The organism is Paenibacillus sp. PK3_47 (assembly GCF_023520895.1).
Taxonomy (GTDB): Bacteria; Bacillota; Bacilli; order Paenibacillales; family Paenibacillaceae; genus Paenibacillus_AQ.
Genome location: NZ_CP026029.1, coordinates 2420569 through 2478239 on the forward strand (window position 1 = coordinate 2420569; position 57671 = coordinate 2478239).

The window sequence follows — 57671 nt, forward strand, 5'->3', positions numbered from 1 at the left end:
CGCCACCGTTCCCTCATGGGCAATCACCGGCGCTTCCCAAGCGGACATGCCGAAACTGTGATCCCAGTGCCAGTGGGTCAGCACCAGCAGATCCGGCATCCTTATCCCGCGTCTGTCCAGCTCTTCCCGGAACAGTGCTGCATGTGCCCGTGAATTGCCGGAATCCATCAGCAGCGTGCGCTTCTCTCCGGTAATTGCCGCCAGGACAGGACGGTCTGTGTCATCCTCCGGATGCATAATGAGTATGTGTTTACCGAGCGCTTGAAACGTATGCTCCATCATTCATCCCCCTAAATTTCAGCTAATAAGAATTAAGGTCAGGCAGCAAAGTATATCCCTGCACTCTTTTGGTGATAACAGCACCCATAGCCTGTATTCAAGAGCAGGCCTGCACCGCCTTCTATCCCTTATGTTGCAGCAGTTCCGGGCATTAATCAACTGTTCTTGTTTGTGTTAGCAGGTTTTCAGTTTAATAGGAAGTAACTGATCTCTGCGATCACGGTTATCAATTGCAGCCAAGGGGGGATTACATGATTAAAATCGGACTAACCGGCTTTGGCGACCACGAGGAATTGTATGGCAAAATCAAACCGGCCGAACGTCTGCCCGCCTACAGCGCGCATTTTTCCATTGTGGAAATTGACAGCTCCTTCTACGCGGTACAACCGGTCAGAAACTATGCCAAATGGGTGGGTCAAACACCGGATAACTTCCAGTTTATCGTTAAAGCCTATCAGGGTATGACCGGGCATCTGCGGGGCAAAAAAAATTATTACGATACGCCTGACGAGATGTACCGCGCTTTTCACACCTCCATAGAACCTGTACGCGAAGCCGGCAAGCTGGCGATGGCGCTCTTCCAGTTCCCGCCCTGGTTCGACTGCACCAAGGATAATGTAGAATTTCTGCGTGATGCCAAGGCACGGATGCTGGATGTCCCTTCCGCGCTGGAGTTCCGCAATGAATCATGGTACAGCCCGGAAATGCGGGACAAAACCCTTCAGTTTCTGGAGGAGGAGGGCTGGATTCACACGGTGGCTGATGAACCTCAGGCCGGCAGCGGGTCTATCCCTATTGTGCCTGTTGCTACCACACCGGACATCACTTACGTGCGCCTTCACGGCCGCAGCATAAGCGGCTGGAACCAGAGCAGCCACCCCGACTGGCGCAAGCTGCGGTATTTGTACCGCTACAGCACTGAAGAGCTGACCGAATGGCGGGACCGGCTCCTGGAGCTGGAGAAATCCTCCCGCGAAATATATGTAGTATTCAACAACAACTCCGGCGGTGATGCCACAGATAATGCGAAAGAGCTGCAGGCGCTGCTCGGAATCGACGGCGGACTGGCTCCGCGCCAACTGGACTTGTTCTAGCACAAAAGCTGAAGCGGTCTACATAATATCTTTTAACCTCCTTGCTGAATTCCGGTTTACAAAGAATGGGCCCAAGCATTTTATATTGATTAGGGAGGCTGAAAAGGATGAAGAGAAACCATACGATGATGCAGTTTTTTGAGTGGCATGTGGAAGCTGACGGCAAGCATTGGAAGCGGCTGGCTGAAATGGCCCCTGAGCTGAAGGCCGCCTATATCGATTCGGTCTGGGTACCGCCTGTAACCAAGGCTATCACTGCTGAAGATACCGGGTACGGTGTCTATGATCTGTATGATTTGGGCGAATTCGACCAGAAGGGCAGCATCCGGACCAAATACGGCACCAAGCAGGAGCTGGTGGAGGCCATTGCCGAGTGTCTGAAAAATGGCGTCGCCGTCTACGTTGATCTGGTCATGAACCATAAAGCAGGCGCCGACGAGACCGAGGTGTTTGAGGTTATTGAGGTAGATCCCAATGACCGCAATAAGGAAATTTCCGAGCCTTTTGAAATTGAGGGCTGGACCAAATTCACCTTCCCCGGCCGGGGAGACCAGTATTCCACCTTCAAATGGGATTACACTCACTTCAACGGCACCGATTATGATGCCAGAGAAGAACGGACCGGGGTGTTCCGGATTGCCGGTGAGGATAAGCAATGGAACCAGAATGTAGATAACGAGTTCGGCAACTATGATTATCTGATGTTCGCCAATATTGATTATCATGATGAGGAAGTCAGGAATGAGATGCTGGAATGGGGCAAATGGCTTGTCGACACCCTGCAGTGCAGCGGCTACCGCCTGGATGCAATCAAGCATATCAACCATGAATTCATCAAGGAGTTCGCTGCGGAAATGACCCGCAAACGCGGTGAAGACTTCTATATCGTAGGCGAGTTCTGGAATTCCAACCTTGAAGCGTGCCGGGAATTTTTGAACACGGTCGATTACCAGATTGATTTGTTTGATGTCTCGCTTCACTACAAGCTGTACGGGGCGGCGCTGGCCGGCAGGGATTTCGATATGACCACCATTTTTGATGACACGCTGGTACAGACCCACCCCCTCAATGCCGTAACCTTCGTAGACAATCACGATTCACAGCCGCATGAAGCGCTCGAATCCTGGGTAGGCGACTGGTTCAAGCAAATTGCCTATGCTTTGATTCTGCTGCGCCGCGACGGATACCCCGTCGTTTTCTACGGTGATTATTACGGGATCGGCGGCCCTTCTCCGGTGGAAGGCAAAAAAGCAGCCATCGACCCGCTGCTGTATACCCGCTATCACAAGGCCTACGGACAGCAGGATGACTACTTCGACCATCCCAACACGATCGGCTGGGTCCGTCACGGTGTAGAGGAAATCCCAGGCTCCGGCTGCGCAGTAGTGATCTCCAACGGTGACGAGGGCGAGAAGCGGATGTTCGTCGGTGAAGCGCGTGCCGGAGAGAGCTGGGAGGATTTCACCCGTAACCGCGAAGAGAGCATTACGATTGACGGGGAAGGCTGGGCTGTGTTCCCTGTCAACGGAGGAAGTGTATCCGTATGGGCATTGCCTGATGCCGACACGGAAGCTGAAGATGCCGGGGCTGCGGAAGCAGAGGACACAGATACTGCAGGTAATGAAGCAGAGTAGGTCTTAACTATAAAAGGTGAACCTTCGGCCGGTTTGGCTGCGGGTTCACCTTTTCATTACAGCTGGATATAGGTTGGACTTGAAAACCGTGGTTTTCATTTCAGGGATTATAGTGTTGTGGTTGCACATTGTACAACAGAATCAATGCCAAACGTTCAAAAGTTCCATTCTGCTGCATTGCACTGAACACACGGTCCTGCAAAAGCTTAAAAGTATAATTGCTTATTCTGAGATCTTAACGGCAGCAGGAGCTGTATCCCCGACTTCAGCCATTTCATCCAGCGCATGCTCAACGAGAACCATAAAGTTACCCGAAGAGGTAGTCGCGCCGCTGACAGCATCCACCGAACCGATCAGCTGCTTCTCGATCAGCTGTTTCTCGAGCTCTTCGGTATACTTCGCCGGGTAAGTCCCGGATACGGGCTCCATCGATGCCTTATAATCCGCATCCTCTGTCTTCAGCTTACCGGCTTCATTAACGTAGTCAAACTGCACGGCCGCAATGGCATGATCCTTAATCTCAAGGTCCAGCTGCGGCTTCCACCCATGCTCGTCAAAAGCATCCGCACTCACCTTGTAAACTCCGTCATCATATAAAGGTATAACTGCTGCCGCCGTATCACCGGCTTTGGCTTTGTCCAGTGCCGCCGCTGCCAGCTCATTAAAGTTTCTGGAGGAGTGGGTGGCACCCGATACAGCATCCACCTTCGCTGCATCCTGGCTGGCAACAAGTCCTTCACCCAGCTTGTCAAATGCTTCTCTTGGCGTGAACTTGTTCACCTCGGAGAAACCCTTGATATAATTCTCGTTCTCGCTGCGCTTCTCACCGGCGTCATTGGTATAATCGTAATAAGCCTTCTCCACCTTGCCGTCTTTCACTGTTACCTCCACATACGCCTTCCAGTTTCTCACGTCGTTGCGGTCATATTCCGCCTTATAGGTTCCGTCTGTAAACGCTCCGGCAGCAGCCGGCTCAGCAGCACTGGCCGTTTCTGTAGCAGCAGGCTCATTTACATTCCCGCTGTTAGATGCCGTATTATTGTTGTTGTTGCCGCATGCCGTCAGCATAACCGCAAGTGCTGCTGCAGCCAGAACCGGCAGCTTTCTATTGTGTTTCATCTCTAAAACCCCCGTTATGTTATTTTTTTCACATACTTATATTAACATCTGTAGGGTGTTATGACCATACACATCAGGATTCTTTTTCCTGAGGGTTGTCCATTTCCTGCTGTACGGCGAACATCCGGACGTAAAAAAGAGGACTCCTTCACGGCAAAGGAAGTCCCCTTCGTTGTCATAGCTCTACAGTCCGGGGTTATACCCGGATGTCAAACCTGCCTGCGCTGTCTGTGGTCGCGGCAGCAATCTCCTGCGCACTTGCCGCAGCAATAATATTGCTGCCGGCCGGTTTCTTCTGCGCAATGCCGCCGCCCGCTGAAGCGGAACCCGCCTGCGATTTTTGCAAAATTTGAGCCGCGATCCCTTTAATCTGCTGCTCAATCTGTTTGGTTTTGGTTTCTTTGGTCTTCTCGTCCTCTTTGCCCGACCCGATTTTTTCGAGTTCCGCTTCAAGCTTTGCCTTCTGCTTCTCCAATGCGCTGGTATCAGCGGTGCTTGAAGAAGTGTAAGAAGACGAAGCTGCAGATGATACGGATGATATATTCATGCCCGTCCCTCCTTTCACTTCTCCAATATTACTCTCTTCACCCCAGGGAAACGTTAAAACGCGCTGAAAGTTTGCTGAAAGTACTGGAGCCGCGATGCACAGCAATAAAGCCGCCCGCAGGCGGCTCAAGGTATGGCTTATGACTGATGAATTTACTTGCCGGAATTCTGCAGCCAGTACCGGGCTGCTTCCGCTTCGGCAGCGCTAAGGCGGTGCCCCTGGTTGCCCCAGTGTGTGGTTACCTCTGCGCCGGCTCCTTGCAGCAGGCTTTCCAGCTCCACCGTTTCCTCTGAACGGATCAGCGGATCATTGGTTCCCGCCCCGATGAAAACATCCACACCAGATAGTGACGGAAGGTCCAGCCCGCGCAGCGGCACCATCGGATGCAGCAGCACGGCTTTGCTGAAAATACCGCCGTAATGGAACAGCAGGCTGCCTGCTATATTCGCACCGTTGGAGTAGCCGATGGCCACCAGGTTACCGGCGTCAAATCCGTACTCCGCCGCAGCCGTCTCCAGGAATTGTCTAAGCTCATGGGTGCGGAAGACCAGATCTTCCTCATCAAAAATGCCTTCAGCCAGCCGCCGGAAGTAGCGCGGCATCCCGTTCTCCAGCACATTGCCGCGGATGCCCAATACGGAGGCTCCCGGCAGCAGCATCTCGGCAAGCGGCAGCAGATCATGTTCATTGCCGCCGGTGCCATGGAATAATACCAGTGTCGGCAGGCTCAGGTCACTGCCCTTTTGGTAAATATGGATCATCTCTGCTTCACCTCAATTTCACGAATTTCGAACGGGCTCAAATTAGCCTCGATAGCCGCGCGGTGCGGTTCATACCATGCCGGAAGCATCAGCTTTTGACCAAGGGCATCCGGTGTTTCATCATTGGCAAAGCCGGGAGGATCTGTTGCGATCTCGAACAGGATTCCGCCTTCCTCGCGGAAGTAGATGGCGTTGAAGTATTGGCGGTCCTGGACCGGAGTCGGCTGGTAACCATGGCTTTGGACGCGGGCACCCCATTCCAGCTGCTCGGCATCATCTTTGGCACGCCAGGCAATATGATGTACGGTGCCCGTTCCTCCTGCCCCATGCGGAACCGGAGCGGATTTCAGGTCAATAATATTGCCGAGGTCAGCTGCCGATCTGTAACGGATATAGCCGTCGCCTTCAGCGATCACTTCCATGCCCAGCGTCCGGCCCAGCGTATCCGCTGTCCGCTCAGGATTCACACTGTAGAGCACTGCACCCCCGAAGCCTTTAATGGCATGCTTCTCAGGTACGCCGCCAAAGGACCAGGTGCTGTACGGGCCCTCTTCCCGCTCAACCAGCTCAATGCGCAGTCCGTCGTAATCGGCAAAGGACAGATAATGCTCGCCAATCCGGGTTACATGGGTAAAAGAAATAGCGTAGGAGGCAAGGCGTTCCTCCCAGAAACCAAGCGATCCCGCCGGTACTGCATAAGTGGTTACGCCCACCTGGCCGCCGCCGATTCTGCCTTTGCGTCCGGTTGACCAGGGGAAGAAGGTGATAATGGTGCCCGGAGCGCCCTCTTCATTGCCGAAATAGAGGTGGTAGACTTCCGGTGCGTCGAAATTAATCGTTTTTTTGACCAGCCGCAGCCCGAGAATTCCCGCATAGAAATCCGCATTGCGCTGTGCATCTCCGACAAAGGCTGTAATATGGTGAATACCTGCAGTTTGAAGTGTCATTATAATATCCTCCTATAAAATCATATTTGTAGGGCTTTGTGCAACGTGACCTGCATGATCTGCTTAATTAAAAAGCAAGGCGTCCAGAGAAATCGAACCTGCGCCTGTAAGGGCTATACCCACTGCAACTACCAGCACAGTCAAAGGAAACTCAATTCCGTTAGCGGTGGACCAGAAACCATTGGGTGCATGAACCTTTACGATTGCCCCCAGCATCGCTGCGGCAATAAGTACTGCAGCCACCGGTGTCAACAGACCGAGCGTGAACATCAGCCCGCCGGCAAGCTCGAGCACCCCGGCCAGAACCGCCATCGCTACACCGGGTTTAATGCCGACCGATTCCATCCAGCCTCCCGTTCCCTTCGGTCCGTAACCGCCGAACCAGCCGAACAGTTTCTGTGCACCATGACCTATGAAAGCCAATCCGATTACCAGCCGTATTAATAACAAACCTACACTAACCATTTTCAACACTTCCCATTCTCTTTAATTTATTTATCTTAACCTTAAGATATTTATCAAAAAAATTTTGTCCAACCTTCTTTATTTAAAGCTATCTAATGCATTGCCTGGCAAGACGCTATCATTCTACACGCCTTTGCCAAGCTTCTTCAGCAGCCCTATCGCCTGTTCCTTCTCTTCACTGTTCAAGCCGCCCATCAATCCGTGAATCGAGGAAACATGCCGGGGGAAAATCTCATCGAACAGCTCGCGTCCTGCCTCCGTAATCTCCGCATAGGTTACGCGCCGGTCATCATCGCAGGGAACCCGCTTCAGCAGCCCCTTCTTCTCCAGCTTATCGATATTGTAGGTAATGCTTCCGCTGGTGACCAGAATCTTCTCGCCGATCTGCTGCAGCGGAATCCGGGTTCTATGGTAAAGCACCTCCAGCACCATGAATTCTGCCGAAGCCAACCCATGGCTCTTCATATCTCTTACGGCATGATCCATCAGGCTCTTGTAAGCCTTGGACAGCACCACAAATAACTTCAGTGATGAATCCTGATCGTCTGTACTGCCTGTTTGACTCCCCGTCTTCGTAGGATCACTCATTCTGCACACCTCCATTCGTGGCTCACGTTTATCTTTAAGTTAATTATCTTTAAGTTAAGATAAATATAATCCATTTATACGATGCTGTCAACACTTCTATTGCAACTTGTTGTTTCCCGGTTTGACCTGGTCCCCAAAACGGCGTATCCTTTTCTTTACGAATACAGGCTGGTTACATTTCTTACTATAAAAAGGTGGCTGAAGCGATGAATTCTTTATCTTCACATCCCCCCGACTCCGCAAAACGCGTGCTGATTGTAACCGCTGTTGCAGCGGAGCGGGATGCGGTCCTGCGCGGCCTGGGCGGCAGCAGCCGGTTCCATGTCATTGCGGCGGGTGCCGGCACCGCCGCGGCTGCGGCGGGAACCGCCGCCGCTCTGGCAGCCGGCGCCTACGGCTGCGTCATCAGCGCCGGGATCGGCGGCGGATTCGCGGGGGCTGCGCCCTTAGGCTCGCTGGCGGTGGCCAGCGAGATGATTGCCGCCGACCTCGGAGCCGAGACGCCGGAGGGCTTCCGCAGCGCTGCCGAGCTCGGCTTCGGCAGCGTGAGCGTGCCGGCGGAGCCCGGCACGGTGCAGGCCCTTGCGGCCGCGCTGGCAGCGGCCGGGCTTGCCGTAAGCACGGGACCCGTGCTTACGGTGTCCACGGCGACCGGCACCGCCGGGACGGCCGCCGCTCTGGCCGCGCGGCACCCCGGTGCCGTGGCGGAAGCGATGGAAGGCCACGGGGTCGCCGTGGCCGCCCATGCCCTTGGGATCGCGGCGCTGGAGCTGCGCGCGATCTCGAACCCGGTCGGCCCGCGCGACCGGGCCGCCTGGAAAATCCCTGAAGCGTTGGATGCGCTCGCGGCAGCTGCCGCTATATTACCGGAGGTGCTGTAATGACTGACAAGCTGAATATTGCTTTTTCACCCTGCCCTAATGATACCTTTATATTTCATGCCTGGGCCCACGGGCTTGTTCCCGGGGCACCGGAGCTTAACGTTACCTATGCAGATATTGATATTACGAACGGTCTGGCTGCGGACGGGACAGGCCCCGAGGTACTCAAAATCTCCTATGCCGCTCTCCCTTGGGTGTTGGACCGGTACAAGCTGCTGCCCTGCGGCGGTGCGCTAGGACGGGGCTGCGGCCCGCTCGTGTTGACCCGCAAAGGGGCCGGAGCCGTCAAGCATCCGAAGGAGCTGTCCGGCCGGAAAATTGCCGTGCCGAGTGAACGTTCCACCGCTTATCTGCTCTTCCGTCTCTGGGCGGCACAGCAGGTGCCGGGCGGCCCGGCTGAAATCGTCGTTATGCCTTTTGATGAGATCATGCCTGCGGTCCAAAAAGGGGAGATCGACGCCGGACTCGTAATCCACGAGGCCCGGTTTACTTACCCTAACTATGACCTCCATATGCTGACTGATCTCGGCAGCTGGTGGGAGAGTGATACAGGCCTGCCTATCCCGTTAGGTGCTATCATCGCCCGCCGCGGCCTGGACGATTCAGCCATCTCCGGCTGGATCCGCAGCTCGCTGCAGCATGCCTGGGATCACCCGGAGGATTGCCGGGAATATGTGCTTAGCCATGCGCAGGAGCTCTCCCCGGAAGTAGCCAAATCGCACATTGATCTCTATGTGAACGAATTTTCAATGAATCTTGGAGAAGACGGCTATGCCGCCATCTCCGCTCTGCTGGACCGCGCTGCCGTCGAAGGGCTGGTACCGGCCGTTGACCCGGCACTGCTGCGGTAGTCTGTTGTTTCTGAGCTGCAGCGGTAGTCTGTTGTTTCTGAGCTGCTGGGGTAGTCCAGCTGACTTTGCGCTGCTGCAGTGAGCCTATTAACGATTTCACCTGTAATAAGCGGAGGTCCTCCTCGTCATCTAACTTAAATGGATTTTGTTCACTTAATTCCAGCAACTTTCGTAATTTATGAGGATTAAGTGGATTTTCTCCATTTATTTCGGTCCATTTCATGCTCTGGTAGAGAAATCGCTGCATTTAAGTGGACATTTTCCTGCCAGTATGAAGATCTTGGCGTTTGAGAGAGAATTAGATGGAGAAATTCCAACTGGACAGTTACCTTGCTTCAAACCCATAGAATAGCCCGGCAAGCTTTCACGCCCGGCAGTAACGAAACGATGCCTGCCAACGAACCTCCACTCAGATGAGTTCCCCGCTCCTGCAGAGCGGAGACTGTAGGGAGCTTTACTTTAAAACAAGGTAAAATCAGCGATGGGAGAGGATTTCATGATACCTGCAGACAACAGCAAACAGAACATTGACCGTTTCTTAGGCTTCCAGGATGATTATGACCGTTACCGCCCTGCGGCGCCGCCGCTGGTCACCGGGCTGCTCAGCAATTATCTGGGGGGCCGCCCGTCCCTGGTAGCCGATATAGGCTGCGGAACAGGCCTGTCCACTTTTCTGTGGCAGCATGCCGCTGATGCGGTAGTGGGTGTGGAGCCTAATCCGGATATGCTGGGCAAAGCGGTAGAGAAGCTCAGTATGTCGGGTCCGGCGCCGTCATTGTCTTTTGTCCAAGGCTATTCCAACCAGCTTCCTTTTGCCGCCGGCAGCGTGGATATCATTACCTGCTCCCAGTCCTTCCACTGGATGGAGCCGGTCAGCACCCTGCGGGAGATCGGCCGCTGCCTGCGCCCTGGAGGCGTATTTGCCGCCTACGACTGCGACTGGCCGCTTGTGCTCGAGCCGGGGATCGAGGCGCGCTATAATCACCTGCTTTCCGCCGCTGATGCTCTGCTTGCCGAGCATCAGCCGGAAGACGAACGCGTCCATAAATGGGACAAGGAAGGCCATTTATCCCGGATCAAAGAGAGCGGCGAGTTTAGTTACGCCCGCGAAATTGTCTTTCACAATTCGGAAACCTGTGATGCGGAGCGCTTCGTTGGCCTCATGCTCAGCCAAGGCGGCATCCAGGCTGTGCTGAAGCTCGGGATCGGGGCACTGGATCAGGAGCTGTCCCAGTTCAGGGAAGCAGCAGAACAGTATTTTGCAGGAAGGACCCTGCCGGTGCTGATCAGCTACCGTATGCGGGTCGGGATCAAATAGACTTACGCTATTTATTTGTTTTCATATGCGTTTTTTTGTCATATACTGGTTATATAAAACGAGACGAAGAACGTCCCGGTTACCCTTTTGCGAGGGCGGCCGGGGCGTTTTCTATTTTTCAGAGGAGGATGAACGCATTGTCATTTGAAGAAGCACACCGCCAATTTATTAATGGACATCTGGCACAGAGACCCGCCGGGGAACGCCGCGGACGGCTGGAAAGAGGGCATCAGCATGCTGAAATTATGTTTTTACGCAATGTCTGGTGGCCGCTGAGAGGTGATTTTTCTAATCTTCATCCGGAGTATGAGGTAATGGACTGGCGGGGCAGGCCTTATTTTGCAGACTTTGCCTGGCTTCCGGGGTACATTAGACTGCTGATTGAGATCAAAGGCTATACTTCCCATGTCCGTGAAATGGACCGCACCAAATACTGCAATGAACTGAACCGCGAAACCTTCCTTCATGCTGCGGGATATCATGTGATTTCTTTTGCCTATGATGATGTTGAACAGCGGCCCGAACTTTGTGCAACCCTGCTCCGGATGGTGCTGGGCAGATATCAGCGATCTGAAGCTCCCGTCCCGCGGCTGCAGTTAATGGAGCAGGAGACCATTCGTCTGGCGATACAGTTTGCCGGCACTCTCCGCCCCAGGGATGTGAGCGGGCATTTCGGGATTGATTATAAAACAGCCGTGCGAACCCTGCGCAGTCTATCTGAAAAGGGCTGGCTGCTCCCCGTAAACCGGGGCAATCAGGAAAGAATAGTCCGCTACCAGCTGGCACATGGAGTGCTCGATTACTTTTAATTAGTCAGCATGCCAAAGCCTGAGCGGAACCTCGCAGCCCTTCCTTCACACACAATTAGTCAGCATGCCAAACATCAGGTGGAAAAAGTCCCATTAATTCCTCTCATTTCGCGCTACCAGGGTATTTAGGTGGAAAAAAGCAAGTTAATTGCGCCATTTCCCCCTGTTTTACTTCATATGGAGGATATTAAGAGGACTTTTTCCAACTAGCACCTGCGAAAATAGCCCATGTCAGCTATTTAACTGGAGAATTTCCTACTATATAAGATTGAACTAGTTTGTTTCTAACTCTGTGCTCCTACCTAGCGGCCTTCTTTCCGGCTTCCAGCCTGAGCGGAACCGCCCAGCCCTTCCTTCACACACAATTAGTCAGCATGTCAACATCAGGTGGAAAAAGTCCCATTAATTCCTCTCATTTCGCGTTACCAGAGCATCTAGGTGGAAAAAAGCAAGTTAATTGCGCCATTTCCCCCTGTTTTACTTCATTCGGAGGATATTAAGTGGACTTTTTCCAACTAGCACCTGCGAAAATAGCACATATCAGCTATTTAACTGGAGAATTTCCTACTATATAAGATTGAACTAGTGTTTTTTCTATTTAGAGTTATTCGTGACTCCAGAGAATGTTTGGACTTTCGGCCGCTGTTGGCTGCAGATTTCTTTTATTCATACCGCTATTGGCGGTGGAAATCCGCAGACCAAGGTGAACGCTATCGCTCCTACAGTTCCAAACTTCTCCTCCGCCTACTTCCTTATAGGATATTTTTAAGTTCAATCTATATAAGTTACTCTGTGCTCCTACCTAGCGGCCTTCTCTCCGGCTTCCGGCCTGAGCGGAACCCCCAGCCCTCCCTTCCCGCACAAAAAACGCCCGACACACAAACCGTGTCAGGCGCTATCCGCAGGCATTCCGTCTGCCTCATGAGGCCTCCGGAATCCTACTTCTTATTCATCTTAAACCGCAGGAACAGCTCGTTGTAATGGGCGAGCATGCGCTTGCCGAGGTTATCGTAGACCTCCAGCCGGTCGGTAATCTCGGCAGGCGGGTAGAACCGGGTATCCCCGGAAATATCCTCCGGCAGCAGCGCAAGTGCTGGAGTGTTCGGCGTGGAATACCCTACATACTCCGTATTCTGGGCTGCGACTTCAGGCCGGAGCATGAAGTCGATGAACTTATGGGCTCCCTCCACGTTCGCCGCCGTCTTCGGAATGACCATGTTATCGAACCAGATGTTCGAGCCTTCCTCCGGCACGATGTAGTCGAGCTTATCGTTCTCGTCCATAATCTCCGACGCATCGCCGGACCAGACGATCCCGACAGCCGCTTCTTCATTGGCCAGCAGCATTTTGATCTCGTCGCCGACAATGGCCTTGACGTTAGGCGACAGCCTGTTCAGCTTGGCCAGCGCTTCCTGCAGGTGGTCTTCATTGGTATCGTTGACGGAATAGTGCAGGCTGTTCAGCGCCATGCCCATCACCTCGCGGGCACCGTCCACCAGGAAGATGTTATTGTTCAGCCGGCTGTCCCAAAGGGAATCCCAGCTGCTGAAGTCCATTCCTTCCGTCATCTCCGGATTGAAGATAATCCCGACCGTTCCCCAGAAATAAGGGACGGAATACATGTTGCCGGGATCGAAGGAGAGATCCATGAACTGCTCATCAATATTGGCCAGATTCGGGATCTTGCTGTGATCCAGCGGCAGCAGCAGATTCTCCTCCCGCATCTTGGCGATCGCATAGTCGGAAGGAACCACGACATCAAAGGTGGTTCCGCCCTGCTCGACTTTGGTCAGCATCGCTTCGTTTGAATCAAAGGTCTGGTAGATAACCGTTATTCCGGTCTCTTCCTGGAACTGGTCCAGCAGGTCCGGATCAATATAATCGCCCCAGTTGTATATGGTCAGCGTATTGCCGCCTGTGTAGCCCTGGGCGGAATTCAGTCTGGAGCCCAGGAACATCAGGCCGAAGGCCACAATTAATATGGCCAGGAAAGCATTCACCAGCTGCTTCATCTAGGCACCCCCAGTTCAGCGGCAGGCTCTGCGATTGCAGCTCCCGGACGGGCTTTGCGCCGGTTCAGGAAGTAGTACCCTACCACAAGCAGAATCGTAAAGAGGAAGATCAGGGTCGACAGTGCGTTGATCGACAGCGATACCCCCTGCCGCGCCCGGGAGTAAATTTCAACCGAGAGCGTGGAATAACCGTTACCTGTCACGAAGAAGGTTACCGCAAAATCATCCAGGGAATACGTAAGGGCCATGAAGAAGCCGCTGAAGATCCCCGGTTTGATAATGGGCAGAATCACCTTGGTCAGCACATCGCGGCGGGTGGCCCCGAGATCGCGGGCGGCATCCGTAAGCGTCGGGCTCATATCCTGCAGATGCGGCAGAATCATCAGCACGGCAATCGGTATACTGAAGGCCACGTGCGAGAGCAGCACAGATGTAAAACCAAGCTTGATGCCGGCAATGGTGAACAGAATCAGGAACGAGGCCCCGATAATGACGTCAGGGCTGACAATCAGCACGTTGTTCAGAGAGAGCAGCGTGTTCTTGGCCCGGCGGCTGCGGATATGGTGTATCGCCAGCGCCCCGAAGATTGCAATCAGCGTAGCAATGGCCGAAGACAGCAGGGCGATTACCAGCGTATTGATCACAATAATGATCAGCCGCGTATCCTGAAATACTTCACGGTAATAATCCAGCGTAAAGCCCTCGAAATCACGCATGGTCCCGCCGCTGTTAAAGGAATAGTACATCAGGTAGAATATGGGCGCATACAGCACTACGAATACCAGCACCAGATAGATATTTGCAAATTTGTTCTTATTTCTCATGCTGCACCTCTTTTACGCGACCTGCCCGTGAGAAGCATGAACAACGCCATAATGACGATCAGGAAGACAGCAACCGTGGAACCCATCCCCCAGTCCTGTGTAACCAGAAAATGCTGCTCAATCGCTGTACCGAGTGTAATGACCCGGTTGCCGGCAATCAGGCGGGTAATCATGAACAGCGACAGTGCCGGAATGAATACGGCCATGCAGCCGGAGCGGACCCCGGAAATGGTGAGCGGAAAAATGACCCGGCGGAACGTCGTCCATCCGGAAGCGCCCAAATCACGCGCCGCATCCACAAGAGAGTGATTCAGCTCTTCAAGTGCGCTGTAAATCGGCAGAATCATAAACGGAATAAAGATATATACGGATACAAACACAAAGCTGAAGCCTGTGAAGAGAATTTGCTGCTCCCCGATGCCCAGCAGATCAAAGAAATTGTTAATCGGTCCGAACGTTCCAAATATGCCGATAAAGGCATAGGCCTTCAGCAGCAGATTGATCCAGGTCGGCAGAATAATCAGCAGCAGCCACAGCTGCTTGTGCTTCGTCCGGGTCAGCAGATAAGCTGCCGGATAGGCAACAAGCAGGGAGAATAAGGTGATCAGAAACGCATACCAGAAGGAGTTCAGCATCATCCGCATATACACCGGGGTGAAGAAATTCGCATAGTTGTCCAGTGTAAGATTCCCTTCCAGATCAAACAGGGAATAGTAGGTAATGAGCAGCACCGGCGCAATAACGAACAGGGCAATCCACAGGTAATACGGGATGAGGTAGTACGGCCGGCCCTTACTCTGCATGGCTCTCCACCTCGCCGTAAGCTTCCAGACGTCTGTCGAACTCTTCCTCCGTTTCACCAAAGCGCATTACGTGAATCGCTTCCGGATCAAAATAAAGCCCGATCTCGCTGCCTACCTCCGCTTTACGGGTGGAGTGCACCAGCCATTCATGGCCGGAATCGTCGTAGCAGCTGATCTCATAGTGTACTCCGCGGAACAGCTGGGAGTCGACCCGCACCTTCAGCTTGCCCTGCTCAAGCGAAGCAATCTCCAGATCCTCGGGGCGGATAACAATCTCAACCGACTCATTAGGTCTGAGTCCGGCATCGACACATTCAAACCGGTGGCCGTTAAATTCCACCAGGTAGTCCTCAATCATCACGCCCGGCACAATATTCGATTCTCCGATAAAGTCGGCAACGAATCTGTTGATCGGCTCATCGTATATATCGTTCGGCGTGCCGCTCTGCTCAATCTTCCCTTTGTTCATGACAAAGATCCAGTCTGACATCGCCAGTGCCTCTTCCTGGTCATGGGTAACGAAGATAAAAGTGATGCCCAGCCGCTGCTGCATCTCGCGCAGAATGTACTGCATCTCGGTACGCAGCTTCAGGTCAAGTGCGGACAGGGGCTCGTCCAGCAGCAGCACCTGCGGCTCGTTGACGATGGCGCGGGCAATGGCCACACGCTGCCGTTGTCCTCCGGACATTTCATTGATGGCACGCTGGTCATAGCCGGCAAGGTTGACGAAGCGCAGCGCTTCCTGCACCTTTTGCTTAATAACATCCTTCTTAAGCTTCTTAATGCGCAGTCCGAAAGCCACATTCTCGAATACGTTCAGGTGCGGAAACAGCGCATAATCCTGAAATACCGTATTGACCTGCCGCTCGTTGGCGGGAATGTGGTTGATAATTTTGCCGTTCAGATAAATGGATCCTGCAGTCGGCTCGGCGAATCCGGCGATCAGACGGAGAATGGTCGTCTTTCCGCAGCCCGAGGGTCCCAGCAGTGTATAGAATTTGCCGCGTTCGATTTCAAAGCTGACACCTTTTAACACGGCCTCTTCATCATCGTATTGTTTGGTAACCCCATCAAAAGATATAATAGTGCCTTCCGGAGTAGCTATAGCTAACAACCTCCCTTACATATGTAGTACAACCTATTTTACCCGCTTCCGGCGGGAGACAATCGTCATTGGCATGCCCAGCGCAGATAAGCGACATTTCCTCCTCTCTTTCGACACTTCTATTATATAGAATAAAGGATTAATCCTTTATTTGCGATAGCCTACTTTGTGAAAATAAGCACAGAAACTTAACAAGTTCGTAAAAACTGTCCCGCTCCCGGGCGCTTTAGCAGTGCTATAATGAAAACGGCTGAAAATCATTTAAATTTTCTGATTATCCTGAAAGAAGATGAATATAATGAACGAGGGTCTGCAGGACCGGCTTGAGAAATTTGGAATTTCCCTTTATATGATACGGATTACGCTCGCTGCTTCTCTATCCTGGCTTGCCGTGCACAGTCTTTATAATGACGGATATTTTTACTTTGCACCGCTTGCAGCGATTCTTATCATCCAGGGCACAGTTAAAGCATCGCTTGAAAAAGGAATCTACCGTCTGCTAGGCATTGTGCTCGGCGGAATTGTCAGCCTGATTGTGGGCCATTTCTTCGATGTAGGCGCACTGTCCATTCTGCTCATGCTGCTGATCGGCATTGGAATAGCAACTGCCTGCCGGATCAACATCCAGGCCGTTTCGCAGGTTGGAGTAACCTCAGTTCTGGCGCTCACCTTCTACCAGGAGCATTATATCGAATTCCGGGTGGCCGAGACTTTTATCGGCGTGGTGATTGCCCTGGTCATAAATATGATTATCGTTCCGCCCAAAGGCTTCGTCAAGGTAAAAGGCTTGGCACTCGAAGGAAGCCTGCTGCTGGCGGATGCTTTAACCAGCCTGACCTCAGGAAGCCGCGATACGGCGCAGGCTGCAGGCATGCTGGCCCGCTCCGGCAAGCTGCTGGCCCAAAGCGACCAGCGGCAGAAGGAGCTGCAGTTTACTTTGTCGCATTACTCCTGCCGCAACAAGCTGGGCGGAATGACACAGGCAACAGCACATCTGCAGAAGATTCATACCTATGTAAAAGAAATTGGAGAAGAGCTGGCCCTGCTGCCTGCGCATTATGCCGCAGCGGATTGGATGAGAGAGGTAGCCTCCGCAACCTCAGAGTGTATCGCCCTCTATGCCACCAGGACCCTGTCGGAGGCCGAATGCGGACGCTCGCTGCCGGAACTGCTGCGCCGGACCCGTGATCTGCAGCTGGCCTGGTTCTCCGAACTGCAGGAGCAGTGCAGCCTGACTGCGCTCCGTGATCTCGGGGCAGTTTTCTCCCGCCTCAACCGGGTGCTGGAGGAAATCGAGCAGGCGGATTACACAGCTGTTTCTGCCGCAGGGCAGAAGGTTAGCGCTAAGCCGGCCCGCGCCTCTTTCCGGCTCAGAAGAAAAACCGGCATGGGCGTTTCTTCAAAATTATAGTCTTTGTATCCCAGACAAGAAGCTTCCCCAAGAGTACTGTAGGGGAGGCTTCTTTTTTAACGTATCAGAAAGTATATATTTGGGGTTCCGGAAGATACCCGGATACGCATCGGAGCAAAGCCCCACTTTGCGGGGAGGTTTTCATAGTCAAATGTAATTATTATTGTTGAAAATCAGATTCTTAAGTACTAGAATTAAATTTGTTTATAGAGTTATTATGTCCTAGATGTCAGTGACGAAGTATTTTTGTCGATTCAGGTCGACAGACAACTGGCCCTTGCTGAATGTATATTCATTGATTTGTTTCTTAAAGGCAAACTCCCCGAAAGGGCAGGACGCAAAGCAATGGACCTAAGAATGCACCTGACGCATTTATGGTCGCCATGCTGCCAAATAGAGTCTAAAGAGGACGGGTAGTGCTCTATATCGCCTATCATGGTCCAGGATGCTCTTTTCTGTACAGATGCCGTTGATTATACGAAAAGCGAGGTTACAAGCATGACCCAGCATACTCTCAAGCAGTCCGGAGATGGGCATTATTCAACCATACCGGCCGGCAATGCGAGGCAGCCCCTTCCATCTTTTGATCATGCGCCGGATACTGGCGGAACCGGCGGGAACAAAAACGGAATTATTATTGTCCAGAGCGACCAGATTTTTATCACTCCCCCTCTTCCCGGCGGTAAGCCGGCGGTCATCTCTGCAGTCCACCCGGTCATCCTGAAGCTGAACCGCAAGGCGCTCAGTGAACCGGCAGAAGTCACTTCCACAGACCATATATCATGGGAAATCAGCGAAAAACCGCAATATCAGATTACTGTATCCGACGACAGGCTAAACGCCTATTTCACACTCTATCGTGTCGAGAAATACGCCTGGAAGCTGGTGGATTGCCCTGCGGGTGACCGTGTCACGCTCCGCGCAGAACCTGATCTCGGGCGGCTGCTGTCCAGGCTTACTGTTGACCAGATTATTGCCGGCTTTGAGCAGGGCAGTATCATCCGCAGCCTCAACATTCCTGCGCTTTATAGCGAACTGAGCAGCCCAACCTATCTTCCGGTTTGTATCGCCGCAGGCAAAGCGCCCGTACCCGGAAAAAATGCCTGTATGGAGATCCTGCACCCGGCCGTTTATGGTACCGGATTCAATCCGGGCGGCAGCTTTGGGGACAGGCTGATGGTCAAGGAAATACCCGTAGTCAGCGAAGGGGAGATATTCGCCCGCAAGCTGCCTCCTCAGGACGGAATTCCCGGCTTTGATGTATACGGCGGTATTATGCCTGCTCCTGTTCCCCGGGATATGCTGCTGACTCTCAAGGAAGGTATGGTAATGCTCCCTGACGGCGGAATTATGGCACTGCGCTCCGGCAGGCCCCGGATAACGGGAAAGGACCCTCTGCATACAACCATTGATTTCCCGGACAGTTATATGGTGTCAGTAAAGTCTGAACCTGCAGCGGCTGCAATTACGTTCCCGGGGGATATCATTGTGGGTTGCGATCTTGACGAAGGTGCAGTAATCGAGGCTTTGGGCAATGTCTATTTGTACGGCAATGCCAGCAATGCTACTATTTCTGCGACAGGCAGCATTGTAGCCTGCGGGAATATTTCAGGCTGTAAGCTGTATTCCGGATACTATGGGGCGAAGCATAACCGCCTGTGCATCATAACCAAGCGGCTGATGGAGGAAACCGCCAGATTGAGTACAGCCGCCGTACAGCTGGCCGCAAACGTAGAGTCCCGCCAGCAGAGCGTAAAGTACGGACTCGTTATCATGCTTCTTCTCGAAAGCAAATATGAGCATCTGCCCGGTGAGCTTCGTGAACTCTACAATCTGCTAAACAGCCTGGGTCCCGGTTATCCGCGGGATTACGGCCAGCTGCTGCGTATGCTTGAGGTCTTTCTCCATCCGGGCCAATTTACCGACTATATAACGGATGCCGTACTGGCTGCTTTTATGAAGCTGTTAGACGAAGCTTATGAATCTGTGGCTGTGATGCAGGAGATGCATACCCGGATCCACATCACTGCTGCAGAAGGCAGCGTGATTCAGACAGGCGGAGAGATCAGGGCTGAACAAATCTGCAGCAGTGAATTAATCTCCGGCGGATACATGACAAGAATTGATGAGACACTCAAAGATATGATCTGCACGAGCCACGGTCTGCAGAAGTAACCATCCTGCAATTACGGCTTGCTGCAGCTTACATAGCTGTACAGCAAGGATGCCTATAGAAAAGGAGCCTGCCGCATTGGCAAGGCTCCTTTTCTATATATCCCGTTCTAGCTATGGGCCTGCCTTGCGGCACGGCCGAGTCTTACATTAACCAGTATGATACTGCTGACGATCAGCAGCATGCCGATCACGAGGTTTAAGGTAATATGCTCACCGAGAAGCACTACACTTGAACCGATAGAAATCAGCGGAATCAGAAAGGTGAATGAACCCACCTTGCCGGCCTCCCCCTCATTGATCAGTTTGAAATATACCATCCAGCCCAGTGCAATAACGAACACGGCAATGAATAATGTGTTCATTATAAAAGCGCTGTTCCAGGTAATTGCCGACCAGCTCTCCGTGGCCGATCCCGCTGCCAGCAGAATGACACCGCCGATCATAATCTGCATCGCCGTCATCCACAGCATATCTACCCGCAGCGCATTGCGCTTAATATAAATGGTTCCCAGCGCCCAGCTGAACGCGCTGGCCAGCGCAAGCAGAACACCTGCGGCAGAGATACTTCCCGTAAATCCGCCGATGCTTAGCAAGGCTACGCCGAGGAATCCGAGCAGCAGACCAAACAGCTTGAAGCCGTACATGCTCTCCCCAAGCCAGATCCAGGCAAAAATACCAAGCAGCACAGGCTGCAGGAATACAATGGCCGAGAACAGTCCCGAAGGCACATACTGTAAACCAACCGTCTGAAAGCCATAATAAAAGACAATGCTGAGCATAGCCGAGACCAGATAGGTCGGCCACAGCTTTCTGAATTGAAGCTCCTTAAGCTTCGGCAGAGCGGTCAAGATAAGTATCACTCCGGCAATCACTGTGCGGATGCCCGCAAACAGCAGGGGCGGAGCATAGGCCAGTGCAATCTTGGACAGCGGCCAGTTGATCCCCCAGACAATCACCAGAAATATAAGTAAAGCTATAGTTTGCTTCCGCTGCTGCATCTCTTCACCTCTTGTTCTATTTTCAATCCAAATGATACAATACTCTTAGTCATAATTGAAATGAATTATAATCATGAGGGGCATATCAAATTCGTTATGAATAACAATCAGATTCGACTGTTCGTCAAAATTGCCGAGAGCGGCAGCTTCACCAAAGCAGGTGTGGAGCTCAATATGACCCAGCCTGCGGTCAGCCGGGCCATTTCAGCACTTGAAAGCGAGCTGGATGTGAAGCTGCTGGTCCGCGACCGGCGCAGCGGGCTGACGCTTACCGATATCGGCAAGCGGATTCTCGTAATATTCAGAGAAATTCTCCGCGGCTTCGACAAGGTGGAGCAGGAAATTTCAGCGGAAAAGGGGCTGGGTAAAGGCCTGATCCGGATCGGGGCTTTCCCGGTGGCTTCAGCACATTTTGTACCGAAAATCATCCGCTCTATTACAGCCAGATATCCGGACATTGAAATCAGTCTGCATGAAGGCTCGGTAGCGGAGGTAAAAGAGTGGCTGGAGACAAGATTTATCGATGTCGGCCTGATTATTCCGCCGCATGAGGAGTTCGCTTCCATTCCGTTCTTCAGAGAGAAGCTGTATGCTGTGCTTCCCTCCGGCCATGCACTCTGCGACCGGCCGGTGATCCGTGTTAAGGATCTGGAGGATGAGCCGATGCTGATCTGCAGAGCCGGCTATGAGCCCCCGGTAATCGATCTGTTCCGCAGAGGCGGCAGCAGACTGAATGTAAAGTATGAGGTGAACAGCTACATTACCGCGCTGAACATGATCAGGGAAGGACTGGCTGTAGGCGTCATGTCCCAGCTGTCATTATTGTCTCCGCCGCAGAATGTCATCATCCGCGAACTCTCCCCTGATGCTTACAGGGATATCGAAATTGCCGTCCATTCCCTGGAGGAGGCCTCAATCGCCGTCCGGCTTTTTATAGAAACAGCTGTAGAGCTGTTCTCCGGAGCGGAGACATCTGTGCTTGAACCGGATACACATTTCAATATGAGGAGTGATCATCATGAAATATAACCGTTTGGGCAGCAGCGGTCTGCAGGTATCGGCCCTGGGCCTTGGAACCAACTCTTTCGGTAAAAGAGCGGACGGGCAGACCTCGGTTAACATTCTGCATGCCGCACTGGATCAGGGCATTAATTTTATTGATACCGCCAATATTTACGCCGGCACGGAATCGGAGCGGATCATCGGCACCGGTCTGGAAGGCAGACGCCAGGACGCTGTTCTGGCAACCAAAGCCGGCCTCCCCAGACATGATGGCCCCAACGGAAGCGGCTCTTCCCGCCATCATTTGATGCTGGAGCTGGAGGGCAGCCTGCGCCGGCTGAAGACCGACTATGTTGACCTGTACCAGATTCATACCTTTGATCCCTATACCCCGCTGGACGAGACCCTGCGGGCCCTTGATGATATGGTATCCTCCGGCAAAGTCCGCTACATCGGGGCGTCCAATTACGCCGCCTGGGAGCTGATGAAGGCACTGGGCATCAGTGAGGCCCGTAGCCTGGTGAAATACACCTCCATTCAATGCAGCTACTCCCTGGCTGACCGCACACCGGAAACCGAGCTGGTTCCGCTCTGTCTGGATCAGGGCATCGGATTGATCCCTTACTTCCCGCTCGCCGGAGGCATTCTTACCGGGAAATATTCGGGGGAAGACGCTGCGCCTGCCGGTTCGCGGGCAGATACTGACCCGAACTTCCGCCGGTTCCTGACGCCTGAAGCACTGGAGCTCGGCCGTTCGGTCAGCACCATCGCCGAAGAGGCCGGGGTATCGCCTGCGGCATTGTCCCTGGCCTGGCTGATGGGCAGACCTGCAGTATCTACGGTAATTGTAGGCGCTACTAGCGCAGAGCAGCTGCAGCACAATCTGCACAGCGCAGAGATCCAGCCGGATGCAGCCGTTCTGGACAAGCTGAATGAGGCAAGCTCCGCCTTCCGCAGAGGAGAGCCGTTCGCTTTCTACCGGCTGCCGTAACCTGTAACGCCATATAAGCCGAAGGGAACCTCCGCACTGTGCACGGAGGTTCCCTTCGGCTATATTTATTCAGCATTCATTTTTTATACAACGGCCATGAACCGTTCCATATCTTCCTGCACGGTAGTGATGCCGCCGATTCCGAAGTTGTCGACCAGCACCTTCGCCACATTCGGCGAGAGGAAAGCAGGGAGCGTAGGTCCAAGATGGATATTCTTCACACCCAGGTACAAGAGGGCCAGCAGGACAATAACCGCCTTTTGTTCATACCAGGCAATGTTGTAGGAGATCGGCAGATCATTGACATCATCAAGGCCGAATACCTCCTTCAGCTTCAGCGCAATCACAACAAGCGAATAAGAATCGTTGCACTGCCCGGCATCCAGTACACGCGGAATTCCGCCGATATCCCCGAGGTCAAGCTTGTTGTATTTATACTTCGCACAGCCTGCGGTAAGAATTACGGTATCTCCAGGCAGCTCAGAGGCAAAATCGGTGTAATAATTGCGGCTCTTCATCCGGCCGTCGCAGCCTGCCATCACGAAGAACTGTTTGATCGCCCCCGTCTGAACAGCCTCGACCACCTGGTCCGCAACACCCATAACGGCTGCATGAGCGAACCCGCCGACAATCTCCCCGGTCTCGATCTCAATCGGAGCCGCGCAGCCCTTGGCCTGTTCAATGATGGAGGAGAAGTCCTTCACCCCGTCTGCCCCGGCGGAAATGTGGCGAACGCCCGGGAATCCGGTATTTCCTGTCGTATACAAACGGTCGATGTAACCTGCCTTCGGCGGCACGATACAGTTCGTGGTCATCAGGATCGGACCGTTGAAGCTGTCGAACTCCTCCGCCTGCTTCCACCAGGCATTGCCGTAGTTGCCTACGAAATGGCTGTATTTTTTGAATGCAGGATAGTAGTGGGCCGGGAGCATCTCGCTGTGGGTGTAGACATCCACGCCGGTGCCTTCCGTCTGTTTCAGCAGCTCTTCCATATCCTTCAGGTCATGTCCGCTGATCAGGATGCCCGGGTTACTGCCTACTCCGATATTGACCTTGGTAATCTCCGGATTGCCGTAGGTTGAAGTATTCGCCCGGTCAAGCAGCGCCATTACATCCACACCGTGCTTGCCGCATTCCATAACCAGAGCCACCAGCTCGTCAGCAGTAAGGCTGTCATCGAGCGTGGATACCAGGCCTTTTTCCATAAAAGCATGCGCACCTTCGTCATAATGGTTCAGCACTGCGGCATGCTCCATGTAAGCAGCCATACCTTTCAGCCCGTAAGTCAAAAGCTCCCGCAGGGAGCGGATATCCTCATTCTCGGTGAAAAGTACACCTACGGTCTCCGACTTCGCCAGCAGCTCCTCTTCCGTACCGGCAGTCCAGAGTGCGGCATCATGCTGTGCCATAGGAACTTCTGCACCGGCCTCCTGAAGTCTGCTGCTCCACTGATCGCGGATGACAAGCCCCTCTCTGATTCTCTCAATAAAGCTCTCAGGTACAAAATTGGCATTGGTAATTGTTGCGAACATGCTCTCTATAATAAACTTTTCGGTGGCTGCATCCCTGATGCCTTGCTCCCGTCCCTGGCGTGCAAAGATGGAAATGCCCTTCAGCGTATAAATCATCAGATCCTGAAGATTCGCTACTTCACTGGTTTTGCCGCATACTCCCTGTATGGTACAGCCCGTTCCCTTAGCCGCTTCCTGACATTGAAAACAAAACATGCTGCTCATTGCACGTTCACTCCCTGTTATTAATATAATTTGGCACTGGCAGAACCATGTTCGTCCCGCCTTTACAGTTACAGCTTATTGTAGTAGACTTTCGCCATAGAATCGGTAACGGATGTTACCGGAAGCCGTAAATTTGGAGGAAATTTATGAGACCGGACCCTGCTGTACTGCAATCCTGCCTCCTGTTCCGGGAGAAATCCGTGGAAGACATTGAATCCCTGCTGAACACGATGATCTATACCGTTCATAATTATCATAAAAATGCACTGATCCTGGCTGAAGGGGATATCGCCGACCGGATCGGCATCGTGCTGTCAGGCCGCATAGAGGTACAGAAAACCCACCCTACCGGCAGCAGCGTGACGATTGCCCATCTCAGCGGGGGACAAACCATCGGAGAAGCCGTGCTGTTCCGCAGGGAAAATATCGTCCCCGCCACAGTGACCGCCACCGGCCCCTGCTCGGTGATGTTCATCAGCAAGCAGGAGCTGCTGCGCCTGTTCACGGCGGATACGGACATGCTTACCCGTTTCATTGAGAATCTTTCCAACCGCCTCGTGATGGTGAACCGCAAGATTGAAATTTTGTCAGCCGGCTCCCTGCGGCGGCGTGTGGTCAACTTTTTGCTGGAGCAGGCGGCTCTGCAGGATTCGGACCAGATCAAGCTTCCTTTCAGCAGAAAAGAATGGGCAGAGCATCTCAATACAGCCCGTCCTTCACTCTCCCGTGAAATGGGCCTGCTGCGTGACATGGGCTGGATCGAATTTAAAGGAAGCCATATTACGCTGCTGAACAGCCGGGAGATGCAAGAATACATGCGCAAAGGCGATAACATTTCCGGTTGAACAGTTATTACTAAAAGTGGAGGGTATACAATGCTCAAAATAACCGCACAAGGCGTGGAGAATATGCTGGGTGAACACCGGCGCTTTTTTCACAGTGGAGCTACGCGGGAGGCTGCCTTCCGGCTGGAACAGCTCCAGAAGCTGAAGGACGCCATCCGGCGCAGTGAAGCCCGTATTATTGCCGCCCTGAAACAGGATTTGGGCAAAAGTGAATTTGAGGCCTATGCCACAGAGATCGGCTTTACACTCGACAGTATCGGTTATATGATGAAGCATCTCAAACGCTGGATGAAGCCGGTACGTGTCAAATCCCCGCTGCACATGTTCCCCGGCAAAAGTATAATTATGAGCGAGCCTTACGGAACGGTGCTCATTATCGGCCCTTTCAATTATCCGTTTCAGCTGCTGATTGAGCCGCTGATCGGGGCAATTGCTGCCGGAAACTGCGCTGTACTGAAGCCTTCAGAGAGCACCCCGGCCGTCTCTGCTGTAGTCGAGGGCATGATCCGGGATACCTTTGATTCCTCCTACATCCGGGTGATCCAGGGAGAGAAGGAAACGACAAATCTGCTGATTCACGCTCCCTTTGATTACATTTTTTTCACCGGCAGTGTCCCTGTCGGCAAAATTGTTATGGAAGCGGCGGCCAAAAACCTGGTGCCTGTAACGCTGGAGCTTGGCGGAAAAAGCCCGGTTATCGTCGACAAAAGCGCCAACCTGGACATTGCCGCCAAGCGGATTATCTGGGGCAAGCTGATCAATGCCGGCCAGACCTGTATCGCACCTGATTATCTGCTTGTCCACAGGGAGGTTGCAGCAGAGCTGATTGCCCGGATGAAATCCTGCATTTCAGACTTTTACGGGCAGGACATCCGGAAGAATACAGAGTATGGGCGGATCGTCAACGAGCGGCAGCATCAGCGGATTGCTGCAATGGTGGAACAGGACCGGGAGAAGGTGATTACCGGTGGAGACATGGCTGTTGAAGATCTGTACATTGCCCCCACTCTGCTCTACCCCGCGGATTGGAAGGATGCCGCCATGCAGGAGGAGATTTTCGGACCTGTGCTGCCAATTACGGAGTACAGCACGCTGGAAGATGCCATCAGCAGTATTAACGATCGGCCGAAGCCGCTGGCCCTGTATCTGTTTACACAGGACAAGGGGATCGAGCAGGAGGTGCTGAGCCGCGTTTCTTTTGGCGGAGGCTGCATTAATGACACGATTACCCATGTCGCCAGCCCTCACCTGCCGTTCGGAGGTGTCGGCAATTCCGGCATCGGCGGATATCACGGCAAGCACAGCTTCGAGCTTTTTTCCCACCGCAAAAGCATCGTCAAAAGAGGCACCAAGCCGGATCTGGGCATTGTCTACCCGCCTTACGGGGACAAAATCAAGCTGGCCCGCAAGCTGCTTAAGTAGCGGACTGGGCGGCACGAACAGCAAAAAAGGAACCTCCGTTACAGGAAGTTCCTTTTGTTTTATCCCGGGGTATCTTCTCAGCCGGCTTTCCTGCCCTCTACCCAGCCCGCAACCTCATGCTCAGGTATAGGCCTGCTGATGAGATAGCCCTGCACTTTGTCGCAATGCGTCCGTCCGAGGAAGGCGAGCTGCTCCGGAGTCTCCACACCTTCCGCTGTAACGCTCAGGCCCATATCGTGACCTATAGTTACAATCGAATTGGCAAGTGATCTGTTGTTAGGTGCATCGATACTGTCGATAAAGGATTTGTCTATTTTCAGTGTCGTAATCGGCAGCTGCTTCAGATAACTCAGGGAAGAGTAGCCTGTGCCAAAGTCGTCCAGGGCAATACCGATGCCCCTCTTCTTTAGTGTCTCAAGCTTGGACGCGATGGCCTCGAAGGACTCCATAAAGATCGACTCTGTAATTTCCAGCTCCAGATATTCCGGCGGCAGTCCGGTTTCGCGGAGAATTCCGCATACCATATCCGTGAAATCCTCGAGCATCAGCTGGATCACGGATATATTTACTGATACATGGTAATTTCCATAGCCGCGGGCATTCAGATCTTTAATAAAACGGCAGGCCGAACGCAGCACCCATTCACCGATGGGGACAATGAGCCGGCAGTCTTCAGCGACTTTGATGAAGGACAGCGGCGATACGAATCCCAGCACCGGACTGTTCCAGCGGATCAGCGCCTCGAAGCCCCATACTTCTCCGGAGGCGGTATCCACCAGCGGCTGATAATGAAGCGAAAGCTCATTATTCGGGATTGCCGTTCTTAAGTGCTTTTCCAGAATCATCCGTTCATCAAAATGCTGCTGCATTACTTGTCCATACATCACATAGGTTCCTTTACCCGCTTCCTTCGCTTTATACATCGCAATATCGGCATTCTTCAGGAGTTCTTCCGCATTATTTCCGTGCTCCGGATATTGGGCAATTCCGATGCTTGTAGAGACATGAACCGCACTTGCATTCAGCTGGAACGGTTCCCGGAAGACTTGAACCAGCGACTGTGCAAAGGCATTAACCTCATCACTTCCGTCCACCTCCCTGAAAAGAATAACGAACTCATCTCCGCCGAAACGGAAGTGCCTTTTCCGCTCGTCCGCAAGTCCCAGCAGCCGTTCCCCGACCTTAACCAGCAGCTCGTCCCCGAACGAATGCCCCAGCGTATCATTAATATACTTGAAATTATCAATGTCCAGAAAGAACAAGGCCGCACGGACTCCCGCATGTTCCCGGGTGAGTCCTGTCAGCTCTTCGGTAAGGGACAGCCGGTTCGGCAGGCCGCTCAGCACATCGTTATATGCCAGCTGCCGGTACTTCTCTTCACTCGTCTTCAGCAGCCCCTGGTTCTCAACAAGCTTCGTATACTGCTCCATCAGCTCGTCCTGCAGCGCTGTAAGCTCCTCATAGGTCGACTCCAGCTCCTGATAGCTCATCTGCAGCTTGCTCTCATAGCCCTTGCGGTCGGTTACATCCACCATGGAACCGGCAAAACGCACGTAACCACCGCTCTCGCTGCGCAGCACCTTGCCACGTGCCTGGAACCATATATATTCGCCGGCTTTGCTCCGCATCCGGTATTCGCTGTAATAGTAGGAGGTCCGCCCCTCCAGATGCAGCTTCCGCTGCCGGTCTTCCTGCTCGGCATCCTCAGGGTGGATAAGCTCTCTCCAGCCTCCGCGGCTTTCGCCTACTTCATTCCGCTCATAACCAAGCAGCTCGTACCAGCTGTCCGAGAAGTAATACAGCATGGTAGACATGTCGACATCCCAGATGACCGCATCCGCGCCATAGGTGGCCAGACTGAACCGTTCGTTGCTTTTTTGCAGCTTATTCCGGATCCGCTTCACCAGCTGCACATAAAATAATAAAACCAGAATAAATGCGAGCAGTATCGCAAAGGCCACCGCCGTGCCAATCACCAGCCCCCTGTAGGTTTCATAGAAGGAGAACGGCTTGTTGATGACTTCGCTGCCCTCCGGCAGCCGGTCCAGTGCAACATCAAAACGTTCCAGCTCCCTGTAATCAAATACTCTCCTCATGCTGCTGTCCGCGACGACCGGAATGTCATCCGCCTTCTCACCCTGCAGCACCCGTAAGGCCAGATCTGCAGCGGTCTCACCTTCAATGGTGCCGCTGATCAGGCTTCCGCCAAAAGCTCCGTGGTTTAGGCTGAAATCATAGATATGATATACCGGAACTGCGCTGCTGCGGCCAAGCTCGCTGGAGAACCGGTCAAATTCAATAATCCTTCCGGTCGAATCACTGTAATAGGTAGTCATCAGTACAATGCTGTCCGGTGGCAAATTTGCAGTCCGGCTTATAATTTCTTCAGTGGAATACTGGTTCATGGGGAAGACCTGAAGTCCGTGATCCATTGATTTGATTCTGTCCATGGTTATTTTACCGGTGGAGAGTCCGCTCTCACTATTGTCAAATATGACATACACGTTGCGGATGGACGGGTTAATCTCCATTGCCATCCGTATCGTCTCCGTCGGATCAATCTCTTCAATAACTCCGGTAATATTCCGCTTATCGGGAATGGCGTCCACACCCAGCTTATTTATTCCGCTGAATATAATTGGCGCATCGTTCAGAAGCTCCCTGCGGTATTCCATGGCAAAGTTCATAGCCGCATCGTCGGTAGTGATAACGGCATCAATATGGACAGACTGGTATTTGAGCTTGATCATATGGTAGAACTGTTCGAGGTTTTCCTTGCTGGGGTAACGTTTCCAGTCCATAAATTCCGTGTAGACTATCGGCGGATTGGAGGTATGATTGAGATGTTTTTCAATGCCGTCCCCCTGGTCATCTGTCCAGGCGAAGCCCTTTTGATAGGAGTGCAGCACCAGCACATTCTGAAGAGGACTCCCGTCAGCGCCGGCTGAACCCGGCTGAAGCCATGCAGTGCAGAGCATGATAAATAGAAGCAGAAGCCAGCCTTTTAATCCCTTGTGATGAAATTTCACTTCTTCCATTACTACACTCCCATTCGCCATTCCCAAGTCAACAGCGGGCCTTAGACAAATTGAACTTTTAGCCCGTTCCCCCTGCTCTTTTTATGTGCAAAAAATGACGATTTTCTTCCATTATATGAGGAAACGGGGAGTGGGAAAACCCTAATTTTTAAATAACTTTAAATATCATAATAATCAGAGGAAGCTTGGCTTCATAGACAGTGCCACCGCATCCAAGTTAGAATCAATTTACATAGAACCGCTTAGACAGGAGGCAGTCCCATGCCCACAATTAAAGACGTTGCGCTGCGGGCTGGCGTCTCGGCCACAACCGTATCCAGGGTGCTCAACAACAGGGGATATTTAAGTGAAGAGCTGAAAAAAAGGGTACACAGCGCGATGGATGAGCTGAACTACCGGCCCAATGAGCTGGCCCGTTCACTCAGCCGTTCCAAATCCAACATTATCGGGCTGATTATTCCCCATGTTTCGCATCCCTTTTTCGCAGAATTAACCAGCCATATTGAAGAGCATGCTTACCTTCAGGGCTATAAGCTTCTGCTCTGCAATTCCCAGCACGACAAAACCAAGGAACTGGAATATATCGATATGCTGAGGGCCAGCCGGGTGGACGGTATCATAATGGGCAGCCATACCCTTGAAGTGGATGCTTACCGCCAGATGAGTCTGCCGCTGGTTACCTTTGACCGCCGGATTTCCGCAGAAATTCCCTATGTCTGCTCTGACAATTACGGGGGCGGCGTGCTCGCCACTTCCTTGTTAATCAACAAGGGCTGCACAAGAATTGCCCATATCGGAGGACACCCGGAGCTCCACATTCTGTCCCGTCTGCGTTACGAAGCCTTTAGGGATACCGCCGGCAAAATGAATACTTGGCACACTTCGCTGCATACAGACAATGACAGCTTTGACGAGGAGGCTTATGAGCGTCTCCTGGACCAGCTGTTCCGCGAGCATCCCGGCATAGATGGCATTTTTGCCGGCAGTGACATTATTGCTGCCTACGCACTTAAAACCTGCCGGGAGCGGGGCCTGAACGTCCCTGAAGATGTACGCATTGTCGGCTATGACGGAATTGCACTGCGCAAGCTGCTTGCCCCGCAGCTCAGCACCATCCGCCAGCCTGTTGAAGAGATGGGCAAGCTTGCCGTCGACCTGATCATCCGGCAGGTAGACGGCGGAGCGGTTGCTGCAGAGTATATACTGCCGGTGGAGCTGGAGGAAGGGGCTACGACTTGAGAGGGGGCTGGAGGCGTGGCGGATTGTGAGTGGGCCGGGGCGCTGGGGGGAGGGGCTCGGTTTGAGGGGAATGCGGGTCAGGGTTTGTAAAAGTGCCAGGCAACCTCTACCTCTAACTTTAATGCACAGGAGCTGATTCTTTGGTATTACCAGTAACCTTTCTCCCGCTTGCCTGCATCCAGGGCTGAAGTTTGAGGCAAAATGGCTTCTGCCTTCAACTTACGGGGGCTAATCGCCGGATTCACAGTATGTGAAAATGCCAAGCAACCTCTGTTGCACAGGAGCTGATTCCCGGTATTACCAGTAACCTTCCTCCCGCTTGCCTGCATCCGGGGCTGAAATCCGAGGCAAAATGGCTTCTTCATAAACTTACGCAGGCTAATAGCCGGATTCAGAGGTATAAGTGCTCTTGATTCCGGATGATGTGGACAATTAGCCGGATTCAGAGGTATTAGTGCTTTTGATTTCGGCCAATATGGACAATTAGCCGAATTCAGAGGTATAAGTGCCTTTCATTTCGGCCAATGTGGACAATTAGCCGGATTCGGAGGTATAAGTGCTTTTGATTTCGGCCGATGTGCACAATTAGTCGGATTCAGAGGTATTAGTGCTTTTGATTCCGGCCGATGTGGACAATTAGCCGGATTCAGAGGTATTAGTGCTTTTGATTCCGGCCGATGTGGACAATTAGCCGGATTCGGAGGTATAAGTGCCTTTGATTCCGGCCGATGTGGACAATTAGCCGGATTCGGAGGTATAAGTGCCTTTGATTCCGGCCGATGTGGACAATTAGCCGGATTCAGAGGTATTAGTGCTTTTGATTCCTGCTGATGTAAAGCCTGCTCTTAAGTACCCTCTTCCGACCACATACTTTTGGAGTTAATTCAGAGTTACCCATGCCACTCCCGCTACTCCCCCTCAATCGCCGGGATTTGCGGGACTTTTCCCGTTGATTCCGCCGCCGCGCCTGATTTCACCCAATTCAATGGGACTTTTCCCGTTGATTCCGCCGTCGCGCCTGGTTTCACCCAATTCAACGGGACTTTTCCCGTTGATTCCGCCGCCGTGCTTGGTTTCACCCAATTCAACGGGACTTTTCCCGTTGATTCCGCCGCCGCGCTTGGTTTCACCCAATTCAACGGGACTTTTCCCGTTGATTCCGCCGCCGCGCTTGGTTTCACCCAATTCAACGGGACTTTTCCCGTTGATTCCGCCCCTGCGCTTGATTTCACTCAATTCAACGGGAGTTTTCCCGTTAATTCCGCCCCTGTGCCTGGTTGCGCCCATTTCATCTCGACTCCACTGCTCACTTCCAGATCATGCGCCCGCTCGCAACCTTCGACATGATTCGATTAATAGTCGTACGTTTCGATACTACCCGTATGGCGTATTAGTCCTTTAGTGAAGAACTATCCCTTTTAGCCCTGCTCCAGACGTAGATGTTTAGCACAGCGTAAATGATCACTCGCATACGTGACTATAGTTCAGTCCAGCACAATATACGCTAAGAACCCCTATTCAACCTCTTTTATGACCTCTCTTTACATGTCCTTTTTAGTCCTCTTATGTCTTCCTCAAGACTTCTTACGACCTCTATTATGTCCTCTTCACGACCTCTGTTATGTCCTCTTCACGACCTCCGTAATGTCCTCTTCACGACCTCTGTTATGTCCTCTTCACGACCTCCGTAATGTCCTCTTCACGACCTCTGTTATGTGCTCTTCACGCCCTCCGTAATGTCCTCTTCACGCCCTCCGTAACGTCCTCTTCACGACCTTCTGTAATGCCCTCTTCACGACCTCTGTAATGCCCTCTTCACGACCTCTGTAATGCCCTCTTCACAGCCTATTAATGACCTCTTTCATCCCTTTATATGCCCCCTATTTTGTCCCCCTTGCACTACTTGCATCCCTTTCATTCCCCTTTATACTCCTTATTTCCACCCATACTCCCGGTACCACTTACTTAAAGTGGGTAAATAATATTAATTCATGTTATAATATTGGGGTAGATTAGTTATATCTGCGCATACTTGCGATTAAATGCTGCGGCATTATTACGGGAGGGACTATTGTGAAACAACTGCGTGACATTCCGATTTCCGTGCTGGATCTGGCTCCGATTGTTGAGGGCGGAACCGCTGCGGATTCACTTCATAACACACTCGATTTAGCCCGACATGCCGAAGAGTGGGGATACCACCGCTACTGGCTGGCGGAACATCATAATATGACGGGTATTGCCAGCTCAGCTACCTCTGTGGTTATCGGGCATGTCGCTGCCGGTACCAAGCATATCCGTGTCGGCTCAGGCGGCATCATGCTGAGCAACCATGCACCGCTGATGATTGCCGAGCAATTCGGTACACTGGAGTCTCTGTTCCCGGGACGTATCGACCTCGGACTCGGCAGAGCGCCCGGCTCTGACCAGGCGGCTGCAAGAGCGCTGCGCCGCGGCCTGGGCAGCGACGGCAGCGAATTCCCGGAGCAGCTCAGCGAGCTTAGAGCATACTTCGATCCGAACGGGGCAGGCTCCCGTCCGCTAGGCGTTCGCGCTACGCCCGGGGAAGGCCTGAATGTGCCAATCTGGCTGCTTGGATCCAGCGGCTTCAGCGCACAGCTGGCAGCCCAGCTCGGTCTGCCGTTTGCCTTTGCCAGCCACTTCGCGCCGGATTACCTGCTGCCTGCACTGCATCTGTACCGCACGAACTTCAGACCATCGGAGGTGCTCGATAAGCCGCATGTCATGGTTGGTCTCGGCATCACTGCCGCTGACACGGCAGGAGCCGCACGCTGGCTCGCTACTTCGCAGCAGCAGCAGTTCCTGAATATTATCCGCGGACGTACCGGCAAGCTTCAGCCTCCGGTGGATGACATGGAGAGCCTCTGGTCACCACAGGAAAGAGCACTCCTGATGGACAAACAGCAGTATTCCATCGCTGGTGATCCGGCAGGAATCACAGAGAGACTCTTGCAGATAGTAGAAGAAACAGATGCCGATGAGTTCATCATCGCCTCGCAGATTTACGACCATGCCGCCCGTTTGCATTCCTATGAGCTTGTAGCAGAGCTTTTTAAAGCTAATTAAGCCCCCCTGCCGTGTTCCACGGCAGTAACCGGCAAGGCGAATATCAGGTCCGGGAAGCATTAGCTCCCTGTCTGATATTCACCTTGTTTTTTTATGCCTTTTTAAAAACCAGGCCCAGTCTTTGTTCTTTATAAAAACCAAATGATTTGTACGTAAAATCAATAAATATAAAGCAAGCAGGAGTTATATAGAAAAAACTGCCTATTAATAGCTCCAAACCGCTAAATTTGTGTCTTGAATCTAATTTCTCCCGTTTTTCTTTATCTCTAATTTAAATTATACTTTAGATATTCGTTATAACGAACATACATAGAGCTTCACTTCTTAGCCCCGCTCTTCGAGGATTTACCCATCATTATATTTAGTAGTTCTACACAAAACCACTTATTTTGACGATTCATAAGGAAATGGCACGATTCAGGCAGGGATTTGTCGAGCGTGCCGGGGGCAGGATTGTTCTTACGGAAGAAAGGAGCGGTGGGATTGAAGAAGAGGTATCAGTCGGCTGCAATAGGTGTCTATATTCTAATCGTTCTGGCTGGCGTTATCTGGCATGCCGGAGGTGTAAGTGCGGAAGATACGATCAAACTTACAGTCAATTCGCATACCACAAGCAAAGCCATTATGGATAATATGCAGCCTGGAGATACGATGGCTTCGAATTATACGGTAATTAATGATGGAAATGAGCGGATCGATTACTTTGTCGACTTCAAATTCGGCTCAGGTAATGAAGAATTGTTCAAAATCCTGCAAATGACCCTGCAAAAAGAGGGAGTAATCCTCTATTCGGGCGTCATGAGCGAGGCTGAGGGGAGAATTGCTGTAGGATCGCTTGCCGCCGGCGGACGGGAAGTCATCCAGATGGATGTAACCTTTCCGCTGGAATCCGGAAATGAGTATCAGGGGAAGACTACAAGCGTTACCTTCGGCTTCTCCGCATCGGCTTCACCGGAACCTTCCGCTGAGCCGAGCGCCACACCTGCTGCTTCCGCTTCACCTGATCCTTCAGCAAGCCCTGGCACCACACCTGCCGCTTCCGCATCACCTGATCCTTCAGCAGGCCCGAGCGCCACACCTGCCGCTTCTGCTTCACCCGATCCTTCAAGCGGACCTGGCACTACGCCGGGCAGTATACCGACAGCTGCACCAACTGCGGGAAGCACGCCGGTCCCCGGAGTCATCATTACGCCAGGGCCATCTCCTGCTCCAACTGCAGCACCGGCTCTAACAGCTTCTCCTGATCCGGAAGAGATAAGCGTTAGTGAAGGTCCTGTTCCGCTGGGCGGTACAGACCATGAAGCATCACCTGCACCGGACGCGGGGGGCAGCGGCTCTACAAATACAGCCACTCCTTCGCCGGACAATGAGGTGACACTGGACGATGATGAGCTTCCGCTCTCGGGTCCTGACACTGGAGATAAACTGCCGGATACCGCAGAGCCCTGGTATAACCTGCTCCTGATCAGCATGGCTGTCGCCATCTTTAGTGTTATCGTGCTGCGCAGACTGAATTCAAAGAAGTAAGCCAGATCAATCCGCTGACGGAGGAGAGTATATGAATAAGCGTTCCGGTCTCGTTATTGCCATGAGGCTGATCCTCATACTCTCTTCCATCCTGCTGGTATACTCTGCCGTGCAGATCCTTAAAGCCCCTGCTGAAGCAGGCCATGCACTCAAGGCGTGGGAGAAAAAGAGGGAGGAAGCTCTCATCAGTCCTGCTCATGCAGAGCTAAATCTCACGAATGAAGAAACTCCGCTCACTGCGGAAATGATAAATCTTGCCGTAGAGAGACGCACTTCCAGCAGACCTCAACGGGATGGCGATGTCATCGGTGAAATTTATTTTCCCAGGCTGGGGACAAGAGCTGCTATTCTCGAAGGAACACAGCGTCCGCAGCTAAAGAAAGGCGCCGGCCATTATGAAGGGAGTGCGGTAATCGGCGCTGCCGGCAACAGTGTGCTCGCCGGTCACCGCGATACGGTATTCCGCGGCTTGGGCAGACTGAAGAAGCAGGACTTAATTGAAGTGGAGACGGCGGACGGAAGGTTCATCTACGAAGTAACCGGGAGTGTCATTGTTGACGGTGAAGAACGGGGAGCCATTCAAGACAGTGATGATGCGGTGCTGACGCTGATTACCTGTTATCCTTTTTCCTATGTTGGTTCTGCACCCGACCGCTATCTGCTCTCTGCAGCCCTGCTCCGTCACGAACCGTTGACCAAATAACAGAGCCGCTGGACCCTTGCGTACAGAGATGAGACTTCATCGCTGAACATGATATGATAGACATACGAACAGCAGAGGCGGCTGAACCTTTTATTCAAAGGAACGGACGTTTTTTGCGCGAAATGAAGAGGAGATGACCTACTGTGAAAGAAGAGCTGATCAAGCGCTTTGTTTCCTATGCAGAAATAGACACCCAATCCAATGAGGATAATGACACCTGTCCGTCCACCCCGGGGCAGATGGTGCTGGCCCGCAAGCTGGTGGAGGAGCTTCAGGCTCTCGGGCTTGAGGATGTGACGATGGACGAGCATGCGTACGTAATGGCCTCGCTGCCTGCAAACACCGACAAGGATGTGCCGACTATCGGCTTCCTGGCGCATCTGGATACGGCAACCGACTTTACAGGGACTAATGTGAAGCCGCAAATTATTGAGAATTACGACGGAAACGATATTGTCCTGAACCAGGCGCAGAACATCATTCTCTCTTCAGAAAGCTTTCCCGAGCTGGCCGGATACAAAGGGCATACGCTTATTACTACGGACGGAACAACACTGCTGGGAGCGGACAACAAAGCCGGGATCGCCGAGATCATGACCGCTATGGATTATCTGCTAAGTCATCCGGAGATCAAGCACGGCAAGATCAGAATTGCTTTTACTCCTGATGAAGAGATCGGGCGCGGACCTCATAAGTTTGATGTTGCTGCCTTCGGTGCCTCCTATGCCTATACCGTTGACGGCGGGCCGCTCGGAGAGCTGGAATATGAAACCTTTAATGCTTCCGCAGCCAAAATCACCTTCAAAGGCGTCAATGTCCATCCAGGTACCGCCAAAGGTAAAATGATTCATTCCTCAAAAATCGCGATGGCCTTCCACCTGAGACTGCCTGCCGGGGAAGCGCCGGAGTTCACGGACGGCTATGAAGGCTTCTACCACCTGGCTTCCATGCAGGGAACGGCAGAGCTGAGCAAGCTGAGCTACATTATCCGCGATTTTGACCGCACACAGTTTGAGAACCGCAAGGCTACTATCGCCGCCATTGTAGATGAATTCCAGTCCACATACGGTGCAGACAGCATCGTGCTGGAGATGAATGACCAGTATTACAACATGCGTGAAAAAATCGAGCCTGTGCGCCACATCGTGGATATCGCCGAAGAAGCCATGCTGAACCTAGGCATCACCCCGGTTATCCGCCCGGTCCGCGGCGGAACGGACGGCTCGCAGTTGTCTTATATGGGACTGCCTACACCGAATATCTTTACCGGAGGCGAGAACTTCCACGGCAAATTCGAGTATGCTTCGGTGGACGTCATGCTCCAGGCTGTACAGGTAATCGTAGAAATCGCCAAGCTGTTCGAACAAAAAGCCTAAGCAGACCAAAAACCTCCGGCCTCCCATCAGTGGGAGAACGGAGGTTTTTTGCATTTACAGACCGATACCTTACCCCTTAAGCGGCAGCCAGCCCGGCGTATTGACAAGCGCTCCCCAGAGCGGGTCCGGGATGACAAGCGCTTCCTGTGCCGAGGTGTCCAGCTCTGTGTCGATTTCACCGGCACGTCCTTCGGCTACCTTTTGCACCCAGTCAGGATCAATCAGCAGCGGACGGCCCAGAGCTACCAGGCTGATTCCGGTCCCCATAGCTTTGAGTGCGTCCTCTGCCGTATACAGGGAACCCACACCAATTACCGGAACGCCTTGTCCTGCACGGTCGACAATCTGCTCGATCCGCGGACGGCTGTCTTCCGTTCCCCGGCGCGGCAGTGACCAGAAATCCTGCAGCGACACATGCAGGTAGTCCAGACCTTCTCCTTTGAGCGCATCGATCAGCTCGAAGGTTTCGGCCATCGTGATTCCCGGCGTTTCCGGCTCCTCCGGGGAGAAGCGGTAACCGACAATGAACGGCTCCTTGGCATTCTCTTGCACGATTCCTTTGACTTCACGCAGGACAGCCAGCGGGAAGGTCAGGCGCTTCTCCAGACTTCCGCCCCAGCGGTCTTCGCGGGTATTGGAATGCGGAGAGAAGAACTGCTGGATCAGATAGCCGTTCGCACCGTGGATCTCCACGCCGTCAAAGCCGGCTTCGATCGCCCGGCGGGTTGCTGTGCCGAAGGCCGAGATGATGTTAACAATCTCCTCTTCTTCCAGTGCACGCGGCACCGGCCCCTGGCCTCCGCCCGGCTGCTCCGGTGCTACGCTGCTTGCGCTGACCGTCTGGCCGTCCGGCAGCAATTCCGGAGGGCACTGGCGCCCGCCGTGGAAGATCTGCAGGATGGCCTTTGCACCCTGGCTTTTGATCGCATCCGCCAGCTGGCGAAGGCTCGGAATCAGCTCGTCACGGTCAGCGCCGAATTCGCCCGGGAAACCTTTGCCGTCAGGTGTTACGTAAGCACAGGCAGTTATTACGGCTCCCACGCCTTTGGAGCGGCGGCTGTAGTAGTTCAGCTCCGCTTCAGAGACCGTCCCGTCCTCATTGGAGGAGAAGTTGGTCATGGGCGCCATGACCACACGGTTTTTAAGTACAGCTCCATTATGAAGTGTTAATGAATCCAGCAGCTGGCTGTAATCAGTAGATGACATAACTTGTAACGCCTCCATCAGGTTAGTTTATTTTAAAATAGCTGCAGGCCTATCTTAGGCCCGGGCTGGAGTAAGCTTTGATCTTCAGATCATCTCTCTTCGGGAGGCGTATCCTTCCAGATGACGTTCTCCCCATAGTTTTTACCCCAGTCATACATCATGCGAAGCACAGGAAGCAGACTCTGCCCATACTCCGTCAGGGAATATTCTACTCTCGGGGGAACCTCGGCATACACTTTTCTCAGCACAAGCTGGTCTTCTTCGAGTTCACGGAGCTGGTTGGTCAGCATTTTCTGGGTGATATGAGGAATGAGCTTCTTAAGCTCACTGAAGCGCTTGGTCCCTTCAAGCCCCAGATGCCAAAGTATAATCAGCTTCCACTTGCCTCCGATTACTGCGAGTGTAAGCTCCTTTTCACAATTGATTTCCTTAAGGTTGATACGGTCCTTAATCTCCGTTGCCAATGTTGATTCTGCCCCCTTTCAGACCTAATCATACTACAAAATAACCGGTATACGCACATCATCAGCTCAGGGGACCCTATATACACGTGAAGACCGCAGGCTTGGCCTGCGGTCTTCCGGGGTGGTGCTGCATTCTATTTTTACTGGGCCAGGGATCCCTGAAGACTCGCCGCATCGAAATCAGACTGGGCTTCAATCGTGGTGTCGCCTGCCGCAATGGCCTTTTCCAGCGCCGCATTATAACGGGTATTCAGATCCTCAATCTCTTTGTCCAAATCTCCGCCGGCAAAAATATATCTGTTGAAGATATCAGCTCTGTTCGTGCCTTCCAGACGTCCTTCAGAGATAATCAGCGGAGTAGCCGGATAAATACCGTCGTATTGGGTCGGCAGGAAGCCTTCAATTCCCGGGATCGCCGGTGCCTTAGCCGCAGCCGCTACCGAAGGGATAACCGAAACGCCGTATCCGCCTTCCTGGTAAGCGGTCTGTACTTCATCACTGTACATCCATTCAATGAACTTCCAGGCCTCTTCCTTATGCTCGGAATCCTTGCTCATGGCCAGATAGCTGCCGGAGATAACCTGGCTTACGCCGTTTCGCTGGCCGTCAACCGTCGGAGGAAGCGCCGCTGCCCAGCGGACTTCAGTCGGGAACTGGCTGTCATAGACGCTAGGCTCTACAGAGTGGTTGAAGTACATCCCGATTTTGCCTTGGGCGAACTGGGCACGCAGCGGGTCAATATCCAGGGATTCCGAACCCGGCATCATGCTGCCGTCCACCTTGATCTGGCGCAGCGCCTCGGCTACTTCCTTATACATGCCGAAGTCGAACTGGCCGGTCTGGAAGTTGAAGCCCTCTGTACCCACTGCTTTACTCAATGTAGTAATCGGATAAGCTACGCGCTCGAAGCCGCTGCCGCTTTTAAAGTTTCCGGCGAAGCCGTAAGCGCCGCTGTCTTTGCCTGCAGCCGTAATCTTCTTGGCATCCTCGATCATTTCAGCCAGCGTAGTCGGAGGTTCTGTAATGCCGGCCTTCTCGAACAGATCCACGTTGTAGATCAGGCGCCAGAACTGCCCGATGTTTGGCAGGGTGTAGATTTTACCGTCAACCATGTTCTTCTCATTGATGAGTACATTCTCGAACCGGCTCTTCATCTCCGGGGAAATATAATCATCAAAGGACTCAAGGTAGCCTTTCTTTACCCAGGTAGGCACAGTGTTCGTATCTACACGGAAGATATCCGGTGCCTGCTTGCTGGAAAAAGCGATATCGACCGATTGCCCGTAGTTCTCAGCCATAACCTTCAGTTCAATATCGATATCGGGATTCAGGCCCTCATACTCACTGATTTTCTGCTCAATAAAATCGGAATCATGACGGTCAATCGTCCAGTATACAAGCTTGGTCTGTCCTGCAGCAGCATTGCCTTCTTCAGCCTCCGCACTCGGTTCGGATGAGGAGCAGGCGGCCAGAGAGCCGGCCAGCAGCAGCGATGCACCAGTCAGCAGCCATTGATTTTTTTTCATTAGAAATGCCTCCCTTTTATCTTGTAATCGCATTCATTTCTTATAAAAAATTATAGATGGCAAGCCCTGTTCTAAGTGAAGGGGAAAACAACTATTCATGGGAGACGAAATCACTGTTTCCCCGCCGGGCTTTCGGTGGTGTATTTGGCGCGGAAATCGGTGGGTGTCATGCCGGTATATCTTTTGAACAGCTCGGTAAAATAAGGCCGGTCCTCATAGCCCAGAGAGATGGCGATATCCTGGACCTGCATGCCTTCCAGTACCAGCTCCTTGGCCTTCTCCATTCTCCGGCTGATGATATACTGGGCCAGTGTCATCCCCATTTCCTTCTTGAACAGATTGGAGAAATAACTCGGACTGAGATGCACCTCTCTGGCAATATCGGCAACCGACAGGTTCCGGTGCAGATTGCCCTGGATATGGGCAACAGCCCGTTCCACCAGGACACGGGACTCGCTGGATTGGCGGATCTGTACATAGGCGCAGCCCTGGCGGCAGAATTCCCGGATCTGTCTGCGGAGCTCCTCGAAGGAGAGTGCGCTGTTCATGTCGGCCAGCTTCTTCTCCAGCAGCTTGACCTCTGAATCGGCAGCCTTGTCCGAGAACACCCGGTGGATCGAGTGGGCCAGCTCCAGGCATAATGTTTTGACAAGGGACGGATCAGGCAGCACCGGAGTGCTGAGCCATTCATTCCAGATATCATCCAGCTGCTCCTCCGCCTTGGCCAGATTTGCCGACCGCAGGCAGTAGAGCAGCTCTTTCTCTTTGTCATAGGAATATCTCGGCAGCGCCGCATCCCCTTCGGTTCCTTCTATATAACGGTACACGCTGTTTCCGCCGGTCAGGAAGGTGTTCGCAAGCGCCGAAAGCGCCTGTGCATACGATACAGCCAGCTGGCCGGCTTCCTCGACCTGCCCGCCCAGTCCGATCGACACTGTCTGGTAGGTATGCTTGCGCACATTTTCCCGGCATCTTTCGGCCAGCTGCTCCGCATCCAGCTCAGCAGGCGGATTCATGACAATGACAAACTGGTTGATATGCTCACGGAACACGATTCCCTGCGTATAGCCGGCAACCGTCTCCTCCAGAATATTGTGGACGGCAAAACGGATCAGCTCCACTTCAGAAACCGGCAGCGCAGCTGTACGCTCGGCAAAAAAATCAATCTCCGCCACCATTACGCAGAAGTTCCGGCTGTTCATCCGGATGTTATAGAAATCCCACTGCTGGCTGCGGTGCTGCTGTCTTGTGCCGTAGCGGATCAGCAGCCGCATATACTCCTGGCGCAGATAAGGCATGCTTTCCCGCAGCTTCTGCTCCATGCCTCGCATCTGCTCCGCCTGGCTGCGTTCCCGCTCAAGCACCTCTTTGGCCTTCAGCACGGACTCCAGCACCTGGCATTTGGTAAAAGGCTTGACGATCAGATCAAAGGCGCCCAGCTTCAGCGCTTCCTGGGCGTAGGAGAAATCGGAGTAGCCGGTTAGAAAGATCAGCTTGATATCCGGCTGCTCGGCAAGAATGATCCGCATCATCTCAAGGCCGTCCGTAAACGGCATCCTTATGTCGGTCAGGACGATATCCGGCCGGTGCCTGCGGATCTGCATCAGCCCTTCTTCCCCGTTGGCTGCAGTTCCGGCCACAACAATGCCATGCTCGTCCCAGGGAATCCGCTGCGACAGCCCCCGGACGACTGCCGGAATATCATCAACAATGCAAATTTTAATGGATTCAGCGCTGTTCAGAGTGTACTCCACCTTCCATAGGGATTGTTAAGACCGCTTCGGTTTCAATGTGCGGACGGCTGCTGAAGGTAAGCTCTGCGGCTTTCCCGTAATACAGCTGCAGGCGGCTGCTGATATTGGCCAGGGCATACCCGCCGCTGGCACCCGGCTCCTTCATTCTGGCATTAAGCGCCTCAGCATCCATGCCGGCGCCGTTATCGGTTACCCGGATGAGCAGCCTGTCCTCCTCCTTCTCCACCGCAATCCGGATGATTCCGCCTCCGTGCAGCTCCTTCAGCCCGTGCAGAATAGAGTTCTCCACCAAAGGCTGGATAATGATTTTCAGCACAGGCAGCTCCAGCAGCTCCTGTCCGGCGCTGATCGTGTAATCGAACAGCCCTTCATAGCACTGCTGCTGCAGATTGAGATACTGGCGGACATGCTCCAGCTCCCGGCCCAGCGTCGTAATCTCCTCCCCGTTGTTCAGACCCAGGCGGAACAGTGCGGACAGCGAAATGACCATCTCCTTCACATCGTCATATTCGTCCATCTCACATTTCCAGAAGATCGTATTTAAGGTGTTATATAAAAAATGCGGCTCAATCTGCGCCTGAAGCGCCTTGATCTCCGCTTTCCGTTTTTCCTGTTCCGTATCCTTGACCTCAGCAATCAGGCCGCCGATCCGGTCAAGCATCTGATTGAACTTGCGGCCGGCATCGCCGATCTCATCCTGAAAAGGGCTCTGGAAGCGCGCAGCCAAATCCTCCTGCTCCACCCGTGACATCGTCTTCTGCAGCTTCAGGAGCGGACCCAGCAGCAGCGCCGACAGGTATCTTGCCAGCAGCAGCGCCAGGAGAATGCATACGGCCATAATCATCAGCACCAGCCACTGGATGCTGCGGACAGGCTGGAGCAGCTCCTTCTTGGACAAATAGCTGACCAGCACCCAGTCGCCCGCATAGCGGGACTCGGCATAGCTGACCAGCATCGGGCTGTCTCCGGCAGCATATTCGAAATTTCCCCGGCCGCCTTCCTGCAGCCTGTCCATAAATGACGCTGTGCGCGTCCAGTCCGGCCTCTGAGCATCTCCGAAGACGCTTGCGCCTGATTTATTAATCAGCAGAAACCGTGCGCTCCCAAGACTTGCGCCTCCGCTGATCGTATCCTCCAGAATGTCCTCTTTGACATTGACGGTCAAAAAAACATCCGGCACATAATTCTCCGTCAGCGGCTGGAGCAGCAGGGAGATGACTTGGTGGCTGCCGTCGAACAATTCATCCACATGGCTTTCCACCCAATTAGACTGCGGATTTTCCCGGATCCGCTGGTACAGCGAGGTCTCCATGAACGGGGTTGCCGTTCTGCGCAGATTGCCGGCGGAGTAGAAATCTCCGTCCGGCGTACTGAGCAGGATCGCTTCAATGGAATTCTCCGTCAGCTCGGCTTGGGTAAAGGGACCCTGAAGCAGCGAGAAGTTGGCAAAAAAGCGTTCTGTATTATGCGCTTGTATATCGCGGATTGTCTGTCTGTAGGTTTCGCTCAGCATCATAGTTGAAGAGGCGACAATGATCTGTTTCAGCTTCTGGTCCAGCACGTTGACCGACTGGTTCAGCACATTCTGGTTCAGTTCAACCGAATTGCGCTCCATCGCCCGCGAGGCAATGGAATACGCAAACAGACCGGTAATGGATATACAGAATACTGTCAGTGCAGTAAAGGTCAGCCATATTCTTTTCTTCAGGGAGGTCCGGTAGAGCCAGGCCTTCAGCATGTACTCACTTCCTTAGTTCATTAGCCGTCCGAAAGCCCGCTGTCCGTGCCTCAGCCCTTTACAGAGCCTGCAGTCATCTGCATGAATGATTTGTTGGCAAAAATGTAGACGATAATCATCGGCAGCATGGACAGGCATGCACCGGCCAGCATTAATTGGGGCTGCGCTGCATCCCCGACACCATATTTCAATCCGGCCAGACCTACGGTCAGCGTCTGCAGCGCAGGCTGCGTCATCGTAAATACCAGCGGCAGAATATATTCGTTCCACGCTCCGCGGAAGGTCCAAAGTGCGGTAACCCCCAGTGCGGGCGTCAGGAGCGGCAGGATAACCCGAAAGTATACGCTATAAAAGTTACAGCCGTCAATAAACGCAGCTTCGTCCAGCTCCTTGGGAATGGCCCGTACAAATCCGATCAGCATGAAGAAGGCTGTAGCATGTGCGCTGATCAGAATGATGATGACGCCCCAGAGTGATTTTTGCAGACCGAGTGAAACCATCAGATCAAATTGGGGGCGCAGCACCACGGCACCGATCGAGATGAACAGGGTACAGGATTGCAGCACCACGTACACCTTTTTACCGATAAAATCCACTCTCGCCACCGCATACGCAGCCATAGTGCCTACCAGCAGTGTGCCCAGGGTCGTAAATATACTGATGAACATACTGTTCCAGGTAAAGCGTGCAAAGTTGGCTGAATTCCATGCTGTCAGGTAGTTCTCAAACTTCCATTCCTTAGGCAGCAGGGAGGTGCCGCCTGTAAGCTCCAGGTTGGTCTTCACCGATCCGAAAAACGCCAGGACAATCGGGAACACCGCAAGCCCTGCCACCAGAAGCAGGAATATCCACAGCAGCGTCCGGGACAGCACCGCTTTGCTGCGGATCGTACGGGTGTCCGGCACAGCCGTTATTTTTCTTTGCGCATGTAATGTACTCACTCGTCATTCTCCTCTCTTTTAATAGATATCATTCAGCTTTTTGGATACGTAAAAATAAATCAGGGTGATCAATCCGACAATGACTGCGGTTGCAAAGCCGACAGCACTGCCGTAGCCGAACTGCTGAATGCTTGAGCCGCCGCTCGATACCGGGAAGAACAATTTGTACAGATAGAGGTACATCACTTCTGTTTTTCCGTAAGGTCCGCCTTCGGTAAGCACCATGATGCTCTCATAACCTTTCAGGGAAACCGTAATTGCCAGCATGATGATCATCTGCAGCACGGGTCCCAGCATAGGAACGGTAATGCTCCACATTTTGCGCAGCGGGCCTGCCCCGTCCAGGGAAGCGGCTTCATAAAGGTCCTCGGGGATATTTTGCAGGCCGGCAATGAAGAGCAGCATGTAGTTACCGACAGCGCCCCAGATTGCGATAATGATCGCCGTCATCAAGGCATATTTCGGACCCAGCCAGTCAATTGGGGAGGAGATCAGTCCTGATCCCATCAGCAGCTGGTTAACCATACCGTTGTAAGAGTTGAAAATAACGTAGAATACGACCGCCATTACTGAAGCGCTGATTACGGTTGGCATGAAGTAAATGGCCCGCAGCACCTGGCGCCCTTTTAAAGCACGGTTGAGAATAACCGCCAGTACAAAGGAGAGCGGAATCGTAATGATCAGCTTGCCTCCCGCATAAATGAAGGTGTTCACGACCGACTGCCAGAATCCCGTATCCCGGAAGAGGCGGCGGAAGTTGTCCAGCCCGATGAACAGCGGCTCACCGAAGCCCTGATAATCATAGAACATATACTTCAGCGCCCAAAAGATCGGATACACCCCAAACACCAGCGTCAGAATCAGACTGGGAGCGACAAAGCTCCAGGCGTTTATTTGACGTTTCGTTGCATTCATTATTTTTACTCCTCCTGTCATTGGACTAACGCTTCATGACTTAATGATAAGTTCATCTCCTCAGGAACAGTTAGGGAGAAAGCAACTGCGCTTGGGGGGAGAATTTCACTTTTTCAGTTGCTTTGTCCCCTTTGCATCCCGTGTTTATCCATCCCGTATTGATGAAGCCGGCCGTTATACTGAATATAGAAAGAAGAGCCAGCATCACTACTACAATAAGGGGGCTTGAACAACGATGAATTCAGCATACGGCAGCGGGACCCTTACCCGGCCTTTGGGCTGTTATACTCAGGATCAGCTTCAGGATATCCGCGGCAGGATTGTACATCTTCCCGAAATCCGGCGGGAATACGGGAGACAGCGGGATTTGTCGGAGCAGTTTGCGGCCCGGGAATCCGCGGCTCCGCTTCACAGGTTAGGTGATTTCCGGGTAGAGCCGTTCGTCTTCAGCGTTCCGCCCGGTGCGGCATCCGTGCAAATGGCCGTGCATGTTACCGGGCAGGGTGCAGCGCGTATCGGCGGTGTGTCCCTGACGCATTCCCAGCTCGGCATGCCAGTGAGACTCCATAACGGCAGCTTCCAACAGGCACTTGCAGGCTGGACCCGTGAGGCCGGAAGCGGCAGCCTGTTCCATCTGGAACCGATGACGGCTGGAAGAGGCGGCCTTCAGCCCTCCGGAGTAACGCCGGCAGAAGGCGCCGCTGAGCAGGAAGCGCAGTGTGTATGGATCAGCCACGAGACAGACGGAGGACGGACTGTTCTTCGTTACGGCGAGACGCTGCCCGTACAGCCGGGCGAACATTACAGCATGCAGACGGCAGTCAGTCTGGAAGCTCCGCTCAGCGGCGGGATCTGCGCCGGAATAATCTTCCTGGATGCTGCAGGCCGGCCGCTCGGTACGGAGCTGATCTCTCCGCCCTTCAACCGGGCTACGTTAACCAACTGGGCTTACCTGCTGGAAGCAGCAGGCGCAGACGCCAATGTGTATCTAATTTCGGGTGAGGAACGCTTTGCAGAACAGGCCAAGCGGAAGCTGCAGTACATGCTTGCGGATATGCGGGCGGGGATGGACATCTTCCGCAGAGACGGCTGGCATGATGATGATACGTACGGAGCCGTTCATATCGGCAGAGGAATTGCTGCCGCCGCCGTTATTTATGACCAGATTGCCGGCAGCGGGATATTGAGTAACGCAGAGGATTCCTCCATTCAAGCTGATTTCCGTTATATTGCCGCCATGATGATGGATACTGCCTACTACCGGTTCGACCTTGAAACCTTCCCCGATGAGAAGGGCGGCAAACGCAGCAACTGGAATGCTGACCGGGCCACCGGGCTGGGTGTCTATGCCCTGCTCTTCCCGCAGGAACCGCAGAGCAGCGCTTATCTTGAGCATGCGGTCTCTGTCATCGACTGGCAGCTGGAAGAGGTAGTGGACGAGGACGGTGCATGGCCGGAGAATGTCCGTTATCATGGAGCTGTACTGCACCGTTATTTCCTCTTCTTTGCGCTGCTGAAGCGCCTGAAGGGGATGGATTATTTCCAGGATGAGAAAGTAAAAGCCATGTACCGCTTCCTGATCGGCATCGTGACAGCCGGGGATAAGCTCCATGGTGAAGCGTACGGTCACCCTGTTCTGCTTACCCCTGCTGTCGGCGACGCCAATGTGCAGGAAAAGTGGTTCCGGCTGCTAGGCTATGCTGCCTCTTTCTATGCGGGCGAGGACCCGCAGCTGTCGGGGGAAATGATCTGGACCTGGAAGCACGGCGGATCACCCGTCCAGGATACCGGCGCCTTCCCGCTGCCGCTGGTCGCTCTGCTGTATCCGCAGCCGGGTCTGCCTGAACGGAAGCCGGTGCTCCGCTCGGTTCACTATCCCGGTATCGGTTATGTCATCTTCCGCGGCGGAGAACAGAATCTGCAGCATTACGCCATCTACGAGGCTTCGCCGCTGACCTATCACGCCCATCATGATGAAGGCCATTTCTCCATCTGGGCTGACGGCATTCCGGTCACTTTGGACTCGGGAACCGGTGGCTACTATAACGGGGACCGGCACTGGTATGTCTCCGGGGCGGCGCATAATGTGGTACAGTTCGCCGGTCCGGACGGGCATTACAAGGACGGCCCGCTGCGGAGCATCTGCCGTGAAGCCAGCTTCTCGGAGGAGCTGGATTATGTAAGAAGCCTTATTCTGGATGAACAGGCCGAAGCTTATGAGCGGCACTTCCTGTCCGTTAAGGCAGGCTTTGATGTGTATTTGATCTGGGACCGGATTGAGGGAGCAGGAGACAGTGTCTGGAATCTGCACACCCTCAGCACAGATGCAGAGGTAACGGGGCAGTCCATTGATGCCGCCTGCCTTGGCGGCATGAGGCTGAGCGCGCAGATTGCCGAGCCGGCGCATCCGGTTATCACTGCCGGCGAGGGAGCTGTGGGCGGAGGCTACCCGCTGATGGTGCAGCAGCATTTCCGCGTACATGGCGGCGGAGGGGACTATCTCGTACTGCTGCACCCCCGCAAGGAGCAGGCTCCCGCCCTCAGGCTGGAGCCGCTGGATGCCGGAGCAGCGGCAGCTGAAGGCGTCCGCATGTACAAGATCACCCGGCCCGGCGGGGCATGGTTGGCGGTTATGATCAACGGCTCCGGGGAGAGCTGCCGGGTCAGCGTTCCCGGCGGGACCCCGCTGAGGCTGCTGGGTGCCGCTGATGCGGAGACAGCCGGCGTGGACAGGGCTGGCTGGCTGAACCTGGAGCCGGGAAGCATCACGCTTGCTGTTCCGCAGGGGAACGGGCAATAGCTGAAACAGAGGTAAAAGTACCTTTGATTTCGGCGCTCGCGGGCAAATGGCCCGATTCAGAGGTAAAAATACCTTTGATTTCGGCGCTCGCGGACAATTAGCCCGATTCAGAGGTAAAAGTACCTTTGATTTCGGCTATCGCGGACAATTAGCCCGATTCAGAGGTAAAAGTACCTTTGATTTCGGCTCTCGCGGACAATTAGCCCGATTCAGAGGTAAAAATACCTTTGATTTCGGCGCTCGCGGACAATTAGCCCGATTCAGAGGTAAAAGCACCTTTGATTTCGGCCTCTCGGACAATTAGCCCGATTCAGAGGTAAAAGTACCTTTGATTTCGGCTATCGCGGGCAAATGGCCGGCCCAGAGTAACACGAGCTCTGTTAGACACTAAATTTAACTACCCTAAAGGAGGAACAATACATGAGTAATCTTGGAGTATGGGAAACGGCTGAGCCGGGCGTTAAACGCTGTATCCTGAATGCGGCGGCCAGCCTGATGATGATGGAGGTTCATTTTGAGGAAGGGGCAGAGGGCTATGAGCACAGCCATCCGCATGAGCAGATGAGCTACTGCCTGCGCGGAAGCTTCACCTTCCGCATTGACGGCACGGAGCATCATGTAACCGCCGGCCAGAGCATTGCCATTCCTTCCAATGCCAAGCACGGCGTAACAGCCCTGGAAGCGGATTCCGCGCTGCTGGATGTGTTCACACCAATCCGTGAAGATCTGCTGAAGCGCTAGGCGTAGGCAGTAATTCTATAAGCTCCTTACAAAAAAACGGCCTCAACATCCCATGATCCATAGGTTGTTGAGGCCGTTTAGCGCTGCCTTGCGCAAGTATGCGAAGGGCAGCTCTGTTATGCTATTCCAAATTCGCATGCTTGCCGTACATATTCGTAGTCGTCTGGCCTGTCTGTTCCATCAGGCGGAGAATCACCGCATCATAGAACAGCAGCATGGTCTGCTCAAACAGGGAGGCCATCGGCTGAATGGTGCTGTAATTCCCGGTACTTTGATCTTTAGGTGATCCCGGCAGCTTTACGATCAGATCAGCCAGCCGGCCGATCGACGAATCCGGCGCTATCGTCACCGCAGCCACTGCGGCACCGATTGCCTTGGCCTTCTCGGCCATAGCAACCAGGCTCTTCGTTTCACCCGAGCCTGAGCCCAGTACCAGCACATCCCCCGGAGCAATACCCGGGGTCACCGTTTCGCCAACCACATAGGCATCGCGTCCGGCATGCATCAACCGCATGGCGAATGCCTTGCCCATCAGCCCCGAGCGGCCTGCGCCGGCTACGAATATTTTGCCTGAACGCTGCAGCAGCTCAGCGAATTGCTCTGCCTCACCGGGGGCAATCTGGCCCGCCGAACGCTGCAGCTCCTTTACGATTTCCTGCATGTAGCCTGCCGTATCCATCAGGAATCAGGCCTGGCTTACAAGGCGCTTCATTTCGGCTGCCGCAGCCTTTTGGTCGCTCTCGCCGGTGATGCCGCCGCCAACGATAACCAGATCAGGGCCTGCTGCAATCACTTCCGGCAGTGTAGCCAGTTTGATGCCGCCGGCAATTGCCGTTTTGGCCTGCTTCACGACACTCTTGATGGCGTTAAGGTCAGCAAAAGAGTTTTTGCCTTCAGCCTGGTGGTCATAACCGGAGTGTACGCAGACATAATCTACACCAAGCGCATCCACTTCAGCCGCTCTGGCTTTGATATCCTTAACATTGATCAGGTCAACGAGGATCTCTCTGCCGGTCTTCTTGGCTTCTTCAACAGCGCCTTTAATGGTGGAGTCATCGGAAACTCCCAGTACAGTTACAATATCCGCACCAGCTTCAGCCGCTTTCATGACTTCGTAGCCGCCTGCATCCATAATTTTCAGATCCGCAAGAACAGTCAGGTTAGGAAAAGCGTCCTTAATCGCTTTTACCGCGTGCAGCCCTTCGTTAATAACGATCGGTGTGCCGATTTCCACGATATCAATAAATTCAGCTACCTCCGAGACGATTTCCTTTGCTCCTTCGATACCCACGAGGTCCAGCGCCAATTGCAGTTTCATATGTTAATTCTCCTTCTCAGATCTATTTTAGTAAGTTCTAAACGTAGTGTAAGTCCACGCTTTCCAAAACAGAAGTAGGCACTTTATTGTGTTGTAGTTACCCGGAGGATACTATTGTGCTCAACCCGGCTTTATCAAAGATCTTTAGATGGAAAAGATTACTGAATTTTTTTCAGAATTTTCGTAAAAATACTGCTTTTTCATAAAACCTGTGCTAACATACATTTTGTTTGGAAAATAAAGCTTTTGCAGAGACACTACTAGAAGAAGGTGCATGATGGAGCAAGCGAAAAAAGAATTCAATTTGATGAAGCTCACCTGGCCGATATTCCTTGAGCTTTTTCTGTTCATGCTGATGGGCAGCGTGGATACCTTTATGATCAGTTCGGTCTCCGATGATGCGGTATCCGGCGTAGGTGCAGCCAATCAGATTATTGCCATGGCCATTCTCATTCTGAGCGTAATCGGCAATGGCGCGGCCATTGTTGTGTCCCAATATCTCGGCTCCAAAAAACCTCAGGAAGCAGCCAACGTAACCGGTAACGCCATAACGCTGAACCTGGTCGTCGGTATCGTTCTGAGTGCTATTCTGCTGCTGTTCGGCGGAACGCTGCTGAGTGCCCTTAATATACAAGGCGATATCCTTGTCCATGCCAAGGTGTATCTGCATATTGTCGGCGGCGGGATTTTCCTGCAGGCCCTGCTCAACGCTCTGGCCACAACAATCCGTACACACGGCTTCACCAAACAGACCATGCTGGTCTCCCTGCTGATGAATATCATTCATGTGGTCGGCAACTACCTGCTCATTTACGGACACTTCGGTTTGCCTGCTCTTGGTGTACAAGGGGCAGCTATTTCTACCGTAGCCAGCCGGCTCATCTGTCTCGTCCTGTTCTTCCTGCTGCTCTACAGAATTATGGACGTCCGGGTCAAATGGTCCTACTACACCGTCCTGTCCAAAAAATACGTGATGCAAATTCTCAAAATCGGAATTCCTTCCGCCTTTGAATCGATTACTTATCAATCCTGCCAGCTGGTATTTACACTGTACATCACTTATTTGGGTGCTGAAGCGATGGCCACCCGGCAGTATGCGCTTAATATCTCAAATTATATTTACCTGTTCAGCATGGCGGTATCCATGGGAACTTCGATCATCGTCGGCCATCTTGTCGGGGCAAGACGGCCGGAGGAAGCCTACAGCCGGGTATTCTCCAGTGCAAAATGGGCGCTGATGATCACAGTAGTCATCAACATTATTGTTATCCTCTTCCGTGTTCCCCTATTCGGGCTTTTCACGGACAACGAGAGCATCATTCTGATGGGCGCGCAGGTCATTCTGCTCAGCTTCTTCCTCGAAACAGGCCGTACCTGTAACCTGGTTATCATCAATTCGCTCCGGGCTTCAGGGGATGCCAAATTTCCGGTCTATATGGGCCTGATCTCCATGGTGTGCTTAAGCCTGCCGCTCGGTTATTTCCTGGTGTTTACCCTTGACCTGGGCCTCGCCGGCGTATGGCTGGCTTCCGCCTTTGACGAATGGCTCAGAGCGGTCATTATGTACTTCCGCTGGAAGAGCAGAGCCTGGGAGAAGCACGGCCTGATCCAGCACGATACAGAGCTGCAGCCGGTCCCCTCCCCTGCCGCAGCACACTAAACAAAATTCCCCAAAGTGGCGCTTTGCTTCGAAGCAGATTTCAGGTGCTTTGCGGGACTCCACGCCAAAAAAGGCGGTTCGCCAAGGTCTGCTGACCTGGTGAACCGCCTTTTTATATGAACTACGTGATCGTAATCCCTTTCTTCATTTCCTTCATTTCATGATTCGTATTCACCAGCATAGGCAGAATCTTCATACTTCTGGTCATGGCAGAGCTGCACTGCCAGCAGGTAGGCGCATACTGAAAGGCGAAATTATCACGCATCCATCCGGTACAGCCCTCTTTGGTGCAGGACCAAATGGCGGTATTCTCCTCCGGGAGATCCTCCAGTGCTTTTTTACGAAAATACATAATACCCCTCCTTAGTTCGAATCAAAAGAATTCATTGTCTTTTACGGGAACGTTAGGACAGGCTGCTTAAAATATCCCCACAAAGCGGGGCTTTGCTTCAATGCGTATTCAGGTAGTTTGCGGGGCCCCAATATATATTTTCTGATACATTAAAAAAGCTGCCCTCAACTGATGTTAAGGACAGCTTATTTGTTAAATTACAGTTTTACAACGTTTTCGGCTTGTGGTCCACGAGCGCCTTGAGTTACGTTGAACTCTACGCGTTGGCCTTCGTCCAAAGTCTTGAAGCCGTCGCCAGTGATTGCGGAGAAGTGTACGAATACGTCGCTTCCGCCTTCAACCTCGATAAAACCGAAACCTTTGTCTGCGTTGAACCATTTAACTGTACCTGTTTGCATGTATATTACCTCCAAATTTAATTTAACATGTCCTTTTATTCCTACGTAATTGTACGAACAAATAAAAATTCACACATCGGAAAAGGATTCATTAGCACAAATGATAACCTTTTCCAATATGTGAATTAAGGGTTAAATTTATGATTAACCTCATTGTAGCACAGTTCCTCGCCAAAAGCAAAGCATCCGTTAAAATAATTACAGGAAGCGGGCCTTTTCCCGGAAAAATACAGGCAGACCCGCTTAACAGCAGCACTTCTAGTCGATATATCCGGCCAAGCCCTTATCCATGAGGTAATCCATTTCGGCCTCCAGGATGTTCTCGACCGTTAATTCATCCAGCTTCACATCACGCTGGGCGGTCACATAATCCACCAGATCGTCATGGTCAATATCAACTTCGCCTTTGCTATTAGCCTTGGCGTTATTGATAAAGGTCTGCTCATGCTTCAGCACCAGCTTGATCAGCTTGGGGTCTACCTTGGTCTCGGCGGCCAGTACCGCCAGCAGTTCCTGTTCATTCACTTTGTCGCTCATTGTGGTTGTCAGCTCCTTGGCATTCATGCAGGATTATTGTAGCACAAGTCTGCCCCTGCTGTTCTTCCTCATTTCCACCAATGCAAAGACGGGGCCTCTGCCGCGCCTACAACGACAGTTTCACCGATTCTTGGTGTGGCAATTCTCAATCCGTGCTGCTGTGCCGCCTTCAGTACCCGCTCTACAGGATCAGTCCAGTCATGCATGGCAAGCGTGAAAGCTCCCCAATGGATCGGGATCATCAGCTTCCCCTGCAGATCGGTCTGGGCCTGCGCCGTCTGTTCCGGCATCATATGAATATCCGCCCAGCGCCGGTCATATTGTCCGCATTCCATCAAGGTCAGATCAAAAGGCCCGTATTTCCGGCCAATCTCTGCAAAGTGAGGCCCGTATCCGCTGTCTCCGCTGAAAAAGACGTTAGCCTGCTTGCCCTGCAGTATCCAGGAGCACCACAGCGTAGTGTTGCGGTCCAGCAGGCTCCGCCCGGAGAAGTGCCGGGCCGGGGCACAGGTGAGGGTCAACCCGGAAAAGACAAGCTCATCCCACCAGTCAAACTCCCGGATGCATTCCCTGGGTACACCCCACCGCTTCAGATGTGCTCCGACACCAAGCGGCACGATGAACATTGACGTCTTATGCTGCAGCTGCTTGATCGTTCCGTAATCAAGGTGGTCATAATGATCATGCGAGAGCAGAACAGCATCTATATGCGGAAGGTCAGCTACCCCAGCCGGCAGCTGCCTGCTGTAGCGCTTGCCTCCAATGAACGGGAAAGGCGATGGCGCACGTCCCAGCATCGGATCCAGAAAGAGGGTTACGCCCTCCATTTCCAGCAGCACTGCTGAATGTCCGAACCAGGTGGCCCTGGTGGCTGTGCCTTGCTGGATGGAACAAGGTTGCAGCGGCTGGGGCTCCAGCAGTCTCTCCGGCCGGGAGCGCGGGTTGCCTTTGATGAAATCTCTGAGAATGGACAATCCGCCTCCGGGGCTGGCCTCCTTCCCGACCGGATACGGGTAGACAAACTTCCCCTGCTGAAATTGGTGCGAGCGGCTGATGACCATCCGTTCCGGCCTAGAGGTCCGGGCGCCGAACGCGGGGTATAATGTCATCACTGAATAGGCGGCAGCAATCAGCGCCAATATTGTCCCCGCTATAATAATAAGAGCCATATACTAGTCCTTCTCTCCTGCAAATTCAAACTCATGGACATATTATAAGGCGCCGGCCACAGCGGGGCAAACTTTGCTCCTTCCTTGATGGCTACCGGTCCCAGCCGGGTATGCTGCGCAGATTGCCGTCCAGAATCTGAAATGCACTCTTCACCGGAATCCCGCGGGGCGACGAAGCCGTCTGAATATAACAGGAATCAATCCCTACCGCTTCGGCCCCTGCCATATCGGTCCGCGGGTCGTTGCCTATCATCACGGCAGAACGGAGCTCCGCACCGTAAGTTTCGGTTAAATAACGGTAAAATAAGGGGTCGGGCTTACAAACACCAGCCTCCGAGGAAATAGCTGCACCGTCGAACAGATGCAGGATGCCCAGCATACGTAGCTCTGCCTCGACAAAAGTCTTCTGCCCGTTGGAGAGCAGAAAGACCTTCTTACCGTCAGAGCGCAGACGCTGTAAAATCTCCTTGACCCCGTCATAGAGGGAGATATGGATCATCGATAGCGTGCGCAGCCATCTCACCGTTTCCTGCAGCCAGGCGTCGGCTGGATTACCTCCCAAATCACGGGCGACCGCCCGGAAGACCTCCTCCATGACAAAATCGGGAAACTGGCAGCTCCGGGCGGCTGCAGCCAGCTGGCTGTCGCGCTCGGCCAAAAACCGTTCCTTCAGCTCAGCGCCTGCAATGTTCATGCCATGATAACCGAAATGAAAGCCCAGCCGGTTCCATACCTCCGGAGACTCCTCATCTGTCTCAATATCAATCAGTGTGCCGTATAAATCAAAGATATAAGTTCTGTACATAGGTTATATTCCTTTCTCTCCAGGCTCTTGTTCTTCCTTGGCATAAGCCTCTTCCATTCTGTTCGATACCTTCTGATACAGATATGAAATCCCCAGCAGGCAGATACCGAATGTAAAGTAGGCGATAATCTTGCTGCCGAGACCCAGCAGGCTGAGATCATAGAGCAGCAGCTTGCCTGTCGCAAACAGGGACAGCAGAAGACCGAAGCGCCGGATATAGATATATCTGTAGCGGAAGCCATACATAATGAACAGCGCCGCCAGCAGCAGATACATCAGGCTGTAAGCCAGGCCGCCGTCGCTGAGCTGCAGCTGCACACCCATGGAAGCCGTAACACTGCATAACAGGTATACCCCCATGATAACCGGATACAGCTCCATATTGCGGTAGTAGCGCTGGATAGTTGTGCGAAGCAGCCCTCCGCCGCTGAACCAGACGAACACATTGAATAGAATCAGCATCCCGAGTGCCAGATAATCGGCCGCTGTATTGTCAGCGAACTCCGGCCGCAGGGCAGGCATGCCCATCGTGATGCTGATACAAATGACATAACCGGTCACCCGCAGCAGCAGTACCATGTAACCGACTATTTTGTCGTATAGGACCGTGACCTTTGGCAATGCATAAGCCAGACCTACAGTAAGCAGCGCGGTCAGCAGCAGCTTGTAGAAAGCGAAGTGACGCAGATTCTCCGGCACGTACAGGTCATATAGAGTTAAAGCTTCATACACAATATAAGCATAGAAATTCAGCAGCGCCGCATATTTGAACCCTACCGCCAGTTTCACCTCATAAGGTGTACTGCGGAGCAGCGTCTCCTCCCTGGAATGGCGGACCGCATAGACAACAGCGACAAGGAGCATCCCGGCCGTTATAAACGTGTATTTCAGGTCAAAATAAGGATTGATGTCACCAATCAAAGCGTTGCGCACCGCCGCCTGCAGTGGAACATCGATGATGAAAAATGACCCCAGGCATAACATCAAAATTCCCCAGCCGGCTCTTTCCACACCCTTGAAGCGGTAACGCAGGCCGTACACCGTCAGCAAGACCGCCTCGGTCAGCCAGCCGATGGACCACCAGGCCGCTCCCAGCTGGAACGGAACCAGCAATACGGCAAAGGTCAGCGAGGTGCAGTAGAACAGCAGCCGGCTTTCTTTTTCCTGCGGCATCTGCTTTTGAACGAACCGGCCGAGGCCCAGGTACATCAGGCAGAAAGCGAGCGCGAGCGCACCTTTGTAATCATCAAGCCCCGCATCCAGAAACAGAATGTACAGGGTTACACAGCTGATCACCGTATTGCAGCCCAGCAGGGAGAAATCCCACCAGGACAGCTTGCTGCGGAATTTGAACGGGTACCAGAGTGTAATGCCAAGGTACATGGCAAAGGTCAGCACTACATAGAACATGCTGGCAGCGGTGCTCCCCGAGAAAATAATCAGCAGCAGCATCGAAGGCACATTGAAGAAAAAGCTGATGTAATTGACAACAATCCAGCGCTTGCTCAGTGAGATCAGCAGAATTAATAGATTAAGCAGGAATAAATAACCCATAGCTACATATACGGCTGCACCCTCAAGACCAAATGCGCCTATGTATGAGAATAACGGCAGATACCCGCCGGCAAGGCCCAGTGAGCAGATCGTCCGTGATTCATACCTCAGTGACAGCAGCACGGCTGCAGCGGTAACTAGTATCGAGAGGGCAAGCCCCGTATAAAGCCCGATAATCTCCAGCAAAAAGTAACTGTAGAACACGG

51 protein-coding genes and 1 riboswitch (2 of these 52 only partly in view) are annotated in these 57671 nt (G+C 52.9%); of the genes, 21 read left to right on the top strand and 30 right to left on the bottom strand.

Annotation, left to right across the window (positions count from 1 at the left end):
• On the bottom strand, positions 1-282 hold the beginning of the coding sequence (locus C2I18_RS10845) for an MBL fold metallo-hydrolase (RefSeq protein WP_249901192.1). The gene continues 582 nt to the left of window position 1, outside the view; only the first 282 of its 864 coding nucleotides appear in the window; it begins with the start codon at positions 280-282; its stop codon lies off the left edge, out of view.
• 248 nt (positions 283-530) lie between these two features.
• Between C2I18_RS10845 and C2I18_RS10850 the strand changes: the two genes are divergently transcribed.
• Positions 531-1373, top strand: coding sequence for a DUF72 domain-containing protein (locus C2I18_RS10850; protein ID WP_249901193.1), 843 nt, complete (start codon positions 531-533; stop codon positions 1371-1373).
• Between the two features lie 107 nt (positions 1374-1480).
• Positions 1481-3007: an alpha-amylase gene (locus C2I18_RS10855; RefSeq protein WP_249901194.1), complete on the top strand. Its 1527-nt coding sequence runs from the start codon at positions 1481-1483 to the stop codon at positions 3005-3007.
• Positions 3008-3229: 222 nt separating this feature from the next.
• Here C2I18_RS10855 and C2I18_RS10860 read toward each other — a convergent pair whose 3' ends face one another.
• From C2I18_RS10860 to C2I18_RS10885, 6 genes are all read right to left on the bottom strand, one after another.
• Positions 3230-4126, bottom strand: coding sequence for an FMN-binding protein (locus C2I18_RS10860; RefSeq protein ID WP_249901195.1), 897 nt, complete (start codon positions 4124-4126; stop codon positions 3230-3232).
• 196 nt (positions 4127-4322) lie between these two features.
• Positions 4323-4673 (bottom strand): FlxA-like family protein, encoded by a 351-nt coding sequence (locus C2I18_RS10865; protein ID WP_249901196.1) that lies wholly within the window; start codon positions 4671-4673, stop codon positions 4323-4325.
• Between the two features lie 152 nt (positions 4674-4825).
• Positions 4826-5434 carry an alpha/beta hydrolase gene (locus tag C2I18_RS10870; RefSeq protein ID WP_249901197.1) on the bottom strand — a complete coding sequence of 203 codons (609 nt, stop codon included), beginning with the start codon at positions 5432-5434 and terminating at the stop codon, positions 4826-4828.
• Positions 5431-6381 carry a ring-cleaving dioxygenase gene (locus C2I18_RS10875; protein ID WP_249901198.1) on the bottom strand — a complete coding sequence of 317 codons (951 nt, stop codon included), beginning with the start codon at positions 6379-6381 and terminating at the stop codon, positions 5431-5433. Before C2I18_RS10875 ends, C2I18_RS10870 begins: the two co-directional genes overlap by 4 nt.
• 63 nt (positions 6382-6444) lie before the next feature.
• Entirely contained in the window at positions 6445-6846 is a 402-nt protein-coding gene (locus C2I18_RS10880; protein ID WP_249902078.1) for a DoxX family protein, read from the bottom strand.
• A 123-nt stretch (positions 6847-6969) separates the two neighbouring features.
• Positions 6970-7434, bottom strand: a complete 465-nt coding sequence (locus C2I18_RS10885; RefSeq protein ID WP_249901199.1) for a MarR family winged helix-turn-helix transcriptional regulator — start codon at positions 7432-7434, stop codon at positions 6970-6972.
• Between the two features lie 206 nt (positions 7435-7640).
• Here C2I18_RS10885 and C2I18_RS10890 point away from each other — a divergent pair, with 206 nt between their 5' ends.
• From C2I18_RS10890 to C2I18_RS10905, 4 genes are all read left to right on the top strand, one after another.
• Positions 7641-8315, top strand: coding sequence for a futalosine hydrolase (locus C2I18_RS10890; protein WP_249901200.1), 675 nt, complete (start codon positions 7641-7643; stop codon positions 8313-8315).
• 11 nt (positions 8316-8326) lie between these two features.
• A complete protein-coding gene (locus tag C2I18_RS10895; RefSeq protein WP_249902079.1) occupies positions 8327-9166 on the top strand; it encodes a 1,4-dihydroxy-6-naphtoate synthase in 840 nt (279 codons plus the stop codon).
• 496 nt (positions 9167-9662) lie between these two features.
• Entirely contained in the window at positions 9663-10484 is an 822-nt protein-coding gene (locus tag C2I18_RS10900) for a class I SAM-dependent methyltransferase (protein ID WP_249901201.1), read from the top strand.
• A 128-nt stretch (positions 10485-10612) separates the two neighbouring features.
• Positions 10613-11293 (top strand): hypothetical protein, encoded by a 681-nt coding sequence (locus tag C2I18_RS10905; RefSeq protein ID WP_342760339.1) that lies wholly within the window; start codon positions 10613-10615, stop codon positions 11291-11293.
• 938 nt (positions 11294-12231) lie between these two features.
• Here the strand turns inward: C2I18_RS10905 and C2I18_RS10910 are convergent.
• From C2I18_RS10910 to C2I18_RS10925, 4 genes are read right to left on the bottom strand one after another with little or no spacing between them, the layout of a single operon-like run.
• Positions 12232-13305, bottom strand: a complete 1074-nt coding sequence (locus C2I18_RS10910; RefSeq protein ID WP_249901203.1) for an ABC transporter substrate-binding protein — start codon at positions 13303-13305, stop codon at positions 12232-12234.
• Positions 13302-14129 carry an ABC transporter permease gene (locus C2I18_RS10915; RefSeq protein ID WP_249901204.1) on the bottom strand — a complete coding sequence of 276 codons (828 nt, stop codon included), beginning with the start codon at positions 14127-14129 and terminating at the stop codon, positions 13302-13304. Before C2I18_RS10915 ends, C2I18_RS10910 begins: the two co-directional genes overlap by 4 nt.
• On the bottom strand, positions 14126-14932 hold the full coding sequence (locus C2I18_RS10920; protein WP_249901205.1) for an ABC transporter permease: 807 nt from the start codon (positions 14930-14932) through the stop codon (positions 14126-14128). The genes C2I18_RS10915 and C2I18_RS10920 overlap by 4 nt, the downstream gene beginning before the upstream one ends.
• Positions 14922-16046: an ABC transporter ATP-binding protein gene (locus tag C2I18_RS10925; protein WP_249901206.1), complete on the bottom strand. Its 1125-nt coding sequence runs from the start codon at positions 16044-16046 to the stop codon at positions 14922-14924. The genes C2I18_RS10920 and C2I18_RS10925 overlap by 11 nt, the downstream gene beginning before the upstream one ends.
• 280 nt (positions 16047-16326) lie before the next feature.
• On the opposite strand from C2I18_RS10925, the gene C2I18_RS10930 reads away from it, so the two are divergent.
• Both C2I18_RS10930 and C2I18_RS10935 read left to right on the top strand, forming a co-directional pair.
• Positions 16327-17448: an FUSC family protein gene (locus C2I18_RS10930; RefSeq protein WP_249901207.1), complete on the top strand. Its 1122-nt coding sequence runs from the start codon at positions 16327-16329 to the stop codon at positions 17446-17448.
• Between the two features lie 302 nt (positions 17449-17750).
• Positions 17751-17842, top strand: a riboswitch (cyclic di-GMP riboswitch).
• 104 nt (positions 17843-17946) lie between these two features.
• Positions 17947-19623, top strand: a complete 1677-nt coding sequence (locus C2I18_RS10935; RefSeq protein WP_249901208.1) for a flagellar assembly protein A — start codon at positions 17947-17949, stop codon at positions 19621-19623.
• Between the two features lie 107 nt (positions 19624-19730).
• Here the strand turns inward: C2I18_RS10935 and C2I18_RS10940 are convergent, their stop codons facing one another.
• On the bottom strand, positions 19731-20621 hold the full coding sequence (locus C2I18_RS10940; protein ID WP_249901209.1) for a DMT family transporter: 891 nt from the start codon (positions 20619-20621) through the stop codon (positions 19731-19733).
• A gap of 96 nt (positions 20622-20717) precedes the next feature.
• Between C2I18_RS10940 and C2I18_RS10945 the strand changes: the two genes are divergently transcribed.
• The gene (locus C2I18_RS10945) at positions 20718-21650 is read left to right on the top strand and encodes a LysR family transcriptional regulator (protein ID WP_249902080.1); all 933 of its coding nucleotides are present in this window, start codon (positions 20718-20720) and stop codon (positions 21648-21650) included.
• Entirely contained in the window at positions 21640-22614 is a 975-nt protein-coding gene (locus tag C2I18_RS10950; protein ID WP_249901210.1) for an aldo/keto reductase, read from the top strand. Before C2I18_RS10945 ends, C2I18_RS10950 begins: the two co-directional genes overlap by 11 nt.
• A gap of 83 nt (positions 22615-22697) precedes the next feature.
• Here C2I18_RS10950 and hcp read toward each other — a convergent pair whose 3' ends face one another.
• On the bottom strand, positions 22698-24350 hold the full coding sequence (hcp, locus tag C2I18_RS10955; RefSeq protein ID WP_249901211.1) for a hydroxylamine reductase: 1653 nt from the start codon (positions 24348-24350) through the stop codon (positions 22698-22700).
• Between the two features lie 146 nt (positions 24351-24496).
• Between hcp and C2I18_RS10960 the strand changes: the two genes are divergently transcribed.
• Both C2I18_RS10960 and C2I18_RS10965 read left to right on the top strand, forming a co-directional pair.
• Entirely contained in the window at positions 24497-25195 is a 699-nt protein-coding gene (locus tag C2I18_RS10960) for a Crp/Fnr family transcriptional regulator (protein ID WP_249901212.1), read from the top strand.
• A gap of 30 nt (positions 25196-25225) precedes the next feature.
• Complete coding sequence (locus C2I18_RS10965; RefSeq protein WP_249901213.1) at positions 25226-26617, top strand: aldehyde dehydrogenase; 1392 nt, start codon at positions 25226-25228, stop codon at positions 26615-26617.
• A gap of 77 nt (positions 26618-26694) precedes the next feature.
• Here the strand turns inward: C2I18_RS10965 and C2I18_RS10970 are convergent, their stop codons facing one another.
• Positions 26695-29655 carry an ABC transporter substrate binding protein gene (locus C2I18_RS10970; protein WP_249901214.1) on the bottom strand — a complete coding sequence of 987 codons (2961 nt, stop codon included), beginning with the start codon at positions 29653-29655 and terminating at the stop codon, positions 26695-26697.
• 261 nt (positions 29656-29916) lie between these two features.
• Here C2I18_RS10970 and C2I18_RS10975 point away from each other — a divergent pair, with 261 nt between their 5' ends.
• Entirely contained in the window at positions 29917-30894 is a 978-nt protein-coding gene (locus C2I18_RS10975) for a LacI family DNA-binding transcriptional regulator (RefSeq protein ID WP_249901215.1), read from the top strand.
• A 918-nt stretch (positions 30895-31812) separates the two neighbouring features.
• Here C2I18_RS10975 and C2I18_RS10980 read toward each other — a convergent pair.
• Positions 31813-32181 carry a hypothetical protein gene (locus C2I18_RS10980; RefSeq protein WP_249901216.1) on the bottom strand — a complete coding sequence of 123 codons (369 nt, stop codon included), beginning with the start codon at positions 32179-32181 and terminating at the stop codon, positions 31813-31815.
• 783 nt (positions 32182-32964) lie between these two features.
• Between C2I18_RS10980 and C2I18_RS10985 the strand changes: the two genes are divergently transcribed.
• The 4 genes from C2I18_RS10985 (at position 32965) to pepT (ending at position 37587) form a co-directional block, all read left to right on the top strand.
• Entirely contained in the window at positions 32965-33981 is a 1017-nt protein-coding gene (locus C2I18_RS10985) for an LLM class flavin-dependent oxidoreductase (protein ID WP_249902081.1), read from the top strand.
• A 483-nt stretch (positions 33982-34464) separates the two neighbouring features.
• Positions 34465-35508 (top strand): hypothetical protein, encoded by a 1044-nt coding sequence (locus C2I18_RS10990; RefSeq protein ID WP_249901217.1) that lies wholly within the window; start codon positions 34465-34467, stop codon positions 35506-35508.
• A gap of 31 nt (positions 35509-35539) precedes the next feature.
• Entirely contained in the window at positions 35540-36211 is a 672-nt protein-coding gene (locus tag C2I18_RS10995; protein WP_249901218.1) for a class D sortase, read from the top strand.
• Between the two features lie 143 nt (positions 36212-36354).
• Positions 36355-37587 (top strand): peptidase T, encoded by a 1233-nt coding sequence (pepT, locus tag C2I18_RS11000; protein WP_249901219.1) that lies wholly within the window; start codon positions 36355-36357, stop codon positions 37585-37587.
• 69 nt (positions 37588-37656) lie between these two features.
• Here the strand turns inward: pepT and C2I18_RS11005 are convergent, their stop codons facing one another.
• From C2I18_RS11005 to C2I18_RS11035, 7 genes are all read right to left on the bottom strand, one after another.
• Positions 37657-38793, bottom strand: a complete 1137-nt coding sequence (locus C2I18_RS11005; protein WP_249901220.1) for an NADH-dependent flavin oxidoreductase — start codon at positions 38791-38793, stop codon at positions 37657-37659.
• A gap of 89 nt (positions 38794-38882) precedes the next feature.
• Positions 38883-39257 (bottom strand): winged helix-turn-helix transcriptional regulator, encoded by a 375-nt coding sequence (locus C2I18_RS11010; protein WP_249901221.1) that lies wholly within the window; start codon positions 39255-39257, stop codon positions 38883-38885.
• 140 nt (positions 39258-39397) lie between these two features.
• Positions 39398-40783, bottom strand: coding sequence for an ABC transporter substrate-binding protein (locus C2I18_RS11015; RefSeq protein WP_249901222.1), 1386 nt, complete (start codon positions 40781-40783; stop codon positions 39398-39400).
• A 110-nt stretch (positions 40784-40893) separates the two neighbouring features.
• Entirely contained in the window at positions 40894-42537 is a 1644-nt protein-coding gene (locus C2I18_RS11020) for a response regulator transcription factor (protein ID WP_249901223.1), read from the bottom strand.
• Positions 42512-44275 (bottom strand): sensor histidine kinase, encoded by a 1764-nt coding sequence (locus tag C2I18_RS11025; RefSeq protein ID WP_249901224.1) that lies wholly within the window; start codon positions 44273-44275, stop codon positions 42512-42514. The genes C2I18_RS11020 and C2I18_RS11025 overlap by 26 nt, the downstream gene beginning before the upstream one ends.
• 50 nt (positions 44276-44325) lie before the next feature.
• Positions 44326-45189, bottom strand: coding sequence for a carbohydrate ABC transporter permease (locus tag C2I18_RS11030; RefSeq protein WP_481857932.1), 864 nt, complete (start codon positions 45187-45189; stop codon positions 44326-44328).
• Between the two features lie 45 nt (positions 45190-45234).
• Positions 45235-46131 carry a carbohydrate ABC transporter permease gene (locus C2I18_RS11035; protein ID WP_249901225.1) on the bottom strand — a complete coding sequence of 299 codons (897 nt, stop codon included), beginning with the start codon at positions 46129-46131 and terminating at the stop codon, positions 45235-45237.
• Positions 46132-46366: 235 nt separating this feature from the next.
• On the opposite strand from C2I18_RS11035, the gene C2I18_RS11040 reads away from it, so the two are divergent.
• From C2I18_RS11040 to C2I18_RS11050, 3 genes are all read left to right on the top strand, one after another.
• Positions 46367-48931: a heparinase II/III domain-containing protein gene (locus C2I18_RS11040; protein ID WP_249901226.1), complete on the top strand. Its 2565-nt coding sequence runs from the start codon at positions 46367-46369 to the stop codon at positions 48929-48931.
• 46 nt (positions 48932-48977) lie between these two features.
• Positions 48978-49235: a hypothetical protein gene (locus C2I18_RS11045; protein ID WP_249901227.1), complete on the top strand. Its 258-nt coding sequence runs from the start codon at positions 48978-48980 to the stop codon at positions 49233-49235.
• Positions 49236-49351: 116 nt separating this feature from the next.
• Entirely contained in the window at positions 49352-49672 is a 321-nt protein-coding gene (locus C2I18_RS11050; RefSeq protein WP_249901228.1) for a cupin domain-containing protein, read from the top strand.
• Between the two features lie 121 nt (positions 49673-49793).
• Here the strand turns inward: C2I18_RS11050 and hxlB are convergent, their stop codons facing one another.
• Together hxlB and hxlA are read right to left on the bottom strand one after the other, a co-directional pair.
• Entirely contained in the window at positions 49794-50351 is a 558-nt protein-coding gene (gene hxlB / locus C2I18_RS11055) for a 6-phospho-3-hexuloisomerase (RefSeq protein ID WP_249901229.1), read from the bottom strand.
• A gap of 6 nt (positions 50352-50357) precedes the next feature.
• Positions 50358-50990 (bottom strand): 3-hexulose-6-phosphate synthase, encoded by a 633-nt coding sequence (hxlA, locus tag C2I18_RS11060; RefSeq protein ID WP_249901230.1) that lies wholly within the window; start codon positions 50988-50990, stop codon positions 50358-50360.
• 277 nt (positions 50991-51267) lie between these two features.
• On the opposite strand from hxlA, the gene C2I18_RS11065 reads away from it, so the two are divergent.
• Positions 51268-52650: an MATE family efflux transporter gene (locus C2I18_RS11065; RefSeq protein WP_249902083.1), complete on the top strand. Its 1383-nt coding sequence runs from the start codon at positions 51268-51270 to the stop codon at positions 52648-52650.
• Between the two features lie 121 nt (positions 52651-52771).
• Here C2I18_RS11065 and C2I18_RS11070 read toward each other — a convergent pair whose 3' ends face one another.
• The 6 genes from C2I18_RS11070 to C2I18_RS11095 all read right to left on the bottom strand — a co-directional run.
• Positions 52772-53002, bottom strand: coding sequence for a cold-shock protein (locus C2I18_RS11070; protein WP_249901231.1), 231 nt, complete (start codon positions 53000-53002; stop codon positions 52772-52774).
• Positions 53003-53199: 197 nt separating this feature from the next.
• Positions 53200-53400: a cold-shock protein gene (locus C2I18_RS11075; RefSeq protein WP_249901232.1), complete on the bottom strand. Its 201-nt coding sequence runs from the start codon at positions 53398-53400 to the stop codon at positions 53200-53202.
• A 258-nt stretch (positions 53401-53658) separates the two neighbouring features.
• Positions 53659-53937 (bottom strand): hypothetical protein, encoded by a 279-nt coding sequence (locus C2I18_RS11080; RefSeq protein WP_249902084.1) that lies wholly within the window; start codon positions 53935-53937, stop codon positions 53659-53661.
• Positions 53938-54005: 68 nt separating this feature from the next.
• A complete protein-coding gene (locus C2I18_RS11085) occupies positions 54006-55106 on the bottom strand; it encodes an MBL fold metallo-hydrolase (RefSeq protein WP_249901233.1) in 1101 nt (366 codons plus the stop codon).
• 91 nt (positions 55107-55197) lie between these two features.
• On the bottom strand, positions 55198-55911 hold the full coding sequence (locus C2I18_RS11090) for an HAD family hydrolase (RefSeq protein ID WP_249901234.1): 714 nt from the start codon (positions 55909-55911) through the stop codon (positions 55198-55200).
• A gap of 3 nt (positions 55912-55914) precedes the next feature.
• Positions 55915-57671, bottom strand: the 3' portion of a protein-coding gene (locus C2I18_RS11095) for a DUF2339 domain-containing protein (RefSeq protein ID WP_249901235.1). The gene runs 820 nt beyond the window's last position; the window shows 1757 of its 2577 coding nt (coding positions 821-2577); its start codon lies beyond the right edge, outside the window; it ends in the stop codon at positions 55915-55917.

Excerpts from the sequence above, each read along its gene's own strand:
- C2I18_RS10850 (WP_249901193.1), top strand. The coding sequence starts at position 531 with ATGATTAAAATCGGACTAACCGGCTTTGGCGACCACGAGGAATTGTAT.
- C2I18_RS10945 (WP_249902080.1), top strand. The coding sequence starts at position 20,718 with ATGAATAACAATCAGATTCGACTGTTCGTCAAAATTGCCGAGAGCGGC.
- C2I18_RS10885 (WP_249901199.1), bottom strand. The coding sequence starts at position 7,434 with ATGAGTGATCCTACGAAGACGGGGAGTCAAACAGGCAGTACAGACGAT.
- C2I18_RS10970 (WP_249901214.1), bottom strand. The coding sequence starts at position 29,655 with ATGGAAGAAGTGAAATTTCATCACAAGGGATTAAAAGGCTGGCTTCTG.
- C2I18_RS10950 (WP_249901210.1), top strand. The coding sequence starts at position 21,640 with ATGAAATATAACCGTTTGGGCAGCAGCGGTCTGCAGGTATCGGCCCTG.
- C2I18_RS10960 (WP_249901212.1), top strand. The coding sequence starts at position 24,497 with ATGAGACCGGACCCTGCTGTACTGCAATCCTGCCTCCTGTTCCGGGAG.
- C2I18_RS11080 (WP_249902084.1), bottom strand. The coding sequence starts at position 53,937 with ATGAGCGACAAAGTGAATGAACAGGAACTGCTGGCGGTACTGGCCGCC.
- C2I18_RS10995 (WP_249901218.1), top strand. The coding sequence starts at position 35,540 with ATGAATAAGCGTTCCGGTCTCGTTATTGCCATGAGGCTGATCCTCATA.
- C2I18_RS10900 (WP_249901201.1), top strand. The coding sequence starts at position 9,663 with ATGATACCTGCAGACAACAGCAAACAGAACATTGACCGTTTCTTAGGC.
- C2I18_RS11045 (WP_249901227.1), top strand. The coding sequence starts at position 48,978 with ATGGCCCGATTCAGAGGTAAAAATACCTTTGATTTCGGCGCTCGCGGA.
- C2I18_RS10975 (WP_249901215.1), top strand. The coding sequence starts at position 29,917 with ATGCCCACAATTAAAGACGTTGCGCTGCGGGCTGGCGTCTCGGCCACA.
- C2I18_RS10910 (WP_249901203.1), bottom strand. The coding sequence starts at position 13,305 with ATGAAGCAGCTGGTGAATGCTTTCCTGGCCATATTAATTGTGGCCTTC.
- C2I18_RS11040 (WP_249901226.1), top strand. The coding sequence starts at position 46,367 with ATGAATTCAGCATACGGCAGCGGGACCCTTACCCGGCCTTTGGGCTGT.
- C2I18_RS11050 (WP_249901228.1), top strand. The coding sequence starts at position 49,352 with ATGAGTAATCTTGGAGTATGGGAAACGGCTGAGCCGGGCGTTAAACGC.
- C2I18_RS11070 (WP_249901231.1), bottom strand. The coding sequence starts at position 53,002 with ATGTATTTTCGTAAAAAAGCACTGGAGGATCTCCCGGAGGAGAATACC.
- C2I18_RS10860 (WP_249901195.1), bottom strand. The coding sequence starts at position 4,126 with ATGAAACACAATAGAAAGCTGCCGGTTCTGGCTGCAGCAGCACTTGCG.
- C2I18_RS11090 (WP_249901234.1), bottom strand. The coding sequence starts at position 55,911 with ATGTACAGAACTTATATCTTTGATTTATACGGCACACTGATTGATATT.
- C2I18_RS10940 (WP_249901209.1), bottom strand. The coding sequence starts at position 20,621 with ATGCAGCAGCGGAAGCAAACTATAGCTTTACTTATATTTCTGGTGATT.
- C2I18_RS10865 (WP_249901196.1), bottom strand. The coding sequence starts at position 4,673 with ATGAATATATCATCCGTATCATCTGCAGCTTCGTCTTCTTACACTTCT.
- C2I18_RS11015 (WP_249901222.1), bottom strand. The coding sequence starts at position 40,783 with ATGAAAAAAAATCAATGGCTGCTGACTGGTGCATCGCTGCTGCTGGCC.
- C2I18_RS10930 (WP_249901207.1), top strand. The coding sequence starts at position 16,327 with ATGAATATAATGAACGAGGGTCTGCAGGACCGGCTTGAGAAATTTGGA.
- C2I18_RS11065 (WP_249902083.1), top strand. The coding sequence starts at position 51,268 with ATGGAGCAAGCGAAAAAAGAATTCAATTTGATGAAGCTCACCTGGCCG.
- C2I18_RS10980 (WP_249901216.1), bottom strand. The coding sequence starts at position 32,181 with ATGGGCGCAACCAGGCACAGGGGCGGAATTAACGGGAAAACTCCCGTT.
- C2I18_RS11035 (WP_249901225.1), bottom strand. The coding sequence starts at position 46,131 with ATGAATGCAACGAAACGTCAAATAAACGCCTGGAGCTTTGTCGCTCCC.
- C2I18_RS10875 (WP_249901198.1), bottom strand. The coding sequence starts at position 6,381 with ATGACACTTCAAACTGCAGGTATTCACCATATTACAGCCTTTGTCGGA.
- C2I18_RS10920 (WP_249901205.1), bottom strand. The coding sequence starts at position 14,932 with ATGCAGAGTAAGGGCCGGCCGTACTACCTCATCCCGTATTACCTGTGG.
- hcp (WP_249901211.1), bottom strand. The coding sequence starts at position 24,350 with ATGAGCAGCATGTTTTGTTTTCAATGTCAGGAAGCGGCTAAGGGAACG.
- C2I18_RS10965 (WP_249901213.1), top strand. The coding sequence starts at position 25,226 with ATGCTCAAAATAACCGCACAAGGCGTGGAGAATATGCTGGGTGAACAC.
- C2I18_RS10855 (WP_249901194.1), top strand. The coding sequence starts at position 1,481 with ATGAAGAGAAACCATACGATGATGCAGTTTTTTGAGTGGCATGTGGAA.
- C2I18_RS10890 (WP_249901200.1), top strand. The coding sequence starts at position 7,641 with ATGAATTCTTTATCTTCACATCCCCCCGACTCCGCAAAACGCGTGCTG.
- hxlB (WP_249901229.1), bottom strand. The coding sequence starts at position 50,351 with ATGGATACGGCAGGCTACATGCAGGAAATCGTAAAGGAGCTGCAGCGT.
- C2I18_RS10905 (WP_342760339.1), top strand. The coding sequence starts at position 10,613 with ATGAACGCATTGTCATTTGAAGAAGCACACCGCCAATTTATTAATGGA.
- C2I18_RS10915 (WP_249901204.1), bottom strand. The coding sequence starts at position 14,129 with ATGAGAAATAAGAACAAATTTGCAAATATCTATCTGGTGCTGGTATTC.
- C2I18_RS11085 (WP_249901233.1), bottom strand. The coding sequence starts at position 55,106 with ATGGCTCTTATTATTATAGCGGGGACAATATTGGCGCTGATTGCTGCC.
- C2I18_RS10870 (WP_249901197.1), bottom strand. The coding sequence starts at position 5,434 with ATGATCCATATTTACCAAAAGGGCAGTGACCTGAGCCTGCCGACACTG.
- C2I18_RS10935 (WP_249901208.1), top strand. The coding sequence starts at position 17,947 with ATGACCCAGCATACTCTCAAGCAGTCCGGAGATGGGCATTATTCAACC.
- C2I18_RS11025 (WP_249901224.1), bottom strand. The coding sequence starts at position 44,275 with ATGCTGAAGGCCTGGCTCTACCGGACCTCCCTGAAGAAAAGAATATGG.
- C2I18_RS11005 (WP_249901220.1), bottom strand. The coding sequence starts at position 38,793 with ATGTCATCTACTGATTACAGCCAGCTGCTGGATTCATTAACACTTCAT.
- C2I18_RS11075 (WP_249901232.1), bottom strand. The coding sequence starts at position 53,400 with ATGCAAACAGGTACAGTTAAATGGTTCAACGCAGACAAAGGTTTCGGT.
- C2I18_RS10880 (WP_249902078.1), bottom strand. The coding sequence starts at position 6,846 with ATGGTTAGTGTAGGTTTGTTATTAATACGGCTGGTAATCGGATTGGCT.
- hxlA (WP_249901230.1), bottom strand. The coding sequence starts at position 50,990 with ATGAAACTGCAATTGGCGCTGGACCTCGTGGGTATCGAAGGAGCAAAG.